The following is a 56932-nucleotide window of genomic DNA, read 5'->3' as shown; positions in this document are numbered from 1 at the left end:
TCTGGCAAACCGTCTTCAGCAGCGGCACTCGCAAGCTCTACGCCGTTCCCGCCAACGTCGGACCGCGGACCATGCCCGATTATCCAAGCCTTGCAGCGCAGGGTATTTACGATCTCGGCAGCGGCATCCGGGTCTTCGCCGGCACTGTCGACGACCCCTTCTACATCGACCTCGGCGCCGCTTTCGACACCCTCAACTTCCGCACCGGCGCATTTGCCACCGGTATCCCGGCGGTATTGACCGACGACCAGGATGCAGACGACACGGTCAACTTCGCACCTGATGCGGTGGCCGGCTACAACGTCAACAGCATCGTCGTTGAACTGCCGACCACGCTGCTCACCAGCGACGGCCAGGTCCATCCGGCAACGGACGCCAAAGCGGTGATCGGCACCTACGGCACCACCTCGCGTCCGCGCATCAAGGCACAGCCAACGACTGCCGGCGGCAAGCCCTCGCTGTCGAGCAATTTCGTTCAGATCCAGCGCATGGGTAATCCGCTGATCAACGAACTCCTGATCGGCACCGGCGACAAGGACAAGTTCAGCATGTCCGAACCCAAGAACGACAGTCAGTTTGCAGGCTACCTGCTCGATCCGCTGCTTGCCCGCGTGCTCAACGCCGCCTACGGCGGCGTGGTGGCCATTCCGACCCCGCCGCGCCTCGATCTGCTGCCGCTGGTGACCTATACCGCACCGATCTGCCCCGGCTGCACGGCCGCACAAGCCGGACCCGTCGCCGATCTGCTGCGGCTCAACACCGGCATTCCGGCAACGGTCAAAGCCATGCGCAAGCGTCTCGGTGTCCTGGCCGGTGATTTCGGGGGCTTTCCCAACGGCCGCCGACTCTCGGACGACGCCACCGACATTGCCGCGCGTGTGGTGGTCGGGGTGCTCAACCCGGCATTCAACGTCTTCCCCAACAACCGCATCGGCGATGGCGTCAACAGCAACGATGTCCCCTACCAGGAGACCTTCCCCTATGTGGCTTTCGCCAATAGTGGCCGCAACAGTAGGCACCAGAACCCCGGCACCTCCGGCTGCGTCTCGACGACGCCGCCGTTCCTGCCGATGCTCTGCCCGACCAACTGATTTCGGGTACCCTGGCGACGAAGACGGCATCACCGCAGCAGACGGGCAGGCGTTCGCCCTGCCCGCCATTCCTCAAGCGAGAGGATCCGCATGAACCGTATTTCCTGCACTTTCCTGGCATTCACCGCGAGTTGGTGCCTCGTCACGGCAAACGCTGTGGCGGTGCCCTACCTCCCGCAATCCGACGCGCAGGTGCTGGAGCGCCTGCCATTCGCAGCGACCGATCCCACAGCTCGCGAGTTGCGCGCGCTGCGCGAGGAACTCGCCCGACAACCGCATAGGCTCGACCTCGCAGTCGAGATCGCTCGTCGTTACACCGAGCTTGGGCGAGTCAAGGGCGATCCGCGTTTTGCCGGCTACGCCCAGGCCGCTTTGGCAAACTGGTGGGAGCAACCCGAACCGCCTTCCGAGGTCCTCCTGTTGCGGGCGACGCTGCGCCAGCGTAACCACGATTTCGACGCCGCGCTGCTGGACCTGGCCACGCTCATCCAGCGCAATCCCCGCGACGGCCAGGCGCGCCTGACACGCGCGACGATCCTGCAGGTCCAGGGCAATTACACTGCTGCCGCTGCCGAATGCACGGCGCTGCGCCGTCTTGCACCCGAACTGGTCTGGGCTGCCTGCGGCTACGGGCTGGCCAGTGTCAACGGGCGACTGCGCGAGAGCTACGACGCACTCCATGCCCTGCTCGCCAGGCAGCCCGAAGCCAGACCAGAGGTACGCGCCTGGGTCTTGTCCATGCTCGCCGAGATGGCGGCACACGCCGGCCTCGACGATGCTGCCGAGGCACATTTTCGTGAAGCACTGGCGATCGACGGCTCCGACCATTATCTCCTCAACGCCTACGCCGACTGGCTGCTCGACCACGGCCGCCCGGCGCAGGTCGTGAAACTGCTCGCCGCGCAGCAAGGCACCGATGCCCTGCTCCTGCGCTACACACTGGCGCTCAAGGCGCTGAACTCTCCCGAACTGGCTGCCCACCTCGAGCAGTTGCGCGCCCGCTTTGCCGCCAGCCAGTTGCGTGGCGACCGCGTCCATCAGCGTGAGCAGGCGCGCTTCACGCTCGAACTGCTCGGCGATCCCCAGGCCGCCCTGACACTGGCTCGGGAGAACTGGACGGTGCAGAAGGAACTGCCCGATCTTCGCCTCCTCCTGGAAACCTCCCTCGCCAGCAGGGACCTCGCAACCCTGGCCAGCGCACGCCAATGGCTCGCGCAGGCGCGCAGCGAAGACGTCGTCATCAACCGCTTGTTACCCCGGGATTGACCATGAAGACTGTCCACCTCGTTTCGCTGCAGGTGCTGAAAGGCTTCGCCATGCTGCTCATCCTGCTTGCCTCGCCAGCCGCGCTGGCGCACAAGCCCAGCGACAGCTACCTCAGCCTGCAGGTCACCGAAACGGCCATTCATGGTCAGTGGGATATTGCCCTGCGCGACCTCGACTACGCACTCGGCCTCGACGACAACCAGGACGGCGCCATCACCTGGGGCGAACTGCGCGCCCATCACGCCGACATTGCCGCTTACGCACTGGCGCGGCTGACCTTGTCGGCAGACGGCGAGGCGTGCACTACGGCCGTGCTCGAACACCTGGTCGACGATCACAGCGATGGCGCCTACGCGGTGTTGCGCTTCAGCGCAAGCTGCGAAGCCGCAGCCCATGTGCTCAGTGCCAGCTATCGGCTGTTCTTTGATGTCGATCCCCAGCACCGCGGGCTGCTGCGCCTCGAACACGCCGGTCAGACACATACCGCGATCTTTGCTACGGCGACTCCGGTGCAGCGATTCGAACTTGGCGAAAACGACCACCTGCGCCAGTTCATCGACTACATCGCGCATGGGGTCTGGCACATCTGGATCGGCTTCGATCATCTGCTGTTTCTGTTGTCGCTGCTGCTGCCGGCGGTCCTGATCCGCGTCGACGGCGGCTGGACAGGCGCTGCGCGCTTCAGGGACGCGCTCTGGGATGTCGTCAAGGTGGTCAGTGCATTCACCCTCGCGCACTCGATCACCCTGACGCTGGCCGCGCTGGACGTTATCCAGTTGCCGTCGCGCTGGGTCGAATCGGCGATCGCTGCATCGGTCATCGTCGCCGCGCTCAACAACCTGGTCGTGATGGCAGGAGCCAGCCGCTGGCTGTTCGCTTTTGCTTTCGGCCTGATTCACGGCTTCGGTTTCGCCAGCGTCCTCGCCGACCTCGGGTTGCCGCAGAACGCCTTGTTGCTGGCGCTGGTTGCCTTCAACCTCGGCGTCGAACTCGGGCAACTGGCGATCGTCGCCCTGTTCCTGCCGCTGGCATGGGGCGTGCGGAACCAGTGGATCTATCGACGAGGCGTTCTCGCGGGCGGTTCGCTACTGGTCATCGTAACCGCCAGCGTCTGGCTGGTCGAACGAGTGTTTGATCTGAAGCTCATCGCCTGAGGGAATCAGCGTCGCGGCTGGTAGAGGTTGGCGTCAGTGTGCTCCTCGGCGCGATCTTCTACGCCAACAGGCGGGTTTCTGTAATGTCGAGACATCGAGACGCTGCTTGCCGAAGATCTTTTGCGCGAGAGCCCAACGACGGCGTTCCTCAAGGTAAACGCCGGCGAGTTGTTCAAACCACTTCTGGATTCGATTCATGGCAAGTGACTCCTGCTTGGGGATGAGTGGATTGCAATTCGCTGCGATAGGGACCAGAATATCAAAAAACTGTACAAAAGTACAGCACTAAAGAATTCGGCTTCCGCATCCTGCCAGGCTGGCAGAAACCGATGCGGACGGTGTCTTCGCCGAAATCCTGCAAGCGCCGTTGACTGCCCTCATTTAATGACCGAAACTTGCCTGCGAACAGCCTGCAGGCTGGCAACACCGGGTCCGGAGTCAGACTTGCCGATGGGAGATTGAGCAATGGCACTGTATGCGTTTGATGGAAAAAGGAATTTTGCCGCTGGCGACAGGACGATCGACGTCGTCGGATTCAGCCGGGGTTCGGCACTGGCGGTCCACTTCGCCAACGAAATACTACCCGGAGACCGAGGAGCGCCCGGCCGCTGGAGGCCTGCTGTTTTACATCAAGCCGTCGCTGACTGGCTATGAATCGGCCGACCTGTTGCAGTACAAATCCCAGCACCAGGATTTTCCGCAGGTGTCGACGCTCGATCAGTGGTTCGACGAATCGCAGTTCGAGAGCTATCGCAAGCTCGGGCAACACATCGCTCAGGGAGTGATCGCCGACAGGTTCCGCCCGCTGCGGCAGCGTCCGGGAATCGAACCGCTACGCGAGGCACTCGACAAATTGCGTGCGTCTCTGAGATGACCGAAGTACTCTGGCTCGTCGCTTTCGCCGCCATGCTGCTCGGCCTGCTCGGTGTCTTTCTGCCGTTGCTGCCTGGCGTGCCACTGCTCTTCGCCGGCATGCTGGTGGCCGCCTGGCTCGACGACTTCGCGCGTATCGGCGTGCCGACACTGGCGGTACTGGCGGTGCTCGGCCTTGCCGCCTTGCTGATCGAGACCCTCGCCTCGGTGTGGGGCGTCAAGCGGGCAGGCGCCAGCGGTCTGGCGATCGCCGGCGCGGGCATCGGCGCCATTCTCGGTATTTTCGCCGGTTTGCCGGGGCTGATTCTCGGCCCGATCGTCGGTGCCGTCTGCGGCGAGTACATCGCTCGTCGCGACCACCGCACAGCGACGCGCGCCGGCATTGCCGCTGGCGTCGGCTTCCTCGTCGCCATTGTCGCCAAGCTGGCGATCGCCGTGACGATGCTGGCCGTCTTCACCCTTGCGTGGTTAATGTGAAAGTCGCGTCAGCGACTCACGAACCTCCCCTCCCCCCTCGCGGGGGAGGGGTCGGGGGGAGAGGGAAACGGTCATGACTTTCATGATCGGGGGTGCTTGGAAAAGTCATGACCGTTCGCATGAAACCCGTGACGCTCAGGCAGCAAGTTCATAGACCTGCTGCGCGCGCGATATCGAAACCTTGTGGTTCCGGTCCTGAAAACAGCATCCTGCCGATCCTGGGGGATCTCGATCTCCAGCGCTTCAGCGAAGGCCGGCACTTCCGTACCTATGACCAGCTTGGCGCCCACATCATGCCGGTCGGCGACGTACCGGGCGTACGCTTCGCCGTCTGGGCACCCCATGCCAGGAGCGTCAGCGTCGTCGGCGACTTCAACGCCTGGGACGGCCGCTGTCACCCGATGCGCGTTCGTGCTGGCTCCGGTATCTGGGAACTCTTCATCCCGGGCCAGGGCCAGGGGACGGTGTACCAGTACGAGATCCGCACGCAAGCCGGCACGCGGATCCGCAAGACCGACCCGCAAGGCTTCTACGCCGAATTGCGCCCACGGACCGCATCGATCGTATGGGACCTTTCCTGTACGGAAAAGGGGCTCTGGAGCGACGCCGAGTGGATGTCGTGCCGCAGCCGGAAGAATCCCCTGCGGGAGCCGATGGCGATCTACGAAGTGCACCTCGGCTCGTGGGCGCGCATGCCCGGACGCAATACCTTCCTCAATTACCGCCAGCTTGCCGACAGGCTCGTCGCCTACATCCATCAGCAGGGCTATACGCACATCGAACTGATGCCGATCACCGAGCATCCGCTGGATGCATCGTGGGGCTACCAGGTCACCGGCATGTTCTCGCCGAGCAGCCGTTTCGGGACGCCGGACGATTTTCAGTATTTCGTGAATAGCATGCACCGGAACGGGATCGGCGTGATCCTCGACTGGGTGCCAGCCCACTTCCCCAGGAACGACTGCGGGCTGATCCAGTTCGATGGCAGCGCACTGTACGAATACGCCGACTCCCGCATCGGCGAGCACAAGCGCTGGGGCACCAAGGTCTTCAACTTCCAGCGCCAGGAGGTGGTGCAGTTCCTCATCAACAGCGCGCTGTTCTGGCTGGATTGTTACCACATCGACGGGCTACGGGTGGACGCGGTATCGGCGATGCTCTATCGCGACCATGATCGCAAGGAATGGCTACGCAACGAGCACGGCGGCCGCGAGAATCTCGAGGCCATTGCCTTTCTTCGCCACCTCAACGAAAAGGTATCCGAGCTGTACCCCGGCGCAATCACCATCGCCGAGGAAGCCACCGCTTTCCCGATGGTCAGCCGCCCCGCCTCGCTGGGCGGCCTCGGCTTCACCTTCAAGTGGAACATGGGCTGGATGCACGATACGCTGGACTACATTGCTCTCGATCCGCCGCAGCGCAAGGAGAACCACCGGAACCTGACGTTCGGCCTGATGTACGCATTCGACGAGAATTTCATCCTGCCCATCTCGCACGACGAAGTCGTCCACCTGAAAAAGGCGATGCTCGACAAGATGCCCGGCAGCGTCTGGCAGAAGTTCGCCAACCTGCGGCTGTATTACGGGTTCATGTGGACCCATCCGGGCAAGAAACTGCTCTTCATGGGCCAGGACTTCGGGCAATGGCGGGAGTGGAGTGAGAACCGCGGCCTCGACTGGCACCTGATCGAGGCCGGCGGCACGCCACACGGCCCGCAACCGCATCTGCGCCTGCAACGCTGGCTGGCCGATCTGAACCGCATCTACATCGACGAACCCGCTCTCCACGAACAGGACTGCGAGCGGCAGGGCTTCGAGTGGATCGACGCCGATGGCGCGGAACAAAGCGTCCTCTCGTACATCCGGCGCGCCCTTGACCCGGAGGACTACCTGCTCGTCGTCGCCAATTTCACCCCGAACGTGTATCGGGGCTACCGCATCGGGGTGCCGGCACGGACGACTTATCGCGAAGTACTGAACAGCGATGCGGCGAAGTACCACGGCAGCGACTTGTGCAACGAGGAAGCGCTGGTGGCAGACGACATCGGATGGCAATCGCAGCCCCATTCCCTCGAAATGACGATACCGCCTCTGGCAATGGTGGTGCTCAAACCCGAGCGATAGCCTGGTCGACCAGGTCCGGAGCACTGCCTGCGCACATGCACTTTACAGTGCTTCAAGCGCTCTCGATCTTGCGGATGCGTACGTCCGTTGTGAGTACGAGCTGGCAGGCCAGCCGTGCATGCGGATTGCCGGGCGCATAGATTTCGAGCGCATCGCGCTCCGCCGCGTCCGGCGCTTCGAGTTCGCCGCCGCTCAGGGCTTCCACCTCGATCAAACAGGTGCCGCACAGGCCGCTACGGCAACCGAAAAGCAATGGCGAATTGAGTACCGTGAGGTGCACCGGCAGGCTCGCGAGATCCGCCAGTTCCACTGGCGCAAACGCCGTTCCCGGAAACTCGATGCGGTGCGTGCTCATTTCGGGCGGAAACCGGCGAGCTGGCTGCGGTTGCCGGCGAGGTAGCGGCCAATGGCGTTCTTGCGCATCGTGCGCATCTCCCGGTTGCCCGCATTCAGCCAGGTGACCGGTTCGACGAATGCACGATACGACTCGGCGGCAATGCGGTGGGTCTCCGCCGCTGCGGTGAGACCGTCAGACTCGCGCGCAAAGCAGGCCTCCATCATGGCGCGCGCCTCGCCGTCATCCATGGCGAAGACGGGCGAGCGGAAGATCTTGTAGATCACCGGGAAGATCGCCGGGTCATACCAGAAGATGCCGTTTACCGCGACGGAGAAGTGGAAATGATCCCGTTGACAGCCGGCAACACCGCGGTTCACCACCCAGCGCTCGAAGTTCGTCGGCGCCTCGAGTACCCGCGGCACTTCGAGCCCGACCAGGCGCGAAGTATTGAAATGAAACGACTCGTCCATGAAGTGCCAGTAGCTGATCGCCGACGGCAGCGGCGCGTGCTCGCGATCCGGATGCTGCAGGTAGTAACTGGAAAGCCGGTGCTGCACGAGCTTGCCGTTGAGCGTGCGCAGACCACGCACCAGCAGATACTGGCTACCCAGGAAGGCGTTCGACGAAGACAGCAGGGTGAACGCCTGGATCTGCAGCCGGCGCCAGAAATCCTTCGCTGCATTGCTGTCCGCGAACACCATCGTATGGTCGTAGAGGCTGCGCATCGGGTAGGTGAACAAACGCTCGCCGAAAAGCGTGTGCTCGACGGCTTCGCCAACGGTCTTGAAGGCGTGGATGTGCGCACGTTCCTGCTTCGTCTCGAGATCCAGGTTGTCGCACACCAGCCGGAAATCTTCGAGAGTGTAGATCCCGGCCGCAGACACCTGGTTGAGGAAAATCGTCGCGATCTCTGCCGAGACGATCTGCGCGTAGTAGGCGACCCAGTAGAGCTGGTTGAGAACGACGCGTTGTGCTGCCGAAGACTGCTCCCACACCGGCGTCCCCCACAGCAGGGAGAAGTTCTCGGGATTCCAGTATTCGTGGCGGCAATCTGCGTAGCAGAAACGTTTTGCCGCGTCGTCGATCAGGGTCGTGTGGTCCTGTTCGGCGTTGCGGCGCAGGTTGAACTCAAGCTTGCGGACGGTCGAAACATCGTCGAGCAGCGATCTGGTTTGACGCTGGGCAAGGCCGGTGTGCATACTGCCCTCTCTTTTCGCTTAATGTGAAAGTCGCGTCAGCGACTCACGAATCTCCCCTCTCCACTCGCGGGAGAGGGGGTCGGGGGGAGAGGGAAACGGTCAGGGCTTTCATCATCCGGGGTGTCTCACAAAGCCATGACCGTTACCATGGAAACAGGAACTGCCGCCACGGTCCCGGTGCGTTGGACGTTCCGTAGCGGGCCGGATAACCGTCCGGCTCGCGAGCGGTACCGAAGCAGCGATCCCAAAGCAGGAGATTGGCCCCGAAGTTTACCCCCTGGCCGTCCAAACTGTGATGCAGATGATGGTGTGCCGGAGTGACCAATGCCCGACCCAGCCAGGCGGGCGCAAAACGCTCGGGCAGCCGGGAGTGGCGCCAGAGGTCGAGACTGGCGGTCAGCGCCGCAGAGAAGAAGAAGCCCTGCGGGCAGTCGCACAGGAAACCGAGAAGCGGATTCAGCAGCAGATAGACGAACAGAAAACTCACCCACAGCGAGTTGCGCGACGTCGCCCACACACTCACCACCGGCGAGGCGTGATGGCACTGATGCAAGGCCCACAACACGCCGACGCGATGGAAGAGCCGGTGCTGTGCATAATAGACGAGGTCGACGAGCACGAAATTGAGCAGGAAGGCCCCCAGGCAGCCGATGCGCAGGCTGCCGGCGAAATCCGGCCAATGCGCTGCCAGTACGCGGGTCGCGATCAGATAGCCCGCGGCGGGGATGGCAATGCCCTGAACGGCCAGGCCGGCAAGATTGAGCAGGTGGTCGGCCAGCGATCCGGCAGGGACACGGCGCTCTGATCCGCACTCGAGAACTGCGAGTATCACAAAGGCGAGGAGAGGAAGGTACCAGCCGGTGGTCACGAGCGTATCCGTGGCAGCTTGTGTCGGATCGAAGGGAGTGGTTATTATATCCTGGCAAGGAAATGGCGATATATCATGGGAAAGGACGAGCAATGAGAGCAATTCGTCAGATGATCTGTGTCCTCGCGACGGTCGTCGCGAGCGCTGTGGCGTCTGCACAGACCCCAGCACTTGAGGAACGCAAGGCAGATCACGACGCGCTGCGCGCGCTGCTCGCGCAATCCGCCACAGCGCTGAACACGCGCAAGCTCGATTCGATGGCCGAGGTGCTGCACCCAGGGTTTACGGTGATTACGGTGGACAACCAGAAACTGGTCGGTCTGAACGCCATCAAGAACTACTATTCGGAGTTGTTCGACGGGCCCAAAGCCATTCTTGAGAAACTGGAGACCAGACCGGTCGCCGACGAAGTGACGCAGTTTGTCGACGCGACGACGGGCGTCGCATACGGGGTCTCGGACGACATCTACCGTTTCAAGGACGGTGACACGCGCACGATGAAAACTCGCTGGAGCGCTGTGATGGTCAAGGAAGGCGATGTCTGGAAGCTGGTCAACGTGCACTTCTCCGCCAACGTTCTCGATAATCCACTGCTCGATACGCTCCGCGCCCAGACCCAGAAGCTGGCGCTGATGGCCGGCGCGGCTGGCCTGATCGTCGGCGCCCTGCTGATGGCCTGGCTGCGTCGGCGCCCGCGCGCCTAGCGCGGACAGGGCGCCGCCAGCGTATGCTCGATCTGCTGCTCAAGGGTGGGCTCGTCTTCGACGGAACCGGCGCTCCCCCGCGCTATGCCGACGTCGCCATCGTCGATGGCCGGATTGCCCGCCTGGCGCCAGCCATTGACGAGGAAGCGCGCACGACGCGCGACGTCAGCGGTTTCTGGATCGTGCCGGGTTTTATCGACATCCACACGCATTACGACCTGGAGGTGGAAATCGCGCCAGGCTTGGCAGAGTCGGTTCGTCACGGCGTCACGTCGATCGTGATGGGCAACTGCAGCCTCTCGCTGACCGTCGGAGAGTCGCAGGACCTGGCGGACATTTTCCTGCGCGTCGAGAGCCTGCCGGCGCCGCTGGTGCGCAAATGGCTCGAACGGGCGGTGTCGTGGGGATCGCCGCAAGCGTATCTCGAGCATCTGCGCACCCTGCCACTGGGACCCCACGTCGCGCCGCTGCTCGGTCACAGCGCGCTGCGGACGGCGGTGATGGGGCTGCAGCGCAGCCTGCACGAACGAGCGAGTGACGACGACCTCGCGCAGATGCGCTCGCTCGCCAGTCAGGCCCTCGATGCCGGCTGCTTCGGCATCTCGGTCGACATGGTCCACTGGCACAAGGTCAGCGGTGCTTTTGCTGGACGCTCGGTACCGTCGCACTATGCCGATGCACGCGAATACCGCATGCTTGCCGAACTCTGCCGCGAACGCGACGCGGTCTTCCAGGTCACGCCGAATCCGCAGAATGCGCTCTCGTTTCTGCTGATCCTGGCGATGTCCACCGGCCTTTTCCGCCCACCGCTGCGGGCAACGGTCCTCTCGGCGCTCGATCTGTCCGACCATCCGCAACTGTGGCGGCTGTTCCCGCTGAGCACCTTCATCGTCAACCGGCTGCTTGGTGGCAATCTGCGCTTCCAGACGCTCGCCGAGCCGTTCGCGATCTACGCCGACGGACCGATCACGCCATTGTTCGAAGAATTCGCCACTGGCGTCGAACTCAACAGTTGCGCGAACGGCGATGCGCGGCGTGAACTCTGGGCGAGCGAAGGTTTCAAGGAGCGCTTTCGCAGCGACTGGGAGCGACGTGAGCTGCGGACTTTCCACCGCGATCCGGCGCGCATGTGGGTCGTTGCCTCGCCCGAAGCCGAACAGGTCGGAATGAGCGTGGCAAAGATAGCCGCTGCCCGCGGCATGAACGCGACCGCGGCGCTGATCGATCTGCTCGCCACCCACGATGAGCGACTGCGCTGGGTGGCTTGCGGCGCCAACGAGCGGCCTGCGATCCGTGGACGCCTGCTGGCGCACCCGCACATCCACCCCGGTTTCACCGACGCCGGCGCGCATTCGCGCAACCTCGCGTTCTTCGACGGCGCACTGGCGGTGCTGCGCCAGGCCATGGCCACGGCTTGCCTGCCGCCCGAGCGAGCGATTGCACGCGTCACTGGCGAAGTCGCGCGCTGGTTTCATCTCGACGCCGGTGAATTGCGTGCAGGTCGGCGCGCCGACCTGCTGGTTCTGTCTCCGGAAGGATTGCGCACGCCGCCACCGGCACCGGTCGAAGTCGACGATCCGCTGCTCGAAGGCGCCCGGCGGATGGTCAAACGCGGCTCGGAAACGGCCGTGCTCAGCGTTTTCGTGGCCGGCATCGAGGTCGTACGGCAGGGGCGTCCCTTGCCGGTGCTCGGCACCGTCCAGACCGGAACGCTGCTCAAGCCGACCGTCCAGGTGCGCGGGCAAGCAGCGGTGTTGAGGCGCTACCGCAACCGCATCGACGACGAGATCGTCGACCATCCCTTCCATGAGTACTGGGACATCTTCGTATTCAAGCACCAGGACCGCCGCAATGTCCTGCTCCACTGCCTCGCCGTGCTGATGATGTACAGCAGCGGCCTGGCCCTCGTGATCACCGGGAATCCGTGGTGGCTGCTGCTGGTGCTGGCATCGCAGGCGACCGGACTGAGCGGCCACTGGCTGTTCGAGCGCTCGCATGTCGACATTCGCGACCTCGTCTTTTCCTGGCGCGCGTCGCGCTGCCTGAACCGGATGTTCTTCGCGGTCCTGCGTGGCCGCTACTGGCACGAGGTGGGCCGCGTACGCAGCGAGTTCGCGGCATTTCAGGGAATCGCCGCGTGATCCCGGTTCCCGGCATCCGGCGCTCGAATCAGGCGCTGGCCATGCTCCTTGGCTATCTCGCGTTCTCGGCGCTGTACCTGGGTAGCGGGACGCTACGTCTGGTCAAGCCAACGACGCTCGTTCCCGGCGCGCTCGATACCATCGTTCCGTTTGTCGACTGGACGGTATGGATTTACCTGACGCAGTTCCTGCTCCTGCCGAGCGCGATTGCTTGCGCGCGCGATGACACGGATCGCAGCCGGACCTTCTACGCGATGCTGCTGGCCACCGTCGTCGCCAGCGTGATCTTCCTCGCCTGGCCCACGCAAATCGCCCGCGAGACGCCGGCCGCTGCAGGTCTCACCGGCCTGGCGTGGCGCCTGCTCCATCTTGCAGACCCGCCGGCCAACTGCTTCCCGTCGCTGCACGTGGCCCTGGCGGTGATCGCGGCGCGCGCGCTCTGGCGACGCGGCGCAGTCGTCGTGGCCGCGATCTGGCCGATCCTGATCGCCGCCTCGACACTCAGTACGCGGCAACATGTCGCATCGGACGTCGCCGGCGGCGTGTTGCTCGCGGCATTGGCACTCTGGCTGACACCGAGGATTCTTCGCCTTGATCGCGCGTAGGCCACATACGAGCGCGCAGATCGTCGAGGTCACGACCCTCGACGAGGGTGAGCGGCGAGCAATGTATGCGCTCTACGAACGCTACTACGAGAGTTCATCGTGGCCACTGTTCGCAGCCGACCTCGCCGGCAAGGATCGAGTCGTCCTGCTGCGCGACGATGGCGGCGTGCTGCAGGGCTTTTCGACACTGGCGATCTACCAGCGCTGCTTCGACGGCGCGCCGGTGCGCGTGCTCTTCTCTGGTGATACCATCGTCGACGAAAGTCAATGGGGTCAGCAAGCCCTCGCTTTCGCCTGGCTGCGCCTGGCCGGAACCTTGCATGCCGAACAACCCGAGCTACCCCTGTACTGGCTGCTGATCTCCAAGGGGCATCGGACGTATCGCTATCTCCCCACCTTCAGCCGCGCCTTTCACCCCTCGCCTGCAGCCGATACGGACTCTGATCTAGGTCCGCTCAAGGACTTCCTGGCACGCGATCGCTTCGGCGAGGCTTACGACAGCGCTGCCGGCGTCGTGCGCTTTGCCGAATCGCGCGGCCAACTGCGCCCACGCTATGCAGAGGTTTCCGAAGCGCATGCCCGTCTGCCCGAGGTCGCCTTCTTCCTGGAGCGCAATCCGGGCTATGTGCGCGGCGACGAGCTGGTGTGCCTGTGCAAACTGGCGACAGATACCCTGCAGCCGATCGCGCGCCGGGCGTTTCTCGCCGGCGCCAGGACGGCGCAGGCATAGGGTGGACACCCGCGTTTTCAACCATCCGGAAGCAGTCGTCCAGGGCTGGTACTGGCTGGCGCGTTCGCGCGAGATCCGGCGCGGCCAGGTGGTACCCTTGCGGCTGCTGGGACGCGAACTGGCCGTGTATCGCGGCGACGATGGCCGGGTGGCAGCACTCGACGCCTACTGTGCACATATGGGAGCGCATCTGGCCGAAGGACGTGTCGAAGGCAACGCGCTGCGCTGCTTTTTCCACCGCTGGCGCTACGAGGCCGACGGGCGCTGCAGCGACATCCCCTGTCTCGCGGGCCAGGCGAGACCACAGATCAGCGTCCGCTGCTGGCCCACCGCCGAGCGCTACGGCATGGTCTGGCTGTGGACCGGCGAGACGCCGGCCGACGATCTGCCCGAGGTGCCGGAACTCGCAGGCAAAGCGTGCGACGCGCTGGTGGCAAACCGATTCAGGAAGCGCTGCCATCCGAACGTGGTGCTGATCAATGCCATCGACGAGCAACATTTCGCGAGTGTGCATCACCTTCCCGGATCGATACTGACGATGGAAGCTGTCCCCCGCAGCGTCTCGAACATCGAATTTCGCAACCTTGGCAAGGTACCGACCAGCAAGCGGCTTGGGAGACTCCTTGCGCGCTTCTACCAGGGTCCGCTGACCTACACGCTGAGCTACTGGTACGGCAGCCTCGGTACGGTCACGCTCGGTCCCGATTTTCTGCATCTGCATCTGATGTTCGCCTTGCGGGTGGGCGACGACGGATCGACCGAAGGGCAGACTCTCGCTCTGACCCGGCAGCGCCGCGGTCCCCTCGGCTGGCTCGTCAACCGGCTGCTGCTGTACGGCACGGCGCTGGCCGCACGCTACTTTGCCTGGGGCGACACGCGCGTCTTCGAGACGATCCGCTTCGACTTCCGCCACCCCATTCCTGCCGACCGCGCGGTGCTGGCGTTCATCCGCCATCTCGAATCGCAGCCACTCGCCAGATGGCACGAAATCGACCGGACCGGCGCACGTCCTCGACCCACCCGCATGCGACTCGCCGGCACCGACCAGGAAAGCAGCGATGGCTGAGCGAACGGTCCTGATCACCGGTTGTTCGTCGGGCTTTGGCCTGGGCATCGCGCAGGCCCTTGTGGAGCGCGGGTGGACGGTGCTGGCCGGCGTCCGCGACCCAGCGCGCGCACCCGAGTCACTCGCCGGCGCACGCCTGCTGCCACTCGATCTGAGCAATGCAGCGCAGATCGCCGCGGTCGCGGCAGGCATCGAGCGCCTGGATTGTCTGATCAACAACGCTGGCTACGCCCTGAACGGCCCCTTTGCCAGCTACAGCGCAGCGCAGATGCACCATCAGCTGCAGGTCAATGTGCTCGGCCCGGCGCTGCTCACGCAGCAATTGCTGCCGGCGCTCGCTGCCGCACGCGGTCGCGTGATCCACATTTCCTCGCTCGCCGGCGAACTGGGGCTGCCGATGAACGCTCTGTACTGTGCATCGAAATTCGCCCTCGAAGGCCTCTCCGAATCGCTACGCCACGAACTGCTGCCGCATGGCGTACAGGTGGCGCTGGTCGAACCGGGCGGCTTCCGCACGCGCTTCGCCGCCAATCTGGCGTGGGGTGAGCGGCGGCTCCCGGCAGACGGCGTCGATGCCCGGCAACTGTCCGCCTACCGCGAGATGCAGGCGAGAATGCTCGCCGCTCCGGGCAAGGATCCGGCCACGGTCGTGAACGCCGTTCTTCGCCTCACCGAAGTGACCAGGATGCCGCTGCGCACACGCGTCGGCGGCGATGCGAAAAGCGCGCGCTGGCTGCAGCGCTGGCTGCCCGAGAGCGCATTCATCGCACTCGTCGGCGCGCTGTTCCGGCGCCGGCTGGCGGCCAGGCGAAATCCATGAGCGCCGCCGAGGAAGGCAAGGAACGCAATCAAGCCTTGCGCCGAGTCGCGGACCGCCTCGCCCGGCGACGCACCCCGCCGGGAGTTGCCGACGGCACCATACCGCTCTGGGACGCATCCTTTTTCGGACTCGATCGAATTGCGCTTTTCCGCGAGGCCGACACCCGCACCCGGCAGTCGGTACTCGCAGGCTGCGCCGACGAGTTGCTTGCCGAATCCTGGCGCATCGAGTGCTGCGGTATCGATTACTGCGCCCGCATGGCGCTCACTGCCGAAAGCGACGACGAGCGGCACCTGTTCGTCCTCATCGGAGCCGACGAAGCCAGGCACGCCGCCTGGCTCGCGCCATGGATCGCAGCCCGCGCCCCGGCTCCCGATCCCTTCAACCGTTTCATTGCCGGGCTGGCCGAGACCGGCAATCGACAAGCGCTCGCCTACCTGCTGCAAGTGGTGCTCGAAGGCTTCGGCATCACCCATTACAGCGCGCTCGGCGCGCATTGCCGGGATGCCGGTCTGGCCGACATTTTCCGGTGCCTGTCGCGCGAAGAAGCCCTCCATCACGCCGCCGGGCTGGCGGCCTTCTGGCCGGAACGGCTGACCCTTCACGACCGCCGCTTCCTCGCCGACGCTGCGCAAACTTTCCTGGAGATGATTCGCTGTGGTCCGCAGGGGGTAGTCGCGGCACTCGATCAGGGGATCGGGTTAGTCGATCAGAACGACACTGCAGCGGCTTTTTGCGCCCTCGAATCGGAAGCGGGCAGCGCCGCCAAACTGGCCCGCTTGCGCCGGCTGATGACCCAGCCGGGAATGCATTGGCTGGTCGATACGCTCGCTGCCGGCGGCCTGTTCGAGCCCTGCCCGGCACTCGACTGCGCGCGCATCTACACTGCCAGGCGCTGACGGCCAGGGTTAATGTGGAAGTCGCGTATGCGACTCACGAATCCAGCCCTGAGGATAGTCCGTTCGAAAAATCTGCGTGCTGGCGGCCAGCGAAGTTCACCCGTACCGCACCCAGAAAGGACTTCCGATCTTATCCATACATTATATTTATCATCACAAATTTCTATTGCTATGAACAGACTTCCATTTTGCATAAAAACCCGCCATCGTTAACACGAAAAAATATTTAATATATTGTTATAAATATAAAAAATTCATCTGAACATGACTTTCACGTAAGAGAGAGTTTGATTTTTCGCTCTTTCTACTGTCGAAATTTTTTTACATTTATTGCGCACAATAGATCACAATTTGTGATTATAAATTGTTTTAATTGATATATTTTTTCTGGCATGATTGTTGCTTTGTGCTTACCACTGGGAGCCGTCGAGCAATCAGTCGGGGGTAGCCACATCCATATAGTCGCGTAGTTCTTGGGCAAATTTGAAACACACTCTCTTAGGAAAAGCCACATGAAAACTATACTTAAACTCGCCACAGCCGCCAGTGTCCTGGTTGCCGGTTCCTTGGTCTTCAGCACTTCAGCACTCGCAGCCAACTGCCCTGTGACGCAGTCACTGAGCAGCTTCATGGGGAACACCGCGGGATGCGTAGACCAGGATAAGCTGTACACACCCTTGTTCACCGATCTGCCAGCCAGTCCATCAAGCAACGTGGAGATCAGTAGCTTTGGTATAGCCCCATTCGAATTCCACAACATTAGTGTCAACCCCGTCGGCGCATTCACCGCCGCGGGCATCTATCATTTTGACTATACGATCGAGATCGTCGGTCCAAGCCGCGTGTTTAATGCGCTTTCGATCGACAGTGATGTGCCCGCCCTAGCCCCAGACGTCAAAATTACGAAGCTGATCGATTTTGATGGCATAGCTGGTGGGCCCAGCATTACGTTGACGAGTCTCTCGGGAACCCCCGCTCTTGCTTCTATCCCTTCGACATACACCAAACTCTGGATCTACGAAACGATCCGTATTGACCAGGGCGACGCTGCGGGATCTGGTGCCCTGAACGGCTTCACCACCGTCTATACCCAGCGTGACACCAGTATTCCCGAGCCTCTGAGCATCGCCCTGTTGGGCCTGGGTCTGGCCGGTATCGGCATCTCGCGCCGCCGCAAGAGCACATAAGCGATCTGTCAGCCCCCCCCCCGACAAAGCCGCCACCTTGTGTGGCGGCTTTTTTCTAGGGGAAACCAGGTCATGCCAGGCTGCCCTTGACCCGTCTCCATGGCGCCTCTTCCCGACGCCCCAAGGGCATGCCTCCCGAACAACGCCTCCGGTGGCAGCACGCATTGCCAAGCCCTGCGCAGCCTCAGGCTCTCTTCTGGTCAGAGTCCGTCCTGATGAGTGTGCGCTGCAGGCCAGCGCTGCTGCGGTATAGTGCCGGCTCTCTCCAGCCGGCGTTACCTTCCCATGCCACGCTTCTTCGCCATCGTCTTCATCGAGGGATTCTGCTCGCTCGGCGCGGAGGTCATTGCGCTGCGTCAGATCATCCCGCACCTGGGCAGTTCGATCGTCATCACCGCGCCGACCATCGCCTTCTTTCTGCTCGCACTGGCACTCGGCTACCACGCCGGCGCGAAAATCGCCGAGGACTATCTCGAAGTCGTCGCCAGAAACTTCCTGGTCGCAGCCTTTCTGATCGGTATCGGTCTGGCGGGGGTCGGCGTCGACCTGATCTTCGCTTCGTTGCGGCCACCCGAAATCGCCTATCTGGTGCTCGTCGCCGGCGTCCTCTGCCCGATCGCCTGGCTGCTCGGACAGACCGTGCCGATCCTCAGCAACCTGTTGCAACACCAGCGCGTCGGCGAAGCCAGCGGCCAGGCACTGTACTACTCGACGCTCGGCTCCTTCCTGGGTTCGCTGTCGCTGTCGCTGCTGGTCATGCAATGGCTCGGCGTTTCCGCAGCCGTCGCGCTCTGCGCATTGTTGCTGGTCGTCGGCTACGCGCTGTTGTGTGAGCGCGGATGGGCAACGGCGGCCGCCGGCCTCACCGTCGTCGCGTTGACGCTGGTCGCCAACGCCTGGCTGCGCCCGCAAATCGAGACTGCTTACGCCAGCTACCTGGTGATGCCGGTCGAGTACGACGGCGCGATCAACGGGCGTGCCCTGAAAAACAACAGCTCGTTCGCCTCATTGATCGACGAGGCCGAGCCGCCACGCTATGCCCGCTACATCCGGCATATCCGCAGCTTCCTGCTCGACGATCTGGGCTTGCGCAACCGCCAGATCCTGGTTCTCGGCGCCGGTGGCTTCACGCTGTCGCACCGCGAAGCGAGCAATCACTACACTTATGTCGATATCGACCCGGCGGTGCGCGCCATTGCCGAAACCCATTTCCTTCGCGAAAAAGCAAACGGCGAGTTCATCGCCGACGACGCGCGCCGGTTCGTGATTCGTACCGAGCAACGCTTTGCTGCGGTGCTGGTCGACGTCTATAGCTCGCATACGTCGATCCCCGGCCACCTCGTTACCCGCGAATTCTGGCAGGCGACGCGTCGGGTGCTCGAACCCGATGGCGTGTTGATTGCCAACCTGATTCTCGACAGCGCCCTTGCCACACCCTACGCGCGCAACCTGCTGGCAACCATCGAGAACATCTATGGCCGCTGCGCAGTCGAGGTACTGCAGAAGCAGCAGCAACTCGCCAACGTCGTCGTCACCTGCCGCAACGGCGAACCTCCAGAGCCGCCCAGCCTCTTCATCGACGAACGCAACCGCGCTGATTTCGACTTCGCGCGTTCGCGCTGAGCGGCAGGCGCGTCTGACGGACATGGTTTTTCCAGGTCCCCAGGCCCCCCCGATCAATTTTTCGAATGGCACCAATGCGTGCAAGACCGGGCGGGCAAGTGGCGACGCCGAACGCGGAATGCACTACCATCTCGGTCATGCGTATCCTCATCGTCGACGACGAACCCGCGATTTCCGATACCCTGGCCTATGCCCTGCAAGCCGACGGTTTCGCCAGCGATTGCTGTACCCTCGGTGCCGAGGCACTCGCCCGACTGGCTGCCGGCGATCACGACCTGGTCGTCCTGGACGTCGGGCTGCCGGACATGAGCGGCTTCGACGTCTGTCGTGTCCTGCGGCGGCGCTCGGATGTGCCGGTGATATTTCTCACCGCCCGTTCTGACGAGGTAGACCGCATCGTCGGACTGGAACTCGGTGCCGACGATTACGTGGCCAAACCATTCAGTCCCCGCGAGGTGGTTTCCCGCGTCCGCGCCATCCTGCGTCGCACCCGGCCGGAGTGGCTCGCAGGCCCCCCCCACGATCACCGCACCGGCTCGTTTCACGGTCGATGGCGATGGCTTGCGCATCGCCTACCACGGTGTCTGGCTCGATCTGACGCGCTACGAGTATCTCCTGCTGGCCTTGCTGCTGACACGGCCGGGGCGCATCCTGAGTCGCGGCCAGATCATGGAGAACGTCTGGCAGGATTGCGGTGAAAGCCTGGAGCGCACGGTGGACACCCACATCAAGACCCTGCGCAGCAAACTGCGGGCGATACGCGCCGACGAGGAACCGATCCGGACCCACCGCGGTCTGGGTTACAGCATCACCGTTCGCTAGGCCGGCCGCCGATGAATGTTTCCGTCCGCCTGTTCATCGGCTATTTCCTGATCGTCGGCCTGGCGGCGTGGTTCGTGCTCAACATCTTCATGCACGAGGCCGAGCCGGGAATTCGCCAGGCCACCGAAGAAACCCTGGTCGATACGGCGCATGTCCTCGCCGAACTGGCAGCACCGGAACTCGCCAGCGGAAGAATGGCCAGCGGCGAATTCGCCAGGGCGCTGGCGGCGGCGCGCCAGCGTTCGCCACAGGCAAGCATCTGGGGAGTGCAAAAGGACAGCATCGACTTTCGCGTCTACATCACCGACGACCAGGGCCGGGTAGTCTTCGATTCCGAAGGTCTGGCCCTGGGCGCCGATTATTCGCAGTGGCGCGACGTGGCACGCGTGCTCAAGGGCGAATACGGTGCGCGCAGCACGCGCGCGCAGGCCGGCGACGCCAGTTCGTCGGTGATGTACGTGGCCGCACCGATCCGCCACCAGGAGCGGCTGCTCGGCGTACTGTCGGTGGCCAAGCCCCTGTCCAGCGTCCTGCCCTATGTCGGCCACGCCGAGCAGCGCGTGAAACGCGCCGGCTACATCCTGCTGGCGGCTTCGGCACTGATAGGAGTGGTGTTCTCGGCCTGGCTGAGCTGGTCGATCAACCGCTTGCGGATCTACGCCCGCGACGTCTCGGAAGGCCGCAAGGCCGATCCGCCGACCTCCGGCGGACGTCAGTTCTCCGAACTGGCACGTGCGCTGGCGCTGATGCGCGAGCGCCTCGAAGGCAAACAATACGTCGAACGTTACGTGCAGAACCTGGCGCACGAAATGAAAAGCCCGCTCTCGGCCATCATCGGCGCCGCCGAAATCCTCGAAGGCAGCCCCGCCGATGATGATCGACGACGTTTTGCGCTGAGCGTTGGCGAGCAGGCGCGGCGCCTGCAGGGGATCATCGAACGGATGCTGATGCTGGCGCGGGTCGAGCAACTGCAGGCACCGGAAGACGCAGTCCAGGTCGACCTGGCCGAGCTGCTGCGGCGTTGCGTCGACGAGCGGCTCCTGCCGCTGCAGGCTCGTCAGCTGATCTGTTCGCTCGCCATCGGCCAGCCTCTAGTCATCAGCGGCGACCCTTTCCTTTTGCAGCAGGCGCTGCTCAACCTGCTGGACAACGCGATCGCCTTTTCGCCGACCGGGGGGCGCATCGAAATCGCTCTGCAGCGTCGCGATCAACGCGCCGAGGTATCGGTCCGCGATCATGGTAGCGGTGCTCCGGACTACGCACTGTCGCAGGTCTTCGACCGTTTCTACTCGCTGGCGAGCACCGCCAGCGGCAAGAAGAGCTCGGGCCTGGGACTCGCGCTGGTACGCGAAGTCGCTCGCCTGCATGGCGGCGAAGCCGATTTCGCCAACCATCCCGAGGGCGGCGCAATGGCCCGTCTGCTGCTGCCGCTGACCTGAAGGCGTGACCTGACTTCACCCTCGATTCACAGAGCTTCACTGCCGCTTCCTCATCCGTTCACCGAAGTGATCGAGACTCCCTGCACCATCCACCAGGGAGAACTTCATGGACAAGAAACTGCTTCTCAAACTCGTCGCCATCGGCTTCATGTCGCTCCTGCTGCTGGTGCCTCTGGCCCTCATCGAGGATCAGATCCGCCAGCGCAGTTCGCGTCAGGAAGAGGTTCAGCGCAACATCGCCAATAGCGCTGCCGGCCCGCAAACGCTCACCGGGCCGGTGCTCGCGATCCATTACCGGGAACAAATCGAGCCGGAAACCAAGGAGGACCCCGCCACCGGTCGGACCAGGAGCACGCCGCGCTTCGTGGAACGCAGCCTGTATCTGCCGGCCGAGACGCTGAAGCTGAGCGGCGAGGCCCGCGTGGAAACCCGCCAACGGGGAATCTACCAGGCCCGGCTCTACCACCTCGACCTGGCGGTCGCGGGGCGCTTCGTGCTTCCCGTACACCTCGGTCTCGATGCTCAGCGCAGCATCGTCAGCGCCGAAGCGACGCTGCTGCTGGGCGTTTCCGACCCGCGCGGCGTCGACAACGATCCGCCAGTGAACCTGGGCGGCAAGAGCTACCGCTTCTCGACACCCAAGAGCCCAGCACTGGACGGTGATGCCCTGGCTGGCCAACGCCTGGCCATTCCGCTCGGGGCAGTCGCTCTCGACGCACCAAGCTCGTTCGATTTTGATTTCCCTCTGCAGCTGACCGGTACCCAGCGACTGGCCATCGCGCCGACCGCGGAAGCGAACACCATCGCGATCCATTCGGACTGGCGGCACCCGAGCTTTGGCGGCCGCTTTCTGCCACGCGAGCGCACGATTGCTGACGATGGTTTTACCGCCCGTTGGGAAGTGTCGCATCTGGCGCGCAGTTTTCCCAACACCCTGGTGGCGGCCAAGGGCGGGCCGATCCCCGAAGTGCTCGATATCCTCTTCATCGATCCGGTCAACGTCTATCTGCAATCCGAGCGGGCCGTGAAATACGGCATCCTGTTCATTACGCTGACCTTCGCCGGTTTCTTCCTCAGCGAAATCCTGCGTCGTTCGCCGATTCACCCGTTGCAGTACCTGCTGGTCGGTCTGGCATTGGCGGTTTTCTTCCTGTTGCTGATCGCGCTCTCCGAGCACCTGGCCTTCGTTGCCGCCTACAGCATCGCCGCAACGGCCTGTATCGCCCTGATCGGAACCTATCTGGCTGCCGCTCTCGGTAATCGCCGCCAGGGTTTTTCCTTTGCTGCCGCGCTGGCCGGTCTCTACGGAGTGCTCTATGGTGTACTGCTCTCCGAAGACAACTCGCTCCTGATGGGCAGCGTGCTGCTCTTCCTGGCCCTCGGAGCGATCATGCTGGCGACGCGGCGCATCGACTGGTACCAGATCGGTCCCGCACTCGCTGCCCGGCCAGCCGAATGAGGCACCATCATGCACTGGCCCGTGTTTCGATGCTGGCGCCCTGCCCTGGCCTGGGCAACGCTGCTGGCTTTGCTGAGCGTTGCCTGGAACCTCAAGCATCCGCTGCTGTACTGGCTGCGCCCGTACGAAACGGCTCTTCTGCTGGCTGCCGCCATCCTTGGCGGCAGCGCTGCCCTGCTGTGCCGGCAACCGCGGCACTGCTCAGCCGGCAACCGGCAATTACTGGGAGTCGGCATGCTGGCCCTGGCCAGCCTCACTGTCGGCCGCAAGCTGGAGTGATGGAAGTTTATAAAGAGAGCCAGTGCAGGCTCAAGCGGCCGGCATCACCGCCTGAACGCTGCTGCGTTCGCTCATGCGACCCATCCAGGCCGCGATGTTCGGCGTCGCCGCAATCAAGGCCTGGCCTTCCGGGGTGGCCTGCAGGTAGGTCAACACGGGCAGCACGTGCAAGTCGGCGAGACTCACGTTCGTGCCACCAAAATAGTTTGCCCCGTCCAGTAGTCGCCCGATCTCCTTGAGGAACAACGCGGCCTGCGGCTTGGCCGCATCGACTTGTGCTTCGTCGGTCTGACCACCGAGTGCGGGCACCAGTACGCGGGGAATGAAGATATTGGTGATCGACGCCGGGTATCCATAACTGTCAACGATGCTCATCACCTGATTCACACGGGCACGTTCCACGGGTGTGGAAGGCATCAAAGCGGGTTCCGGGAACACCTCGTCGATATAGCGAAGAATGGCCGATGCCTCGTAGAACACGATGCCCGCATGCTCAAACGCGGGCATCTTGCCCCAGGGGTGCCGGGCCAGATGGTCTTTCTCCTTGTGCTGACCCTTGACCAGATCCACGGCCGCGAGCGTGTGCGACACTCCCTTTTCCTCCAGGGCCAGACGGACTGTACGAACGTAGGTGCTGATGGCATCACCGTAAACAATGGGTTGGCTCATGATTCGACTCCTCTCGGGATGTATTGGCGTTACGTATGAAATGGGTGTTTGCGGACACCCGCGGTAGCAGCAGTATTCTGTGACTGCGAAGTTGCTGGATGTCGGGCACCCGAAACTCCACGTAATCGGACCAGTGTCTTGTTCTATTCGTTCCCATTCGATCAGCGCGACCCCTGGCGCTGCGACGACCAGGCGCTGCATGGGCTATCATCCTGACAATTTCACTTTCCGCCCCTGCTGTCAATGAGTCTTTATGCCCTGAAACCCCGCTTCCAGGCCCTGTTGCGCCCGACAGCGCGCGCGCTGCACGGACTCGGCTTGAGTGCCAACCAGGCCACCGTAGGCACCTGCGCTGCTTCGCTGATCCTCGGATGCGGTCTTGCACTCGCCGCGCACGCCGGGCAACTGCGATGGTTTCTGCTGCTGCCGCTGTGGCTCCTGCTGCGCATGGCGCTGAATGCGATCGACGGCATGCTCGCCCGCGAGTTCGGTCAGATCTCGACACTCGGTGCCTACCTCAATGAACTGTCGGATCTGCTCTCCGATGCAGCGCTGTATCTGCCTTTTGCCTTTCTTCCCGAAGCCGGCAGCGCGCTGACCGTTCTGGTGATCTTCCTGGCGAACGTCTCCGAAATGGCCGGGGTGCTGGGCGCAGTTACGGGCCAGCGGCGTCGCAACGACGGACCGATGGGCAAGAGTGATCGCGCGCTGGTTTTCGGATTGCTCGGACTATTTCTCGGCGCCGGCGTCGCTCCCGGTGTGTGGTTGTCGGCAGGGATGGCGCTGGTCGCGCTGTTGCTGCTGCTGACCATCGCGAACCGGGTCAGGCAGGGCATCGCCGAAGGCAGCACCGGCGAAAGTCGATAAGATTACCCATCGGAGACAGGCCAGGATGCGCTTCGCCCAGGAAAAACAATTCACTACCCACGACGGAACGACACTGTTCTATCGCTACTGGCCGCCGGTCGGCAGCGTCAATGCCAAGCGGGCGGTGTTGCTGTTGCACCGCGGTCACGAGCATTCGGGACGACTGCAGCATGTCGTCGACGAACTCGCACTCGATGACTTCTCGATGTTCGCCTGGGACGCGCGTGGTCACGGCCGCTCGCCTGGCGAGCGTGGAGACAGCCCAAGCTTTGCCGCCCTGGTGAAGGACGTCGACCGCTTCGTCCGGCATGTCAGTGACTGCTACGCCATTGCCGCCAACCAGATTGCCGTCGTCGGCCAGAGCGTCGGCGCCGTCCTGGCAGCGACCTGGGCACACGACTACGCGCCGCAGCTCCGCTGCCTGGTGCTGACCGCACCGGCTTTCCAGGTAAAGCTCTATGTTCCTCTGGCGCGTCCGGGGCTGACGCTGATGCAGCGGCTGTTCGGGAACTTCTTCATCACCTCGTATGTGAAGGCGAAGTTTCTGACCCACGATCCCGAGCGCGTGCGTTCGTATGACGAGGATCCCCTGGTTACCCGTTCCATTTCGGCGCGCGTTCTGCTGGGCCTCTACGACGCTGCCGACCGAGTCGTCGCGGACGCAGAGGCCATCCGCCTGCCGCTGCAACTGCTGATCTCCGAGAAGGACTGGGTCGTGCAGCGCGCACCACAGGACCGCTTTTTCGATCGGCTGGGCTCGCCGGTCAAGGAGCGCCACCTGCTCCCCGGATTTCTCCACGACACGCTCGGTGAACGCGATCGCAAGCTCGCCATCGACCAGATCCGCGCCTTCATTGAGCGCATGTTCCGGAATCCCCTGCCTGCCGACTCGCTGCTGCAGGCGCACCGTGACGGTTATACCCGGGACGAGGAAGTTCGTCTCGGCCAGCCGTTACCGCCCTGCTCGCCACGCGGGATTTACTTCGCCATCACCCGCCTGGCGATGCGCACTCTCGGCCGCCTCTCGGACGGCATTGGTATCGGTCTGACGACCGGCTTCGATTCCGGCAGCAGTCTCGACTACGTGTACCTGAACCAGGCGCGCGGCCGACTGCTGATCGGCAAATGGATCGATCGCGGCTACCTCGATTCGATCGGTTGGCGCGGCGTGCGTGTGCGCAGATCCCACCTGCTGCAAGCCATTGCCCTTGCTGCAGACGAACTTCGAGGCGGCGGCCAGGCGCTCTGCATCGCTGATCTCGCCGCCGGCCATGGGCGTTACGTCCTGGACGCCGTCGCGCAGTTGCCGGAGCGCCCGCAATCGATCGTCCTGCGTGATTTCAGTGACTTGAACGTCCGCCAGGGGCGAGCCCTGATCACTGCCAGGCAACTCGATGACATCGCCCGCTTCGAAGCCGCTGACGCTTTCGACGAGGCAGCCCTCGCTGCGCTGACTCCGAGACCGAATCTGGTGATCGTTTCGGGTCTCTACGAACTCTTCTCCGACAACGAACTGGTGATGCGTTCGCTGCGCGGCCTGGCTCAGGCTATCGACTCCGGCGGCTACCTGGTCTACACCGGCCAACCCTGGCATCCGCAGATCGAGCTGATCGCGCGCACGCTCACCAGTCATCGCAGCCACCAGGCCTGGGTGATGCGCCGCCGTACGCAGGCCGAACTGGACGAACTGGTGCGCGCCGCGGGTTTCACGAAGGTCGAGCAGTGGATCGACGACTGGGGAATGTTCACCGTTTCGATCGCCCGCCGGAATTGATCTCGCAGAGCACCAGACCCACCGCGGAGTCAGTCGCCGAGCCCCGTCCCTGGCGAAGGGCTCTGACCTGGCTGCTGTTCCTGGGGCCATTTTTCTTCGCCAGCTACGGCTTTGCGACCTGGGCAAGCAGCCAGCGCACCGAGGTCGGCTTCATCCTCTTCGCCTGGGAACAGCACATTCCGCTGCTACCCTGGAGCATCGTTCCGTACTGGCTGATCGACCTGCTCTATGGTGTATCGCTGCTGCTGTGCACGACGCGACGTCAGCTCGACACGCACGCCTGGCGTCTGCTGCTGACGCAGTTGATCGCCGTCGCTTGCTTCCTGCTCTTCCCCTTGCGCTGCACCTTCGAGCGTGGCGAGGTGAGCGGCGCATTCGGCTGGATGTTCGCTGCCCTGATGAGCTTCGACCAGCCCTACAATCAGGCGCCCTCCCTGCACATCGCCCTGCTCGTGGTGCTGCTCGAACCGTATCTGCGCGCCGTGCCGCGCGCCTGCCAGGCACTGGTCGTGGCCGTGGCCCTGCTGATCGGGGTGTCGGTGCTGACCACCTGGCAACACCATTTCTTCGACGTTCCGACCGGGCTGTGGCTCGGGTGCTTCGTGCTATGGGTGTTTCCGACCGACGCCAGATCACCGCTGCGCCGTGCCACCCGGCACCGCGAGCGCGCGCGCTGGCGGCTGGCGCTGGCCTACGCGACCACCGCGCTGGCGGTTGGCGGCCTGGCTGTCTACGCGGGCGGTGGCTGGCTGTGGCTGCTCTGGTTGTCTGGTGCGCTGGCACTGGTCGCCGTGATCTACCTCCTGCTCGATGCCGATGCCTTCGAAAAGCGGGATGACGGTTCGCTGCCACTTGCCGTACGCTGTCTGCTCGGACCCTATCTGCTCTGCGCCTGGCTGAACTCGCGCTGGTGGACACGCCAGCTCGCGCTGGCCGATCCGGTCACAGCAGGTGTCCTGCTCGGCCGGCTGCCGACAGCAGCCGAAGGGCAGCGTCTCGGCATTGCCGCCATCATCGATGTCTGCGCCGAATTGCCTGGTCCAACGCCTGCTTTGCGGTATGTGGTCATACCGATGCTCGATCTGCTGCCGCCGAGCCTGGAGCAGGTCGAGCGTGCTTCGGCGGCGATCGCCGAAGAGCTGGCCGCCGGACCGGTGCTCGTCTGCTGCGCACTCGGCCTCGCGCGCAGTGCGCTGGTGACCGCCGCATGGCTGCTGCGCGCAGGCATTCATGCGACGCCGGAAGAGGCCGTTGCACAGGTGCGGAAGGCGCGTCCGGCAGTGGTGCTCGGTCGCGCACAGATCGATCTGCTGCGCCGCTGGCAGCAGCAGTACCTGCAAGCAAAACCTTGAGCGGATGACGAACGCTCAGCTCCTGACACTTCCAGATGAGGCCTGGCGCCTGATCGCCGGCATCGGCTCGGTGCTGATCGTCGCTTCACTGATCGGACGGGTGCTCAAGATCAGACTGGCCAGGCGCCAGGCGCATGCCGTCATCGACAATCTGAATAGTCGCATCAATGCCTGGTGGATGATTGCCATCCTGTTCGGACTGGCCATGCTCGCGGGCCGTAGCGGCGTGAGCCTGCTCTTCGGTCTGGCTTCGCTGGCCGCGCTGCAGGAATTCCTGGCCAGCGAAACCCCCCGGCACGATCCCGCCCGCGCTGCGGATGGGCAGTTTCGTGCTGGTGGTGCCGCTGCAGTATCTCCTGGTCTGGAATGGCAGTTACGCGCTCTACGCCAGTTTCATCCCCTGCCTGGTGCTCATCGGCCTGCCGCTGCTGGCGCTGTGCGCGGAAAACCGCAGCAAAGGCCTGCTGCGCATGCGCATGCTAGCGGGCGGACTGCTGATCTGCGTGTTTTCGGTTTCGCATATCCCGGCACTGCTGACCCTGCCAATCAGCGGCTATCCGGGACGCAATGCCTACCTGCTGGTGTTCCTGCTGCTGGTCGTACAGTCGAGCGACGTGCTGCAGTATCTCTGGGGAAAGCTCGTGGGTCGCCACGCGATCGCCCCGAAGCTCTCGCCGGCGAAAACGGTCGAAGGCACCGTTGGCGGCATCGTTACCGCCAGTGCGCTCGGCGCAGGGCTGGCATCGATGACGCCGTTCACGGTTCCCGAAGCGGCGCTGATTTCCCTGTGGATCACCCTGCTCGGATTCCTGGGCGGCCTGGCGATGTCGGCGATCAAGCGCAGCCGCGGCATCAAGGACTGGAGCAGTCTGATTCCCGGCCATGGCGGAATGCTCGACCGGCTCGACTCGCTGTGCCTCTCGGCGCCGGCCTTCTTTTACCTGTTGCGTTTCGGCTGGAGCAGTTGAGGAGGAAGCGGAGAATTGCGCACCCTCAATTGCGCCGACGCATCCGGCCGATCAGCCATCCCAGCACCAGACCGGCGACCCCGGCGCCAGCCGCCGCCCACCAGATGGCCTCTTTCGCTTCGGCGATCAGCGAATTGGTGAACACGTTTGACGACAGGTGCATCGACACCACTTTCCACTGTCCGTCGATTTTTGCCGAGGTCGAGGTCCAGTTCGAATTCAGGGTGAACGGCCCTCTGGCCACCGGAAAAAACTCGTCCACCATCGTCCCGTCAGCGACCGCGACCTCGCCGTGACCGAAGAAATGGGCTGAAGCGCCGAGCTTGGCGGTGGTGAGATAGCGGTCGAGGATGCGCTGCTCTCCCTTGACCATTCGCTGGTAGTAGGCCCTGATCTCGGCGTGCCCGCGCGAAACCTCGCCGTTCAGCCAGGTCACCGTCGCGTCGGGAGCCATCTGCGTGACCATCCGGTCGACATCCTGAGCGTTGATGCTCGCTTCGATCTCGCGAAAAATCTTGATCAGCGCCTGGCGATCCGCCGCGTACGGATCGTTGTCGGCAGCCAGGGCACTCACCGGTCCCAGCAGGGCGAGCAGGGCAAGGAGCAGGTTCAGGATCGACCGCATCACATCTCCCGATTGGATAGTTGGATAGTTGGCAAGCACGCAATCATAGTCTGCTTTCGGCTTGTTGCGCCGATTGCCGTCCCGTCAGCGCCGCCAACGCCACCTCGACCCAGCCAAAACCAATCCTTTCCTGTTCGAGACGCAGATTCCTGCACAGACGGTTGTCGCGCAGATCGTCGTACAGCGCTTGCTCGTCCGGGTTGAGCCGCGGCAGGTCGCGCAGGGTCTGCTGGTCTTCCTCGCCCCACTGTGCCTCGAAGGCCAGCAGGGTCGCACGATCCATCAGGAACGATTCGACCCGCGGGAAATGGGCTCGCAACTGGTCGAGAATCGCGAAGCCGTGCGTATCGATGTCGCCCCAGTAATGGAGGCGGCAGCGCGACAGCCATGCGGCCTCGCGCAGGGTCTCGAAGCCATACCCCGCACCGAAGATGATCAGGCTGTGCGACACCGCCGGAAACGCCAGGAAGTTGATCTCGTTCTCGGTGATGAACACACGTTCGGTCTGCGGGTCAATGCGGGCAAAGCTCTGGGCATCCAGGGTGAGGTCCTGTTCGAGATCGCCGGGCAGCAGCGAGTGGCGGCGATCCAGCAGGCGAAAACGGATGCGCTGCGGCTTGTCGCGGAAGCCATAGCGCCTGACGAACTGGCTCAAGCCGGTCACCGAGGAATCGATCGCCGTGGCTGGCAGCGCGAGATCGAGCAATTCGCTGAGCACGCCGCGCCGGGATTCGATGAACTTGCTGTGTACGCCGGGGATATCCACCTGCCGCAGGTAGATGCCGGGGCGAGGATGGGCCTGCAGCCAGGCGACGATGTCGAGCAGGCGAGGCCATTCGTCAGCGAGTTCGAGCGCCCGCAGCGGCCTTTTTGCGAGCCATGCCAGCACTTGCGGTGCGCGCGTGCGCGTGCATTCCAGCAGGGCCTGAAAGCGCATGGCGTCACGCCGCTTGCCGATCAAGGCCAGCGCGTCGTCGAAGGTATCGATCCAGATCGCATGCGGCAGCGCGTTGGCACCAAACAAGCGGTGCCTGAATTCGCGCATCTCGACCCGGCAATGCGGCATTGCGCGCAACTCGGCAATCCACACGCGCACGGCGTCGAAACGCTCGGTCATCTCCTGCGAGCCCGGGCCTTTCAGTGTCAGCTGGCGCGGGAAAATTCCCTCCCCAGTGACCAGACTGGCCAGCAGATCGCCGCGCTCCCACAGCCTTTGCACCTGGCCACGCAGCTCGATGGGCCGGGTCCAGTTCATCCGGCCGTCCTTGCCTTCTCGGCAGGGTATACCTCGATCGACAGCTTGCGCCGCTTCGATGACAGCATGGCAGACCTCCTAACACATGAATTTTTCTTGGTCATCCCATGAGAATCGATCGTTTGCCGCGCGCTACGCTGCCCTATATCGTGGCGACATTCCCTCACGAAGGGCAATCTCAAGCGCCAGGAGCCGACACCATGAACCATCCCAACACACTGTCCGTAGCCCAGCCTCATGGTGGCCAGCAACCGCGCGGCGCCCGCGGTCCGGTCATTCTCTCCGCATGGCGAGCCTTGCAGCAGCTTTTCGCCGGCCTTTGCGAGCCGGTACAGGCCACTGCCAGGAACCCAGCGGCCTATCCGGCCACCTTCATCAACCTTCCCTGATCAAGACGCCGCTACTGGCTGGTCCGGGTGTCTTCCCGCCGCGCCAGTTCCGACCACGTGAAGTCGATGTGAGCGAGCATCGCCTGCCTGGCCTGGTCCGGCTGCTGCGCGCGGATCCGGTCCCAGATGCCAAGGTGCTGCTGGCGAAGGTGTTCGGTGACGTCTCCCGTCGGATCTTCCATGGCCATCAGATTGAGGCAGATGTGTTCGCGCAGCATGCGTACGATGCCTGAGTGCAGGTAGAGAAACATGCTGTTGTGCGAGGCTTCGGCGATGGCCTCGTGGAAGTCGGCGTCGGCCCGATACTCTTCCTCCTTTTCGCCCGTGTCGTAGGCGTCGGTCAGGCGTCTGACGATGCCTTCGATCTTCTCCAGATCGCTTGCGTTGGCGCGTAGCGCGGCGTAGTAGGCGGTTGCGCCCTCCAGTTCGCGGCGAAACTCCAACGTATCCCAACGCAAGTCCGGATGCGCGGCCACCAGTTGCCGCCACGGTGACGAGATTGCCGTCTGCAGGCGATCGCTGACGAAGACGCCGCTGCCGTGCCTGCTGAACAGCAGGCCACGCTCCTTGAGGCAAAAAATCGCCTCACGTACCGTGTTTCGCGAAACGCCCAATGTTTCCGCCAGGACCCGCTCGGCCGGCAAACGCATGCCGACCGGCCAGGAACCATCCAGCAGGTGCACTTCGAGTGCCCGCCGGGTCTGTTCCGCAACGCTGTGCGACGTCATGGCCATCCTCCCTGAACGTCCTCAACGACCTGCCTGGTTCCAAAAAAAATAATTGGTACTACCAATTTCCGCTCAATTCTATCTCTGATTAATCTTTGCGTCGTCGGTTTTCGTTAAGTGCAACGTATTACCATAGAGTGAATGCCCCGCAGGTGTTGCAGGGAAAGGGGCGTAACCACCCGTCGGGTCTCTGGAGGAGGAAGCCAAGAATGAACTCACTCATTTCTGCCCTGCGCACGCATTTCCCCGCAGCGAGCGTCATTACCGACGAACTGCGACTCCTGGCCTGGGGCACCGACGCCAGCTTCTACCGGCTGATCCCTCAGGTCGTGGTCGTCGTGGAGGGCGAAGACGACGTGGCGCATGTCCTGGCGGTGGCCGCGCAGCAGGGTGTCCACCTGACCTTCCGCGCTGCCGGTACCAGCCTTTCAGGACAGGCGGTCACCGACGGTATCCTGGTGCTCATCGGTGAAGCCTTCGCCACCTGTGAAATCGGGCCGGACGCCGCCACGGTGCGCGTCGGGCCCGGCATCATCGGCGGCGAGGTCAATTACCGTCTGGCACCGCATGGCCGCAAGATCGGTCCCGACCCGGCCTCGATCAGCGCCTGCAAGATTGGTGGCATCGCCGCCAACAACGCCTCCGGCATGTGCTGTGGTACGGCGCAGAACAGTTACCGCACCCTGGCCGGCCTGCGCGTCGTGTTCGCCGACGGGGCCGTGCTCGACACCGAGGATGCGTCCAGCGTTGCCCGTTTCCGCGCCAGCCATGCCCCCCTCGTCGACGAACTGGCGCGCCTGGGCGCCACCACGCGCGCGGACAAGGAACTGGCGGCGCGCATCCGCCACAAGTACAAGATCAAGAACACCACCGGTTACAGCCTCAACGCGCTGATCGACTACGAAGACCCGATCGACATTCTTGCCCACCTGATGATCGGCTCGGAGGGGACGCTGGGCTTCATGTCACGCATCACCTACCGTACCGTCGTCGAGGACCCTTGCAAGGCCAGCACGCTGGTGTTTTTCCCGACCATCGAGACGGCCTGCCAAGCGGTCATCCGCCTCAAGCAGGAGCCGGTCTCCGCCGTTGAAATGCTCGATCGCCCGGCGCTGCGCTCGGTGGAAGACAAGCCCGGCTTGCCGCCCATCATTCGGACGCTGAGCAACGATGCCGCTGCCCTGCTGATCGAGGTGCGCGCGGAAAGCGCCGCACTCCTGCAGCAGCGCATTGACGCAGCGCTCGGTGCGTTGACCGGCATCGCCACCGTCGAAACGCCGACGTTTTCAACCGATCCCGCCACCTGCGAAATGTACTGGAAAGTGCGCAAGGGCACCTTCCCCTCGGTCGGCGCGATGCGCCGCGCCGGTACCACGGTGATCATCGAAGACGTGGCCTTCCCGATCGAATCCCTGGCCGCCGCCACGCTCGACCTGCAGGCGCTGTTACGCCAGCACGGCTACAGCGAAGGAATCATCTTCGGGCATGCGCTCGAAGGCAATCTGCATTTCGTGTTTACCCAGGATTTCTCGGATGCGGCGGAGGTGGAGCGTTACGCCCGCTTCATGGACGACGTCTGCAAACTTGTCATCGACAAGTACGACGGTTCGCTCAAGGCCGAGCACGGGACGGGCCGCAACATGGCTCCTTTTGTCGAGATGGAATGGGGCCGGCAGGCCACCGACCTGATGCGCCGGATCAAGACGCTCTTCGACCCCGCCAACCTGCTGAATCCCGGCGTGATCATCAACGACGACCCGCAGGCGCACTTGAAGAACCTCAAGCCGATGCCGGCCGCCGAAGACATCATCGACCGCTGTATCGAGTGCGGCTTCTGCGAGCCGCTGTGCCCTTCGCACCGCCTGACCCTGTCGCCTCGCCAGCGCATCGTCAGCTGGCGGGAACTCTCACGCCGGGCCGCCGCCGGCGAAGAGGCTGCCGACGTCGGCAAGGATTTTGCCTACTTTGGTCTTGACACCTGTGCCGGCTGCGGCCTTTGCTCCACCGCCTGTCCGGTCGGCATCGACACCGGCGAGCTGACGCGCCGCCTGCGCGGCCGCGGGTTGGGCAACAAGGCGCCCTCGCATCAGGTCGCGCACTGGACGGCGGAAAACTTCGGCAAGGTCGCGACGGTCTCCCGCGTTGGCCTGTCGATCGGCCATGCCGTCTCCAGCGTGGTCGGCGAGAGCCTCGTCGCTCGCCTCTCGCGTGGCGCCTGGAAGCGGGGAATGCCACAGGCCGGCAAGGCGCCAAAGCCCCACAGGGGGACCGGTGCGGGCGACCCGGTAGTGTACTTTCCGGCATGCGGTGGCCGCATCTTTGGCGCCAACACCCCCGACGAGGCAACCCTGCCGGAAGTCATCATCGAGTTGCTGGTGCGCGCCGGCTACGACCCGCGCCTGCCGGAAGGCTTCGACAAGCTCTGCTGCGGCCAGATGCTCGCCAGCAAGGGGATGGCCGAGGAGGCCGAGCAGATGGCCGACAGCGTAACCGCTGCCCTGCTCAGGGCCGCGGACGACGGGCAGGGCGGCCACTATCCGGTGATCATGGATGCCAGCACCTGCTCGGTACGCATGCAGAAGCACCTCGCCGGTCGTCTGACGGTGCTTGATTTCCATGAATTTGCCCACGATGCGCTGCTGCCGCGCCTGGTGGTAACGCGCAAGCGAGGACCCATTGCCCTGCATATCAATTGCAGCGTCCGTCGCGTCGCTTCCGACAGCAAGCTGCGCCGCCTGATCGCGGCCTGTGCCGAAGAAATCGTCGAGCCCGCCGGCGTCACCTGCTGCGGTTTCGCCGGCGACCGCGGTTTCGTTGTCCCGGAACTCAACGTGCACGCCCTGCGCAAGGTACACGAGGCGCTACCCGCCAACTGCTGTGAGGGAGTGTCGACCAACCGCACCTGCGAAATCGGCCTCACCGCCGAAACCGGCCGCCCCTACCGCTCCATTGCCTACCTGCTGGAGGAGTGCAGTCGCACGGAAACCATCGGAGCCTGCTGAGCCCTGGCAACCGTGGTCACAACAGCCACATGCGTGGCTTATTACAAAGGAGACCCCCATGACATGGCAAATGAATGTTGATCCGCTCGGCAACATCGGATTGTCCGCGCTGGTCGCGGCAATCCCGATCTTCTTCCTGTTCTGGGCACTGGCAATCAAGCGCATGAAGGGCCAGTTTGCGGCAATGGGAGGCACCGGACTGGCGATCCTGATCGCGGTGTTCGTCTACAAGATGCCCGTGGATCTGGCGGCGCTGGCGACGCTGTACGGCGGTGCGTTCGGGCTGTTCCCGGTCTGCTGGATCGTCATCACAGCGCTCTTCATCTACAACATGTCCGTGAAGACCGGCCAGTTCGAGGTGATCAAGAACTCGCTGGCCTCGATTTCGGACGACCGGCGACTGCAAGCGCTGCTGATCGCGTTTTCCTTCGGTGCCTTCATCGAAGGTGCCGCCGGCTTCGGTACGCCGGTGGCGATTACGGCGGCGATGCTCGCCGGCCTCGGTTTCAACCCGCTCTATGCGGCGTCCATCTGTCTGCTGGCCAACACGGCGCCGGTCGCCTGGGGTGCGATCGGAATTCCGATCGTGGTCGGCGGGCAGGTCGCGGGCATTCCCGACTTCGCGCTGAGCCAGATGGTCGGCCGGACACTGCCGATCGTCAGCGTCTTCATCCCCCTCTATCTCGTCGTCGTCATGTCGGGGTGGAAGAAGGGTCTGGAAGTCTGGCCCGCCTGCCTGGTCAGCGGTGGTTCCTTCGCCATTGCGCAATTCTTCTCGGCCAACTCGCCGGTCACGGCACCGCTGCTTCCCGACATCATCGCGTCGCTGGCGTCGATCGTCTGCACCGTCGCCTTCCTCAAGGTCTGGCATCCGAAAGAGAGCTGGCACTTCGCCGATGAACCCAAGAGCCTGGGCAAACAAGCGCTCAAGTTCACCGGCGGTCAGATCTTCCGGGCCTGGGCTCCCTTCATCATCCTGTCGCTCTTCGTCTGCGCCTGGGGCATCAAGCCGGTCAATCAAGCGCTCAACCAGACGACCAAGATGATCTTCGACTACGCCATACCGATTTCCGGTCTGGACAAGATGGTGATCGATCAGGTCGGCAAGCCCAAGCCTGCGGTCTATAACTTCAACTTCCTCAGCGCCGCCGGCACGGCCATTCTGTTCGCCTGGTTCTTCTCGATCATGGTCATGGGCGCATCCCTCAAGACGGCAGCAGGCGTCGCCGGCGATACGCTGAAGACCCTCAAGTGGCCGATCGTGACCATTGCGACGATCCTCGGCTTTGCCTACATCATGAATTTTTCCGGCATGGCGATCACGCTCGGTTATGCGTTTGCCACGACCGGCGCAGCCTTCCCCTTCTTCGCCAGTCTTCTCGGCTGGCTGGGAGTGTTCATGACGGGTTCCGATACATCGACCAACGCCTTGTTTGGCAAGCTCCAGGCGGTCACCGCCGAGAAGCTCGCCATCGACCCGGTGATCACGATGTCGGCCAACACCTGCGGCGGCGTGTGCGGGAAAATGATCTCGCCGCAATCGATTGCCGTTGCCACGGGCGCCACAGGCCTGGTCGGTCGCGAATCCGAGATCTTCCGGTTCACGTTCAAGCATTCGGTCTTCCTGGTGGTGATCATCGGTATCCTGCACATGCTCTGGACGTACGTATTCCCCGGTATCGTTCCGGCTTACGTCAAGCCTGTGGCTGCAGCCGCAGCTGCTGTGGCAGCCGCCACCGTGAATATGGATGGCCTGATGTGGTTGGGGATATTCGTGGGCATCGTCGCTCTCGTCACCGTGTTCTCGCGAGTCGTCGGCGCCAATCTGGTTGGCGCGGTCAGAGGCGCCGATCAGGTCCATTTCCACTGAGAGGGTTTGCCGGACGACATTCAGCCCGGCCCTGGGGTACTCCTCAGGGGACGGGCTGGAAGTGGACTCCGAGGTCAGTTCCACGGCGATTGCTTACGCAAATGTCCTGAGCTGCCGCCAAGTAAGCAAGCGCCGTGTGCGCCCAATCGAGTGAGCAGCTTGGGCATACCAGCGTGTCGGTTGGAGAAAAGCAAAAGCGTGGCAGTTCCCCTTGGACGTACTCAGTGAGATCGGCGCGAGGCTGCGCTCCTCGGCCAGCCCACACCAACCGTAACACAGCTATGCGATCTTCTGCTGACGTGCAGGCCCCGTCACACCGGCAGTGGTTTTGATCATTGATGGAAACACTCACCGGCTACGGGACGGTTTCCCACTTCGGCGTGCAGACCTTCACTACCGGCATCTATCGTGCTGGACGACGCGCACGGAACCACCCGCATCGCCAGGCCCAAGTACTGCTCGATCTCCTTTCCTTCAGGCAAAATCTCACGGTATTGCTGCATATAAGGGGTATCGTGGAATCTTCTGGGTTGACGGCGCCTGTTCTTCGTGTCCTTCGTGCACTTCCTTTCCTGCCAATCCTTTACACTCTCGGTGGCCGTCCTTGGAGATTTCCGATCCCTCGTTGGAGAGGCTGATACCGCTGCTGCCAGTGATGAAGTCGTTAGCCAGTTCGAAGAGAAAATCCGTCCTTCGGAAGGGGCAAGCAATGCATCACCCGTGTAAGTCCGCCGCGCTGAAGACGTCCCAGGACCGGCTGAATGCCCTGGTCGAAATCGGTATCCTCCTGTCGTCCGAGCGCGATCACGACCGGCTGATCTCGCACATTCTGATGAGCGGCAAGCGGCTATCAAATTGCGATGCGGCCACGCTCTATCTGCTCACCGAGCAAAACTTCCTGCGCTTTGTCATTCGCTCCCGCGACGATGCCTTGCCCAGCCAGGAGTTGCCGCTCCATGATCCCAAGACCGGTGCTCCCTGCGAAAACCATGTGTGCACCTATGTCGCGTTGAACAAGGTGGCGGTGAACATCGAGGACGTATACCGCGAAACGCGTTTCGATCTCTGCGGCACGCGGTGTTTCGACGCCGCTACCGGATACCGCACGGTGTCGATGGTGACCATCCCCATGTTGAGGCGCAACGGCGATGTGGTCGGCGTGCTCCAGTTCATGAACGCGATCGACCCGGAGAGTGGTGAAATCGTTCCCTTCAGCAATGGCATCGTCGACCTGTTGGAGGCGATGGCTTCGCAGGCGGCGATCTCGCTCGACGTGAATGAACTGATAACCGAGCAGGTGGTGCTGCTCGATAGCATCGTGCGCGTCATCGCCATGGCCATCGATGCGCGCAGTCCCTACACCGCGGGACATTGCCGGCGCATTCCCGAATTGTCCGTCATGCTGGCGGAAGCGGCGTGCGCACAGACCGAGGGGCCGCTGGCCGACTTCTCCTTCAAGAACGAGGATGAGTGGCGGGAATTCCGCACCGGGGCCTGGCTGCACGATTGCGGCAAGATCGCAGTACCCGATCACATCATCGACAAGTCGGTCAAGCTGGAGATGATCCACAACCGCATCCACGAGGTACGCACGCGCTTCGAGGTGTTGTGGCGGGATGCCGAGATCCACCGCCTGGAGGCTTTGCTGGCAGGTGCCGACCCGGCAGTGGCCAACCGCGCGGCCGAGGCGGCGAAGCAGGCGCTGCAGGAGGAGTTCGCCCTGGTTGCCGAGTGCAACGTCGGCTGCGACCTGATGGCTAGCGAAAAGGTGATACGGCTGCGCGAAATCGGCGCACGCACCTGGCTGCGTCATTTCGACGACCGGATCGGCATTTCCGCGGATGAGCACGGGCGCCTTGCCGATACGCCGGTACAACCCTTGCCGGCGACGGAGCACCTGCTGGCCGATCATCCCCACATGGTGATTCCGCGCGACCAGGAGCACATGCCAAACCCGAAATACGGTTTCAAGATGAACGTGCCGGCGGCCATTGCCAACGGCGGCGAACTGTACAACCTCTGCGTAAGGCGGGGAACCCTCACCGAAGAAGAGCGCTTCCGCATCAACGAGCACATGATTCATACCGTCATGACGCTCGAGGAATTGCCGTTTCCCAAGAACATGCGCCGCGTTCCGGAGTTCGGCGGCACGCACCACGAAACGCTGACCGGTACCGGCTATCCGCGGCGATTGCGCGAGGAGCAGATCTCGATGCCGGCGCGCATCGTCGCCATCGCCGACATCTTCGAGGCCCTGACCGCGGCGGATCGGCCGTACAAGAAGGGCAAGTCGCTTTCGGAGTCGATCCGCATCCTGGCCAGGATGCGCGACGAGCGACAAATCGACGACGATCTCTTCGATCTGTTCCTGACCTCCGGTGTTTACCTCAAGTACGCCGAGGAATTTGTCAATCCCGAGCAGATCGACGAGGTGGATATTTCGCTTTACGTGCAGCGCAACTTGGGAGCAGCAGGATGATGATCAAGAGAGTGGCAATGGGGCTCGGCGCGGCGACCGTGCTGGGTGCCGCGGCGGGCATGGCGTCGGCGGCGGAAGCGCCTGCCGGCTATGTGAAGAACGTGACCGGCGAAGTACGGGTGATCAGTGCCGGCGAGGCCGCGCGCGCCGCCGTCGGCAGTCCGGTCGCTGCCGGCAGTACCTTGAAGACCGCGGCCAATTCGTCGGTGGGGATCAGCCTGCGCGACAATACACTGCTTTCGCTCGGCCCCAATACGGAGTTCACGTTGAGCGAGTTCGCCTTCGATCCGGGCGAGGGCAAGCTCTCGCTGGCGAGCCGCCTGACACGGGGCACCCTTGACTATGTCTCGGGGGTGATCGCCAGGTTGCGGCCCGAAGCGGTGTCAGTAGCGACTCCGAGCAGTACGCTGGCGGTGCGCGGCACCCATTTCGTGGTCAAGGTCGAGGGCGAATAGGAGGGACAGGTCATGCTGCGCAAATCGTTTGTTACGCTTCTGCTGGCCGGACTGCTCGCCGCCTGCGCCAGCCCCTCGTACGTGGTGCTGCTGCCGGATCTGGACGGCGGCACGGGCCAGGTCGAGGTGCGCGGCACGAAAGGCACCCAGGTGCTTGCCCGCGCCAACGAAGGCGCCGACCTTGACGGCGCCAAACCTCCTTATGCAGTAAGCGAGGCACGTCTGCAGGAGGACTTCGGCGCCGCGATGGCGGCGCGACCGGAAGCCGCCGAGCAGTTCCAGCTCTATTTTCGAAAGCGGTGGCTCGACGCTGACCGCTGAGTCGAAGGCATTGATTCCGCGCATCATGAACTCGGTTAACCGGCGCCCTGGGGTGGACATCTCGATCATTGGCCATACCGATACCGTCGGCACCGCCGTCAAGAACCGCGAACTGGCGCTGACCCGCGCTCGCACCACCGCGGATCTGCTGACCGCTGGCGGATTGAAGGCGCTGACGATATCGATTGAGTCGCACGGCGAAAGCAACCTGCTGGTGAAAACGCCGGATGAGACCCCCGAGCCGCGCAACCGTCGGGTCGAGATTACCGTGCGCTGAAGATTCAGGCTATTTGCCGCCGAGTCGTATCAAATTGCCGGACTCGCCGCGCTCCATTCGTTCGGCATGAAACCCGACCAGGGAGTCTTGCGGCCGTTCCGCGCGTAGTTTCGAGAACGCCAGATGAGCCGCGACGGGCGATTCGGACAGCAGGCGAAAGGCCTCGGCATAGGCGGGGTCGTTTGCCACGCCTGGGCAGGCCTCGGGAGCCAGCACCTCCCAGGCCATGACGGGAATGGTCTTGCCTTCGAGTTGCAGCCGCCCTATCGGCCGCGCGACGGCTCCAGGGCAGCCGTCGATGACGGCTTGGGACACGCAGACCTGGGTACCCAGCCTTTTGTTCGCCGTCTCCAGGCGGGAAGCCGTATTGACGGGGTCGCCCAGCGCGCGGTAGTCAAAGATCGCCTTGCCGCCCAGGTTGCCGACGATGACTTCGCCGCAATGCACGCCAATCCGCGTCAGCCCGAGGTCCATCCCCGCGGCCGCGAGTTCGGCCCGGTGGCGGGCGGCGAAGTCGCGCATATCGAGCGCACAGGTCAGCGCGCGGCGGCGATGATCCGGCTGCGTCAGGGGCGCCGAGAACATGATTGCGATGGCGTCGCCGACCACCCGGTCGAGCGTGCCTTCATGACGGAAGGCAATGGCGATCATGCCGTCGAGATAGCGGTTGAGCACGGCCACGGCGCGCGCCGGGTCGGTGACTTCCATCAGGCGCGTGAAGTCGGCAAGGTCGGTAAACACGAAGCTGCATTCGCGCCGCTCGCCACCCAGTTCCAGCCGGTCGGGGTGCGCGATCAAGTGCGCGACCAGATTGGGCGACACGTAGCGCGAGAATGCCTCGCTGACCGGCTTCGAACGAGGGGAACGGATGGCCGCCGAGGCCGAGTACGAGCGGGACCCGTCGCACCACGCCATCGCCGTCGGGGACGAAGTTCGTCGCACCGATACCGTCGGCGGCGGTCTCGAGTTCTGCCAGCGGTCGTATCGCGCTCTCGAACTCGTGCAGAGGTGCTACTTCTGACGAGCCCAGAGTGGCAAACTGGGCGGTCCGGCGCGGCGCATCGCCGGTGCTGCCAGGCTCGCGGCCGTGCTCCAGAGCGATAGCGAGGACCACGCCGCCAGTGCGCAGGCTGTCGGCCAGGACGCGGTCGTGGTCGGGCAGCGCCCGCAACTGTTCCCTGGTTTGAGCCGACAGTGGCCATTCCGCCATTGCCGTGAGCGGAGAACTGCGATCCGGCTCGGCGAACATGACATCGAAGCCGATTGTCGCTGCACCTGCACCGCGAATACGTTCCGTCAAAGCCGCCACCCGGGTGCGCGGCCAGGGCCACTGCCCCAGCCGTTTCAGGCTTTCCTCGTCGATGTCCACGATGCGCACCGGCGTTGTGCCATGGCTGCGCGGTTGCCAACGCTGGTACTGGTCGAAAATCGCGTTGCGCAGGCCGGCGAGAGGCAGGGGATCAAGCAGTTGCAGACTCAACCCCACCAGGGCCGTCAGGCCCGGAATCAGGAAAGCCAGTCCAGACTTGGGAAGAGTGCGCATGGCGTCGCAGGGGATGGTGTCGGCCGGCTAACCGATAGGCCCTATTCTACGACTATCGGCCGATGAAAACTGCGCTTACCATGCAGCAATTCTCATTTCTCACGGTAGTACAAAATCATGTCTACAACCGACGGGTTCGCGGCAGCCGTCCGCGATCATGACGAGCGGATCGCCGCTATGGGCCTGGCCATCTGGGTTGGCTCCGAACCGACCTTCACCGACCGGACCGCCCATTCGCCGGAGTGGCTGAGCCAGGCCCTGGGCGGTGACAAGGAACGCCGTGCCAAAGCGCTGCTCGGCGGCCTCTGTCGGCGTCGCGCCGGCGGCGTGGTGCTGCGCAGCGTCGGTCGACAATACCCCGGGGAGGAACAGCCGCGCTGGAATCTGGGCCTGTATCGCCGTCGGGACGGCGCTCCGATCTGGCACGGGCCTCCCGACCCGCTGCTGTCGGCGACCGACCAGACTATCCCCTCGGGACCCGGCGACGTAGTTGATCTCGATGGCTGGGCGACCACCCTGGCGGCAGAACTGGCGGCACGCAGCCTCCTGGTCACACCACTGGCCACGGCAGGGACACGGGAACGCCGGCTGCTGATGCGCGCCGATGCGGCGGCCGCCCTCCCCGATGCCGACGATCCCCGGCTGCACCGCGCCTCGGTACATGCCCGTGCGACTCCGCCCAGCGGCCTGCGTGACGAACTCGCGGAGGCCGGGGGTTACCTCTTCATCCTGGACCACCAGGAGGTGGACGGCCGGCCGACGGCACGCATCGAGTTGCCCCTGTTTGCCGGGGTTGCCTTGTTTCTGGCCGTACTGGAAAGCGTCGCGCGAGCTTCGCTGGCCAGCCATGTAGCGACGCTGATCCTGGCCGGCTACCCACCGCCGTTGGATGCGACATTCGAGTGGACAACAGTGACGCCCGACCCGGCGGTGATCGAGATCAATACCGCACCGAGCGTCGACGCGGCGGACTTCCTCGTGCGTAGCCGCGAGATCCATGCCGCGGCGGCAGAACAGGGCCTTGCCCCCTACCGGCTCTACTTCAACGGCGCCGTGGCGGACTCCGGCGGTGGTGGCCAGATCACCCTCGGCGGGCCGTCGCCGGCGGCCAGTCCCTTTCTGCAGGAGCTGCGGTTACTGCCGCGTCTGGTGCGTTTCTTCAACCGCCATCCGGCGCTGTCCTATCTCTACTCGCACGACTTCGTCGGCAGCAGTGGCCAGTCGGTGCGTGCCGACGAGCGTGGCGGGGACGCGTTCGACGAACTGTGCCTCGCGGTAGACCTGCTGGAACGGGAACATGAACTGTCGCCGGAACTTCTCTGGCACAGTCTTGCGTCGTTTCTCTGCGATGCGGCCGGCAACAGTCATCGGGCCGAGATGAACATCGAGAAACTGTGGAATCCCTTCCTGGCCGGTCGGGGCAAGCAGGGCCTGGTGGAATTCCGCGCGCTGCGCATGCAGCATACGCCGGAAAGGGCCACCGCTCTGGCCTGCCTGCTGCGCGCCGTGACGGCGATGCTGGCGCGCGACTCCTCCACTCTGCCCCTGATCGATTGGGGTCGCGAACTCCACGCGCGCTTTGCCCTGCCCTTCTACCTGGAACAGGATCTCGATCAGGTGCTGCAGGCCCTGGCCGCGGCCGGACTGGAACTCGGCGAGGCGATCCGGGCGGTGCTGCTGCGCGACGAGTTCCGCTGCTGGGGGCAAGTGCCGCTGCCCGGCTGCACCCTCGAAATCAGGCGCGCTCTCGAGTTCTGGCCGCTGCTGGGCGATTCGGCGAGCCCGGAACAGGGTGGCACCTCGCGGCTCGTCGATGCCAGCACCGCGCGTGTGGAACTGCGGCTGCGCCCGGTAGAAGGCGACGACCTGGAGGATGCCTGGCAGATCGTCGTGGCGGGGGTCACGCTGCCGATGCGGCACGAGCACGACACCCGGGGGCCGCTGAGGGTGTTCGGCCTGCGCTACCGGAGCTTCGTCCCGAGTTGGGGACTGCATCCGGCGCTGCGCGCGCAAGTGCCGGTGCGGCTGCGGCTGCGCCATCCCGGACAGGCGGTGGACCATGTCGTGACGCTGCATGAGTGGCGTCCCGACCCCATTGCCTATGCCGGCCTGCCCGAGGATCTGGCGGCAGCCAGCGATCGTCGTGCCGAGCGGGTGAGGCTGGAAATCCTGCCGCGAGGCCCGGACGACGAGCTGCGCTGCGGCCCGGTACCGGGTCTCGGACCCTTCTGTCTGGATCTGCGCTGCCTGCCCAGCCAGAGGAGGAGCCCAGCAGGTACGCACGAGGCATGATCAGCGCCGACCGGGGCGACCGCTGATGTGTGTTTGACATGACGATGGCCGCACAGCCGGGACGCTTGACGCCTGTGTTCGTACCGGGCACCAGCAATCGTGCTCGGCCGGAGGTTACGGAGGCCTCTGCCGGGGAACTTTCATGTGGCGGATGAATGCCCCGTACCGAGTCTTCCATTGCCCAACCTGGACCGGATGAACCCCATTTTCCAGGCCAATCTGGTTGATCGTCTTCACCGCTCGCAAGGCTTCCAGACCCACCTTCGCCTTGAACTCGGGAGTGTGCATATTCCGTGTCTTCACTTGGCTCATGGCTTCTCTTCCTCTATGACATCCCACAGCTTAACCCAAGTTTAACATCCGGCATAAAAACATCTATTTAATCAGCTTGTTGCAACGGTACGGTTTTTTGTAGTGCAAAATAACCTTATAAGACATTGATTGTAAGAATGTTTTTTTGCATGTTAAACCCCGGTTAAACCATTGTCTGAAAACCGGGGACCACTATAGGACGCACCGGAACCACCGCCCTGCACGCCGCGGGTTTCGGAGTTGATGACGGTGCCGGACACCGAAAAGTTGCTACCCGAGATCGACGGGGCGCCGGCCGAGACGGCGAAGGCCGGGCCCCAGCCGAGGACGGTCAAGACCGTCAAGAAAAGCCCGATGAAAAAAAGTTTGGTGTTTGTGACGCATGGCATTCTCCTCGTTCAGGTTGACGGATCGGACTGATCCGTTGCCTGCATTCTTGCAGCCCGCCAGTCGTTTTCAACAATTTCCTTGGTGACTTGGACAAGGCTTTCGTATTGACAACAGCTACACACGAGATGGAGGTACTTCTGTGTAGGTGTCAAAGGAGAACCGCATGCGTGATGCCGCCATCAACCTGCGTGCACTTCCCGAGCAGCGCGACTTGATTGATTACGCGGCACGCCTGTTGGGCAAGAACCGCTCGGACTTCATGCTCGAAGCTGCCTGCGACAGAGCTCAATCGGTGGTGCTCGACCAGCTTTTCTTCAATCTGGATGCCGACAAATTCCGACAGTTCACCGCTATGCTCGACGCGCCACCCGCCCGCAATCCGGGACTTGGGCGCCTGATGGCCGTCGAGGCGCCTTGGGAAGCAGAAGCCACCCAGGCATGAACCTTCAACTCGGCGCGCCGCAGCCACTGACGGCGGCACACCGCACGGATGAATTCGAGTATGCTGCGCCTGAGCAGCGGGAAGCTCTGAGAGCCTGTGAAAATATTCCGTATTCCGCCAAGTCCGCTCGCCAGCCTGGCGCCTCCTGTAGCAAAACGGTAGCGCAGGACGGGATGCGGGTACGGGCCAGAGCCGGGGCCGCCTCGTTCCGGCGGGAAGATCGGATCCTGCTACGCCGCATGGCGCAGATGCATGTCGACATGCGCCTTGCAGCGCATGAATCATCGCCCACCGACGTTCGGTCAGCTTCCCGAAGAATGCAGCTGCCGACTCGAAATTGAGCCGATCGGCGGTTCAGCGCGCCTCGCCGTCGCTGCCCGACAGCATCGCTGCCGGTCTGAGCCAACGGTCGAAGTCCTCCGCCGTCACCTGGCCGAGCGCCAGCGCCGCTTCGCGCAGCGTGCTGCCGTGCTGATGCGCGTGCCGCGCGATTTCCGCCGCGCGGTCGTAGCCGATATGCGGTACGAGCGCCGTGACCAGCATCAGCGAGCGCTCCAGCAGTTCGGCGATACGCTCGCGACGCGCTTCGATGCCACGTACGCAATGCGCCTCGAAGCTCGTCATGCCGTCCGCCAGCAGCCGGACGCTCTGCAGAAGATTGTGGGCAATCAGCGGCTGGCAGACGTTGAGCTCGAAGTTGCCGGCAGCACCGCCCAGGCCGATGGCGACATCGTTGGCCATCACCTGGTAGCACAGCATCGTCAGCGCCTCGCATTGCGTCGGGTTGACCTTGCCGGGCATGATCGAGCTGCCGGGTTCGTTTTCCGGCAGGCTGATCTCGCCGATTCCCGAGCGCGGCCCCGACGCCAGCCAGCGCAGGTCGTTGGCGATTTTCAGCAGCGCGACGGCGAGCGTCTTCAGCGTGCCATGCGCGGCGACCAGGCCGTCGCGTGCCGCCAGCGCGGCGAACTTGTTGGTCGCGCTGCAAAACGGCAGCCCGCTGCGGCGAGCGAGTTCGGCCGCCACGCGGGCGCCGAATTCCGGGTGCGTGTTCAGCCCGGTGCCGACCGCCGTGCCGCCGATGGCGAGCGGATAGAGCGATGACAGCGCGCCGTCGAGCAGGGACTCGGCGTGCTCGAGCTGCGCGACGTAGCCCGAGAACTCCTGGCCGAGCGACAAGGGCGTCGCGTCCTGCAGGTGCGTGCGGCCGATCTTGACGATCTCGGCGAAGGCGGCCGATTTCGCCGCCAGCGTCGCCCTGAGCCGCGCCAGTGCCGGCCGCAGCGCGTGGGCGATGCCGGTCGCGGCGGCCAGATGCGTGGCGCTGGGAAAGACGTCGTTCGAAGACTGCCCGAGATTCACCTCGTCGTTGGCATGGACGCCGCGCGCCTCGCCACGCTCGCCGCCGAGCAGCTCCGAAGCCCGGTTGGCCAGCACTTCGTTCACGTTCATGTTGCTCTGCGTCCCCGATCCGGTCTGCCAGACCGAAAGCGGAAACTCCTGCGCGTGGCGGCCGGCGAGCACTTCCTCGGCGAGCGGCGATGGCGCCCGCCTTGTCGGCCGGGAGCAGCCCGAGCTCGCCGTTGACCCGTGCGGCGGCCGCCTTGACCGCGACAAGCGCCAGAACCAGGTCCTCGGGCAGGCGTTCCTTGGAGATCGAGAAGTGTTCGAGCGAGCGTTGCGTCTGCGCTCCCCAGAGCCGGTCGGCCGGCACCTCGATGCCGCCGAAGGAATCCCGCTCGCGGCGCGTGGCGCTCATCGTCCACCGCCTATCAGGAAAGCCCGCCTTCCGTCAGTGTTCATGCCCATTCTCCTGTCCATATTCGGTAAAACCGCCGACGCCTTCCCGGCCGCGGAGCAGTCAGTCTTCGACAAAGCGCTCGATGAAAGCGGCGACCGCCGCTCGTCCGACGAAGACGCCGAAGTGCCCCTCGCAGAGGATGTCGGCCTCCAGCGCCAGGAGCTTGCGCAGCGATGCCTGATAGTCGTTTCGTTTGGACAACAGGTCCGGGTGCAGAGGTCCATGCACGTCCTGGGCGAAAACGACTCGCCGACCGTCCGATTCGACCACGTAGGCGACCGAGCCGGGCGAGTGCCCCGGCAGATGGAGTGCCTGAAGCGATCGCTGGCCAAGAAAAAAAACGCTCGCCGTCGGCGAGCCGGACATCGACCGGGCAGGGTGCGAGATGCTCGCCGAAGTGGACGAGGTAGACCGCCGCATCGTTGCCGTGCGTCAGGCCCGGCCCGCCGACCTGGCTGATTTCCGGGGTAATCGCCAAAACCCGAGGTCCCATCCTTGATTCCTCCTGTTGCCGATGCGCTTGACTTGCCGGCACGCACGCCGCGGGGCAGCGGCGCTCGCGTCCGAGCGCATGCCGTCGGCGCAGGCGAATGACGAGCCGGCCTGGGGGTCGATGCGGTGCAAGCACCGGCGTTCCGCCGGCCCGCCACGAGCGAGCCATGGTGCCGCATTATTCCGCGCTGGTCCATCGTGCGCGGGCGCCAGGCGGGGCATAATCGGGGTCACACCACCAACCACACCACTTCTCGGCTATCCGGTGCGCTTGCCGACCGAATGGACGTGGCAGCAGGCGGCGAGCGGCGGGGATCCGGCGAACGACTACCCATGGGAATTGAGGACACACTCTAATGGGTGACCCCAGGCTTTCTCTCGGTCGCCGGCCCGCCCCCCCGGCAACTCAAGCACCGGTCAGCGCCAACGCCAACGGTGTCGTCAGTGCCGCCAGCGCGGTGGACAGCACCAGGCTACTCGCCACAGGCGCTTCCAGGGTGTTGAACTGGCGCGACATCAGATAGACGTTGACGCCGACCGCCAGCGACGCCAGCAGGACGACGACCCGCGTTTCCATCGGCGGCAGTCCGATCAGACGCGCCAGCAGCCAGACAACCAGCGGCTGGACGATCAGCTTCATGAGCGCAATGGCGACGCTGATCCGCCAACCATCACGCACCCCGTACTCGGCGAGTCCCATGCCGAGAGCGACCAGCGCCATCGGCGCCGCCGCCTGGCCGACCATGGCCAGCGGCTGGGCGACGAGAGCGGGCAGCGGCACGCCGGTCAGTCCGAAGAGCGTGCCCGCGAGGATGGCGGCAACGATCGGATTGGTCAGCACGCCGCGCGCCGTCTGGGCGAAACCGTGCAGCGAGAAGCTGCCATGCTGCGCCCACTCGATCGACACCGTCAGCAGCGTCCACAGGATCAGCGCGTTGAAGACCAGCACCAGCGCCACCGACGGAACCGCCGCATCGCCGAGGGCGATCTTCGCCAGCGGCAGACCGAGCAGCACGTTGTTCGAGAACACCCCGCCCAGGGCAAAAACCGATTGCCCGACGCCGTCCAGCGCAAAGAGCTTCCAGGCGAGCAGACGGCCAAGCACGAAGACGATCAGGCAGCCGCCGAAGAAGGCGATCAGCAGCCGCGCATCGACCGGCGGCAGCTGCGAAAAGTCGCTCATCAGGCGAAACAGCATCGCCGGCAGAGCGACCGAAAAAAACGAAGCGCGACAGGTGGTCGGACATCGCCTGCGGCCAGGCGAAACCGCGCATCAGCACATAGCCGACGAGCACCAGGACGAAGAGCGGTGCGGCCAGTTCAACGTGATGGACAAACGTCTGCATGCCGCCGGCAGCGCCGGTCAGTCGAGGAAGCGTGGCGGACGCTGCTCGCGCATCGCCGCCAGCGTTTCGTCGAGGTCGGCGGAGATCAGCATCGCCGCGTTCCAGGTGGCGACGTAGTTCAGCCCATCGGCCACCGAATGGTCGCGGCCGTAGTTGAGCATCTCCTTGGTGCCGCGGATGGCCAGCGGCGATTTCGCGGCGATGCGGCGGGCAATCGCGCGAACCCCGTCGAGCAGCGTCTCGGGGGTCGCGTAGACCTGATTGACGAGCCCGATCGCCTTCGCCTCGGCGCCATCGACACTGCGGCCGGTGTAGGCCAGCTCGCGCGCGACGCCATCCGGGATGAGCCGCGGCAGACGCTGCAGGGTGCCGACATCGGCGGTCATGCCGACATCGATCTCGCGCACCGAAAACTGCACCTCGGCCGCCGCGTAACGCATGTCACAGCAGGTCACCAGATCGATCGCGCCCCCGATGCAGGCGCCCTGAATCGCCGCCAGTACCGGTTTGCGGCAACGCTCGACCGTCGACAGGCAATCCTGGAGATCGAGGATCAGTCGGCGCAGCGCCTCGCGGCTGCGTGCCGGGTCGCGATGCGCGACCGCCTGGCCGACCCCCGCCAGCATCGCCAGATCGATACCGGCACAGAAGTTCCGCCCGGCGCCGCTCAGGATCGCGACGCGCACCTCGGCTGTCGCGTCCGCCCAGTCGAAGGCCGTGCGCAGTTCCTGCCACATCGCCTCGTTCATCGCGTTCGAACGTTCGGGACGATTCAGCCGGATCTCGGCGATCCCTTCCGCGAACTCGATGGCAATCGTCGTCAAGGGGGGAATGGCGATACTCACGTGCTTCTCCTGTAGAGATTCGTTGCTGGCAAGCCCGGCGCGGCCGGGCTGGCGCCTGCGGCGCCGACAAAATGCGCAAGTGTAATGGAATTGCCGGGTGTTGCGCCGGCCGACCGGTGGCGGGACCAGTCGGTCACTTCTCCCGATTTCCGCCACCGAGCCTTTCCAGCGCATCCTTCCCGCACGCCGTCGCCTATGCCCACGCCCACGCCCGACCGACGAAGCATGCACATCGACATCAAACGATGCTAAACTGCGCACAAACCACCCAGGAAGAAATCGCATGCGCACAACCCTCGCCCTCGATGACGTGTTGATCGCCAAGGCCCAGGCGCTGACCGGCATTGGCGAAAAGTCCGCCTTGGTCAAGGAAGCACTGAAAGCCCTGGTCGAGCGTGAAAGCGCCCGTCGCCTGGCGCTGCTCGGCGGTAGCGAACCCGCACTGTCCGATGTACCGAGGCGGCAAACGGAGCCGGCGTGATCCTGGTCGACACCTCGGTCTGGATCGATCACCTGCGCAGCGACGACGCCGGGTTGAAGGAACATCTGCAGGCCGGTCGCGTCCTCAGCCACCCGTTCGTCATCGGCGAGCTGGCGCTCGGCAACTTGCTGGGGCGGCAAGTCATCCTGGTGGCCCTGCAGGATCTGCCGCAGGCCAACACAGCCACCGACGCCGAGGTAATGCGCTTCATCGCAAGCCACCAACTGTACGGACTCGGCATTGGCTACGTCGACGCCCACCTGCTTGCTGCTGTGCGTCTGACGCCGGGCGCATCGCTGTGGACACGTGACAAGAGGCTGCGGGAGGTGGCGAGTCGCCTGGGAGTTGCCGGTAGTCGACCGCACTGATGACGGCTTCGTGCACCGAAGCATGGTGGAAGCCGTGCACCTCCGCGGGATCATCAGGAGTGACGGATCGTTTCCGCCGACTACCTGCGCTGGATCAGCTTTGCCGCCGCTTGAGGGTTTGCCTGCTTCGCCCTCGTTGCCGGTCATGATTCGGGCGAGAATCCCGGCCAGGGCATCCCGTAGCCGGCAATTCACGCGCTGGTGCCGGGCTGGGTCCGTCACCGTCTTCCGGCGGAGACGCGACAATTCGCTTGCCAATTCTGACCACCACCCGCCGACATGCGCCTCACCCGTACCCCCGCCCTTGCCGCCCTAACCTGCCCCGCGCCACGCGACGACGGACTCGCCATCGTCTACTTCGACGCGTCACTGCTGGTGGCAAACAAGCCAGCGGGCCTGCTCTCGGTTCCCGGCCGTGGCGAGGAAAAACAGGACTGCCTCGCCCGGCGCGTGCAGGCAGCCTACCCGGAAGCGCTGATCGTCCATCGCCTGGACATGGCCACCTCGGGCCTGCTGGTCCTGGCACGCGGCAAGACGATGCAGCGACGGCTGAGTACCCAGTTCGCCAACCGTCAGGTCGACAAGCGATATGTGGCGGTTGTCCGTGGCCTGCCGGCGCTGGCCAGCGGCGAAATCGACCTGCCGCTCGCTGCCGACTGGCCCAACCGCCCCCGCCAGAAGGTCGACCCGCTGGCCGGCAAGCCCTCCCGGACGCGTTACCAGGTGCTGAGCCATGATCCGGTCGCCAACACCACGCGCCTGGCGCTGTGGCCGGATACGGGTCGCACCCACCAGTTGCGCGTACATCTGCTGGCGATCGGTCATCCAATCGTCGGTGACGGACTCTACGCCCAGGCTGGCGGCGTCGCCTGCGGCGCCGGTCAACGCCTGCTGCTGCACGCCGAGTCCCTGGCCTTCGCGCACCCCGAGACGGTCCGGCCGATGGCGTTCTCCTGCCCGCCGCCGTTCTAGCGAATGCCGCGTCGCGCGGGTGCCGGTACGCGCGGCTCGCTCACCACAGGGTGCGCGTATCGAGCCAGCTCACCCGTCCGGTGCGGCGCTTCACTGTACATGTGCGCGGTGCCGCCCGGCCCGTCGCCGCCACCACCATTCCACAGGCGGACAAGGAATGTCGGTCCGGATATCGCCGGCGCGGGTGTCCTCGTCAGCCCGGAAGACCTCGAGGCCCGCCGCCTCCAGCGCCGGCCGGATGTACTCGGGATAGACGCGATTGAAGTCAGGCTGCCGCGCGACCTGTCGGGACCGGAGCTGATGCGACCAGGTTCTGCATTGACCCCGACGGGAAAACCCGCAGATACTTCGGGGTGTAGACAGATCGCCCGATCCCTTGCCATTTCCCGACGCCAACCGCCCGATGACCGCCACAGCCGATCAACCCGTCCACTTCGACGTTTTCCTGAGCCACAACAGCCGCGACAAGCCGGCGGTTCGCGAACTGAAAGCGGCGCTCGAACGCCACGGCCTGGCTGTCTGGCTCGACGACGACGAATTGCGGCCGGGAGAACACTGGCAACCGCGACTTGAGGCGGCGATCCGGGGTTGCCGGAGCATTGCCGCCATCATTGGCAAGAATGGTCTGGGGCCTTGGGAAGATGAGGAGATTCAGGCAGCGCTGAGGCTTGCCGTGCGCGACAAACGCCCGGTCATCCCGGTCCTCCTCGCTGACGCGCCGGGTGAACCGGACCTGCCGCTGTTTCTTGCGATCCGCAAGTGCGTAGACCTGCGCCCAGCGTTGAACGACGACAATCTCGGGGAGCTCGTCTGGGGAATCACCGGAACAAAGCCCGGTCGACCGGTTGCCGCCGACCGGCAAGGCGTGACCGACCCGTCGCCCGCGGAGAATCCATTCGACCCCTGGACGCCAGCCACTCCGCCACGCTTCTTCGGCCGGGACCGCTTGCTGCGCAAGCTGCAAAACGCGCTGGATCGCGGCGGCAGCGTTTCGCTGGTCGGCGACGCACGCATCGGCAAGTCGTCGATTCTGCAAACCTGGGCGCAACGCGCACGGCAGGGCGGGCGCATCGTCAGCGTGCTCAGCGGCGAGGGGCCGGAGGCCGGGTCGTGCGGCGCTCTCGTCGAGGCGGTCAGCGGGATGGCCTGCGCCGACCTTGCCGCCGACGAAGCCGCCGCTGCCTTGTCCGACTGGGTCGACCGGGCGCCCGGCCGGCTGGCGCCGCTGCTGTTGATCGACGAGGCCGAACGCGTACTCTCGCACCTGCCGCACCGCTTCTTCGAGCGCCTGCGCGGCATGCTCGGGCGAATCTGCCTGGTGTTGGCGACGCGCCACGAAATCGGCGACATCCCGCGCGAGGACCATCTCACTTCGCCGCTGCTCAACCGGCTCGAGGTGCAGCGTGTCGGACTGCTCGAAGCGGCGGGAGTCGACGCCCTGATCGGCCTCGGCGACGGCGTGCTGTCGGCCGCCGACGGCCGAACGATGCGCGAGTGGGCCGGGCGCCATCCCTTCTACCTCTGCCTGCTCGGCCATTACCTGTGGGACGCGCGGCGCCATGGCGAGAGCACGCAGGAAGCGCTCGACCAGTTCCAGGAGAACGCCTTTCAGCGTCTGGGCGAGTGCTGGCGCGCCTTGCCCAGGCGCGAGCAGCGGCTCCTGGCCGACGCCGGCCGAGGAGCGATGCGGGAAACGGATGGCGCGCTGACGCGCCGCGGTCTGCTCGACGACGGCCAGGTCTTCGGCCGGGTGCTCGGCGAATGGCTGGCTCGGCAGGAATGACCGACCGGACACCTGCCCTGCCGGGCTACTGGCACTTTGCATGGATGCTCTTCATGCAGCCGGTGCACTTGCATCATTGCCTAAAGGCGGTAGGCATTGACCGGATCGGCATTTCTGGTTGGACTTGGTGGCGCCGATATCGCCAGCTCAGCCCAGCCTACAGGGATTATTTCAAGAGACTCCTAGCACTCTCGCTACTCCCTTTCGTCGACTTCGTGCCGCTGGTGATGATTGACCAAATCTGGGCGCTGCAACTGCCGATTGTGCCCATAGCGCTGCACAAACTGGCGGCCGTAGCCTGCGGCGTAGTGGCAGTGATTGCCGTGCCGTCAGTGGGCGCCGCAGCGTTCTGTGTAGCGTACGGTATGCTCTTCGGGGTAGTGAGCTTGATAACCGGATCGGAAGCCGCTATCGGCGCGGTCCGCTTGATGTTACTGTTCGGCATACCGTACGGCGTAGGCGTAGGCGTAGCGGGCGGCGTAGGGTTCGGCGTCGCGTTTGGCGCTCGGGGCAGCTTAGCGGTAGCTGTGGGCGGCGTAGTGGTTCTCGGCGGGCCTGGCGTATTGGTTGGCGCAATGGGCGTCGCCACCTTGTTGGGCCTGCCGCTGTATCCCGTGGAATGTCTGGTGCAGTGCGCGCTCTATCTTGCCGGCGGCAGGACACCAGCCCGTGCGCTACGCTACTCACCGGTCCTTTTCCACGATCTGAGCTACTTGCCGCTCCCCTTCCTCGCCCGACACATCGTCGGGGCGGCCGACGCCGACACCGACCTGGTAAGCCGGGTCCTCGAAGCCTGCGCCATCGCTCCGGGCCAACGGAAAGTCGGCGGAACCGCGCTTGCCGAATTGCAGGCACGCGAAATCGGCAAGCTGATCGAGACCTTCAATTTCACCGCCGCGCTCTCGCTCAAAGGCCGCTGGCTGCCCGGCCGGGATACCGACAGCAACTTACTCCGCGCCTTGGCCGAAGCGGCGCGCTTTCTCGCAGCTGCCGACAGTACCTACCTGCCGCACCTCGCGCAGCAGCACCTGAACGAGGCAGAGCAGCAACTCGCCGCGACCGACATCCAGCGCCTGCAGTCGCGCGAGCCGTTGGCCCGTTTCGTTCCCGACACGCTCGCCACCTACCGCCGCGCGCTGGCCCTCCTGCGTGAACGAACCGCGCAAGCCGCAGCCGAGACGCTGCCCAATCCCTTCGTCACCACCAACCCGATCTCCGGCAGCATGCACTGGGGCCGACAGATCTTCCGCGGCCGCGAGGCGGTCGTGCGCCAGATCGAGGGTTTGCTCGGGCATCAGCAGAACAGCACCTCGCTGGCACTGATCGGCCCGCGCCGCTGCGGCAAGTCCTCGCTCCTGAACATGTTTCGACTGATGCTGCCGGATACGCAGATCGTTCTCTTCGACCTGCAGGACAATCCGGCGACGACGCCGCTCGCCTTCTACCGCGCGCTCGCCGAGCAGGCGCGCGTTCAGGCGGATCAGGACCGCCGCCTCCAACTGCCGGCGTTTCCCGAGGGCCCGCCGATCGAGGCGCTACGCGTCTGGCTCGACGCGCTCGAAAACTTCACCGCCGTGCCGCGGGTACTGATCTGCATCGACGAGTTCGAACGTCTCGCGAGCCTCTTCCCCGGCCAGGGGCAGGACCTGCTGCAGTTCATGGGGCTGCTGCGCGCGACGATCCAGCACCGCCGCCGCGTCCGCCTGCTCGTCGCCGGCGCGGCGCCTTTCGACGAACTCGACGCGCTGTGGAACGATCACTTCATCAACCTGCGCGAAATCCGCATCGGTCACCTCGACCGCCCGACCGCAGTCGGCCTGCTGACCCGCCCGATCGACGAATTCCCGCCGGAAACGATTCCGCTCGTCGTCGCCGAAGCCGCTGTCGACCGCACCGGCGGCCAGCCCTACCTGACGCAGCTCTACGGATCGCTGCTCGTCGACCGCCTCAACGACGACAAGCGCAGGTCGGCGACGCAAGCCGACCTCGCCGCCGTCGAAGACGACGTGCTCGATCAGGCCGGCTATTACTTCCGCAACGTCTGGGGCGACCTCGGCACGACGGCGCAGGCCGTCGTGCTGGACGCCGCCCAGGGGCAGGCCCTGCCACCCGCAGGCGTTTCGCTGCCCGCCCTGCGCCGCCGCCAGATCACCGGCGACAACGGCGAACTGCTCGTCCCGGTCTTCGGGCGCTGGCTGCGCGAGCGGCAAATCGACGCCTGAGCAAGTCAGGAGCGACACCCCCGCGCAGGTTGGGGTGAGCAATGCAATCGGCCGACCAACAGATGACGGAGCGCATTTGCTTGCAGAATGAAGCAGCAACAGCAATTCTCATTTTGGCCAACGAGGCCTTCTGCTTCCCCAGCGAGCGCATGGAAATCGGCAAAATTTATGGGCCAAACCCCTCTCATGGACGGCAGAAAGGCGCTTTCCGACCAGATCGCCCCCATTGCTTCGGTCATAATGAGAATTGCTGAAGCAGCAATCGACCCGGCACGTCTCCCAAGACATGCAGGCTATAATCATGGACTTTTCGCCGCATTGCTCAGCCACGTCGGCTCCTCTCAGCGACACTTCTCCGGAGAACAGAATGGATGATCCACAGGGCCTGCTGCCGCACATCTCATCCCTATTGGGCACTGGCAACATCGTCGAACTGTCGGCGATGGCAGCCACCAGCTTTGTCTTGATCGCCGCCGCCGAAATCGGCGACAAGAGTCAACTGGTATGCATGACCCTGGCCTCGCGGCATCGGCCGATGCCGGTGATGCTCGGCGCGCTGGCGGCATTTTCGCTGCTGAATACCCTGGCCGTCGTTTTCGGCGTCGCCATTGCCAGTTGGTTGCCGGAGTACGTGGTCAGCGCGACGGTGGCCATCCTCTTCGCCATTTTTGGTATCCATGCCCTGCATGCCGACGATGACGATGAAGAGGAGGAAATCGAGGAGAAGAGTGGCCATGGCATCTTCTTCACTACCTTCGTGTTGCTGACGGTGGCTGAATTCGGTGACAAGACGCAACTCGCCGTCGTTGCCCTGAGCAGTGTGCACGCACCGGCCGCCGTCTGGCTGGGCGCCACCCTGGCACTGGCAACGACCTCGGCACTGGGAATCCTGGCGGGCCGCACCATCCTGCAAAGGATTCCACTGGCCCTGCTGCACCGGCTGAGCGGCGCATTCTTTCTGGTCCTGGCGGTGTTCGCCGCTTACCAGGCCTACATGTCCTATAGTGGCGACTATTCGTGATGTAGTTATTTAGTATCTGTCCAGAAATAAGTTGTACAAGTTCAAACCGATGGCCGGATGGTGTAGTTCCATTCACCATGAAACTCGGAGCGTTCTATGTGAACTTTATCGAGTTCATCATCAGTCACGTGTATGCCTTTCGCGTAGGTGTTGGTATCCATCTCCGCCTCAATTTTTAGGCCTGCTTGTGTGGTGGTGGCAGCAATCAAATTGACGATGACCTCATGGCTGACCAGAGGCTTTCCTCGCCAATTCATACTGATGTAGCTGAACATCCGATGTTCGATCTTATTCCATTTGCTAGTTCCCGGTGGAAAATGGCAGATCGAGATGCATAGGCCGGTTTGGTCGGCCAGACGCTGTAAAGCGACCTTCCATAACCGTACTCTCGCCCCATTGCTGCCACCACCATCCGCCAGTCACCAACAG

The 56932-nt window shown here is 64.0% G+C and carries 49 protein-coding genes and 6 pseudogenes (1 of these 55 cut by a window edge); 39 read left to right on the top strand and 16 right to left on the bottom strand.

The genetic code is table 11. The annotated features are described in order from the left end of the window. The 6 genes from E4Q08_RS06550 to glgB all read left to right on the top strand — a co-directional run. Positions 1-1091: the 3' portion of a DUF4331 domain-containing protein gene (locus E4Q08_RS06550; protein ID WP_169069782.1), read on the top strand. 535 nt of this gene lie to the left of the window's left edge; the window shows 1091 of its 1626 coding nt (coding positions 536-1626); its start codon lies off the left edge, out of view; the stop codon is at positions 1089-1091. A 90-nt stretch (positions 1092-1181) separates the two neighbouring features. After that, entirely contained in the window at positions 1182-2357 is a 1176-nt protein-coding gene (locus tag E4Q08_RS06545) for a tetratricopeptide repeat protein (RefSeq protein ID WP_169069781.1), read from the top strand. 2 nt (positions 2358-2359) lie between these two features. Next, positions 2360-3511, top strand: coding sequence for a HupE/UreJ family protein (locus tag E4Q08_RS06540; RefSeq protein WP_034909902.1), 1152 nt, complete (start codon positions 2360-2362; stop codon positions 3509-3511). Positions 3512-3995: 484 nt separating this feature from the next. Continuing rightward, positions 3996-4385 (top strand): hypothetical protein, encoded by a 390-nt coding sequence (locus E4Q08_RS06535; RefSeq protein ID WP_169069780.1) that lies wholly within the window; start codon positions 3996-3998, stop codon positions 4383-4385. Further along, positions 4382-4861 (top strand): DUF456 domain-containing protein, encoded by a 480-nt coding sequence (locus E4Q08_RS06530; protein WP_034909899.1) that lies wholly within the window; start codon positions 4382-4384, stop codon positions 4859-4861. Before E4Q08_RS06535 ends, E4Q08_RS06530 begins: the two co-directional genes overlap by 4 nt. Positions 4862-4968: 107 nt before the next feature. Continuing rightward, positions 4969-6984 (top strand): 1,4-alpha-glucan branching protein GlgB, encoded by a 2016-nt coding sequence (gene glgB / locus E4Q08_RS06525; protein WP_248594742.1) that lies wholly within the window; start codon positions 4969-4971, stop codon positions 6982-6984. A 52-nt stretch (positions 6985-7036) separates the two neighbouring features. On the opposite strand, the gene E4Q08_RS06520 is transcribed toward glgB, so the two are convergent. The 3 genes from E4Q08_RS06520 to E4Q08_RS06510 all read right to left on the bottom strand — a co-directional run bounded on the left by E4Q08_RS06520 (position 7037) and on the right by E4Q08_RS06510 (position 9388). Then, on the bottom strand, positions 7037-7339 hold the full coding sequence (locus tag E4Q08_RS06520) for a 2Fe-2S iron-sulfur cluster-binding protein (protein WP_169069779.1): 303 nt from the start codon (positions 7337-7339) through the stop codon (positions 7037-7039). Next, positions 7336-8520, bottom strand: a complete 1185-nt coding sequence (locus E4Q08_RS06515) for a P-aminobenzoate N-oxygenase AurF (RefSeq protein ID WP_169069778.1) — start codon at positions 8518-8520, stop codon at positions 7336-7338. The genes E4Q08_RS06520 and E4Q08_RS06515 overlap by 4 nt, the downstream gene beginning before the upstream one ends. A gap of 142 nt (positions 8521-8662) precedes the next feature. Further along, on the bottom strand, positions 8663-9388 hold the full coding sequence (locus E4Q08_RS06510; protein ID WP_169069777.1) for a sterol desaturase family protein: 726 nt from the start codon (positions 9386-9388) through the stop codon (positions 8663-8665). Positions 9389-9480: 92 nt separating this feature from the next. On the opposite strand from E4Q08_RS06510, the gene E4Q08_RS06505 reads away from it, so the two are divergent. From E4Q08_RS06505 to E4Q08_RS06440, 13 genes and pseudogenes are all read left to right on the top strand, one after another. Further along, positions 9481-10092: a nuclear transport factor 2 family protein gene (locus tag E4Q08_RS06505; protein WP_169069776.1), complete on the top strand. Its 612-nt coding sequence runs from the start codon at positions 9481-9483 to the stop codon at positions 10090-10092. 23 nt (positions 10093-10115) lie between these two features. Further along, entirely contained in the window at positions 10116-12233 is a 2118-nt protein-coding gene (locus E4Q08_RS06500) for an Mpo1-like protein (RefSeq protein ID WP_211203330.1), read from the top strand. Continuing rightward, positions 12230-12838: a phosphatase PAP2 family protein gene (locus E4Q08_RS06490; protein WP_169069775.1), complete on the top strand. Its 609-nt coding sequence runs from the start codon at positions 12230-12232 to the stop codon at positions 12836-12838. Before E4Q08_RS06500 ends, E4Q08_RS06490 begins: the two co-directional genes overlap by 4 nt. Then, positions 12825-13568 carry a hypothetical protein gene (locus E4Q08_RS06485; RefSeq protein ID WP_169069774.1) on the top strand — a complete coding sequence of 248 codons (744 nt, stop codon included), beginning with the start codon at positions 12825-12827 and terminating at the stop codon, positions 13566-13568. Before E4Q08_RS06490 ends, E4Q08_RS06485 begins: the two co-directional genes overlap by 14 nt. Position 13569: 1 nt before the next feature. Next, positions 13570-14634, top strand: coding sequence for an aromatic ring-hydroxylating dioxygenase subunit alpha (locus E4Q08_RS06480; protein ID WP_308240075.1), 1065 nt, complete (start codon positions 13570-13572; stop codon positions 14632-14634). Next, entirely contained in the window at positions 14627-15454 is an 828-nt protein-coding gene (locus tag E4Q08_RS06475; protein WP_169069772.1) for an SDR family oxidoreductase, read from the top strand. The genes E4Q08_RS06480 and E4Q08_RS06475 overlap by 8 nt, the downstream gene beginning before the upstream one ends. After that, the gene (locus E4Q08_RS06470; protein WP_169069771.1) at positions 15451-16353 is read left to right on the top strand and encodes a ferritin-like domain-containing protein; all 903 of its coding nucleotides are present in this window, start codon (positions 15451-15453) and stop codon (positions 16351-16353) included. Before E4Q08_RS06475 ends, E4Q08_RS06470 begins: the two co-directional genes overlap by 4 nt. Before the next feature lie 512 nt (positions 16354-16865). Further along, on the top strand, positions 16866-17540 hold the full coding sequence (locus E4Q08_RS06465) for a PEP-CTERM sorting domain-containing protein (RefSeq protein ID WP_169069770.1): 675 nt from the start codon (positions 16866-16868) through the stop codon (positions 17538-17540). Between the two features lie 285 nt (positions 17541-17825). Beyond that, entirely contained in the window at positions 17826-19163 is a 1338-nt protein-coding gene (locus tag E4Q08_RS06460; RefSeq protein ID WP_034912169.1) for a fused MFS/spermidine synthase, read from the top strand. Positions 19164-19300: 137 nt separating this feature from the next. Further along, positions 19301-19985 (top strand): annotated as a pseudogene (creB, locus tag E4Q08_RS06455) (two-component system response regulator CreB). Between the two features lie 11 nt (positions 19986-19996). Next, positions 19997-21424, top strand: a complete 1428-nt coding sequence (gene creC, locus E4Q08_RS06450) for a two-component system sensor histidine kinase CreC (protein WP_169069769.1) — start codon at positions 19997-19999, stop codon at positions 21422-21424. A gap of 106 nt (positions 21425-21530) precedes the next feature. Continuing rightward, a complete protein-coding gene (gene creD, locus E4Q08_RS06445) occupies positions 21531-22883 on the top strand; it encodes a cell envelope integrity protein CreD (RefSeq protein WP_034912175.1) in 1353 nt (450 codons plus the stop codon). Positions 22884-22892: 9 nt separating this feature from the next. Beyond that, positions 22893-23162 (top strand): hypothetical protein, encoded by a 270-nt coding sequence (locus tag E4Q08_RS06440; RefSeq protein WP_169069768.1) that lies wholly within the window; start codon positions 22893-22895, stop codon positions 23160-23162. Between the two features lie 30 nt (positions 23163-23192). Here E4Q08_RS06440 and E4Q08_RS06435 read toward each other — a convergent pair whose 3' ends face one another. Beyond that, complete coding sequence (locus E4Q08_RS06435) at positions 23193-23831, bottom strand: glutathione S-transferase family protein (RefSeq protein ID WP_034915652.1); 639 nt, start codon at positions 23829-23831, stop codon at positions 23193-23195. Between the two features lie 243 nt (positions 23832-24074). Between E4Q08_RS06435 and E4Q08_RS06430 the strand changes: the two genes are divergently transcribed. From E4Q08_RS06430 to E4Q08_RS06420, 3 genes are read left to right on the top strand one after another with little or no spacing between them, the layout of a single operon-like run. Further along, positions 24075-24698 carry a CDP-alcohol phosphatidyltransferase family protein gene (locus tag E4Q08_RS06430; protein ID WP_169069767.1) on the top strand — a complete coding sequence of 208 codons (624 nt, stop codon included), beginning with the start codon at positions 24075-24077 and terminating at the stop codon, positions 24696-24698. A gap of 25 nt (positions 24699-24723) precedes the next feature. Beyond that, positions 24724-26472: a bifunctional alpha/beta hydrolase/class I SAM-dependent methyltransferase gene (locus E4Q08_RS06425; RefSeq protein ID WP_169069766.1), complete on the top strand. Its 1749-nt coding sequence runs from the start codon at positions 24724-24726 to the stop codon at positions 26470-26472. Continuing rightward, positions 26421-27824: a phosphatase PAP2/dual specificity phosphatase family protein gene (locus E4Q08_RS06420; protein WP_372703537.1), complete on the top strand. Its 1404-nt coding sequence runs from the start codon at positions 26421-26423 to the stop codon at positions 27822-27824. The genes E4Q08_RS06425 and E4Q08_RS06420 overlap by 52 nt, the downstream gene beginning before the upstream one ends. A gap of 85 nt (positions 27825-27909) precedes the next feature. Here E4Q08_RS06420 and E4Q08_RS25655 read toward each other — a convergent pair whose 3' ends face one another. Next, entirely contained in the window at positions 27910-28122 is a 213-nt protein-coding gene (locus E4Q08_RS25655; protein ID WP_308240074.1) for a hypothetical protein, read from the bottom strand. A 19-nt stretch (positions 28123-28141) separates the two neighbouring features. Here E4Q08_RS25655 and E4Q08_RS06415 point away from each other — a divergent pair, with 19 nt between their 5' ends. Further along, positions 28142-28792, top strand: a complete 651-nt coding sequence (locus E4Q08_RS06415; RefSeq protein ID WP_308240073.1) for a phosphatidate cytidylyltransferase — start codon at positions 28142-28144, stop codon at positions 28790-28792. Between the two features lie 25 nt (positions 28793-28817). On the opposite strand, the gene E4Q08_RS06410 is transcribed toward E4Q08_RS06415, so the two are convergent. Both E4Q08_RS06410 and E4Q08_RS06405 read right to left on the bottom strand, forming a co-directional pair. Further along, entirely contained in the window at positions 28818-29417 is a 600-nt protein-coding gene (locus E4Q08_RS06410; protein WP_034918272.1) for a nuclear transport factor 2 family protein, read from the bottom strand. Positions 29418-29460: 43 nt separating this feature from the next. After that, a complete protein-coding gene (locus tag E4Q08_RS06405; RefSeq protein WP_169069765.1) occupies positions 29461-30672 on the bottom strand; it encodes a DUF3322 domain-containing protein in 1212 nt (403 codons plus the stop codon). A gap of 200 nt (positions 30673-30872) precedes the next feature. Between E4Q08_RS06405 and E4Q08_RS06400 the strand changes: the two genes are divergently transcribed. After that, the gene (locus E4Q08_RS06400) at positions 30873-31061 is read left to right on the top strand and encodes a hypothetical protein (RefSeq protein ID WP_169069764.1); all 189 of its coding nucleotides are present in this window, start codon (positions 30873-30875) and stop codon (positions 31059-31061) included. An 11-nt stretch (positions 31062-31072) separates the two neighbouring features. Here the strand turns inward: E4Q08_RS06400 and E4Q08_RS06395 are convergent, their stop codons facing one another. Further along, positions 31073-31789, bottom strand: a complete 717-nt coding sequence (locus E4Q08_RS06395; RefSeq protein WP_169069763.1) for a FadR/GntR family transcriptional regulator — start codon at positions 31787-31789, stop codon at positions 31073-31075. A gap of 209 nt (positions 31790-31998) precedes the next feature. Between E4Q08_RS06395 and E4Q08_RS06390 the strand changes: the two genes are divergently transcribed. From E4Q08_RS06390 to E4Q08_RS24475, 6 genes are all read left to right on the top strand, one after another. Next, positions 31999-34791: an FAD-binding and (Fe-S)-binding domain-containing protein gene (locus tag E4Q08_RS06390; protein ID WP_169069762.1), complete on the top strand. Its 2793-nt coding sequence runs from the start codon at positions 31999-32001 to the stop codon at positions 34789-34791. A gap of 58 nt (positions 34792-34849) precedes the next feature. Continuing rightward, a complete protein-coding gene (locus E4Q08_RS06385) occupies positions 34850-36661 on the top strand; it encodes an L-lactate permease (RefSeq protein ID WP_169069761.1) in 1812 nt (603 codons plus the stop codon). A gap of 709 nt (positions 36662-37370) precedes the next feature. Beyond that, positions 37371-39140 carry an HD domain-containing phosphohydrolase gene (locus E4Q08_RS06380; RefSeq protein ID WP_169069760.1) on the top strand — a complete coding sequence of 590 codons (1770 nt, stop codon included), beginning with the start codon at positions 37371-37373 and terminating at the stop codon, positions 39138-39140. After that, complete coding sequence (locus E4Q08_RS06375) at positions 39137-39595, top strand: FecR family protein (protein WP_169069759.1); 459 nt, start codon at positions 39137-39139, stop codon at positions 39593-39595. Before E4Q08_RS06380 ends, E4Q08_RS06375 begins: the two co-directional genes overlap by 4 nt. A 12-nt stretch (positions 39596-39607) precedes the next feature. Beyond that, complete coding sequence (locus E4Q08_RS24480; protein WP_248594740.1) at positions 39608-39916, top strand: hypothetical protein; 309 nt, start codon at positions 39608-39610, stop codon at positions 39914-39916. Between the two features lie 25 nt (positions 39917-39941). Next, complete coding sequence (locus tag E4Q08_RS24475; RefSeq protein WP_248594739.1) at positions 39942-40193, top strand: OmpA family protein; 252 nt, start codon at positions 39942-39944, stop codon at positions 40191-40193. Between the two features lie 9 nt (positions 40194-40202). Here E4Q08_RS24475 and E4Q08_RS24470 read toward each other — a convergent pair whose 3' ends face one another. Together E4Q08_RS24470 and E4Q08_RS24465 are read right to left on the bottom strand one after the other, a co-directional pair. Continuing rightward, positions 40203-41015 (bottom strand): adenylate/guanylate cyclase domain-containing protein, encoded by an 813-nt coding sequence (locus tag E4Q08_RS24470; RefSeq protein ID WP_308240072.1) that lies wholly within the window; start codon positions 41013-41015, stop codon positions 40203-40205. Positions 41016-41100: 85 nt separating this feature from the next. Next, a pseudogene (locus E4Q08_RS24465) lies at positions 41101-41736 on the bottom strand (CHASE2 domain-containing protein); the annotation flags it as partial. A gap of 117 nt (positions 41737-41853) precedes the next feature. Here E4Q08_RS24465 and E4Q08_RS06355 point away from each other — a divergent pair. Next, the gene (locus tag E4Q08_RS06355; RefSeq protein ID WP_169069756.1) at positions 41854-44028 is read left to right on the top strand and encodes a transglutaminase family protein; all 2175 of its coding nucleotides are present in this window, start codon (positions 41854-41856) and stop codon (positions 44026-44028) included. A gap of 171 nt (positions 44029-44199) precedes the next feature. Here the strand turns inward: E4Q08_RS06355 and E4Q08_RS06350 are convergent. After that, positions 44200-44340: pseudogene (locus tag E4Q08_RS06350) on the bottom strand (transposase); the annotation flags it as partial. Between the two features lie 243 nt (positions 44341-44583). Between E4Q08_RS06350 and E4Q08_RS06345 the strand changes: the two are divergent. Next, a complete protein-coding gene (locus E4Q08_RS06345) occupies positions 44584-44760 on the top strand; it encodes a hypothetical protein (protein WP_169069754.1) in 177 nt (58 codons plus the stop codon). Positions 44761-44893: 133 nt separating this feature from the next. Beyond that, positions 44894-45172, top strand: coding sequence for a type II toxin-antitoxin system TacA family antitoxin (locus E4Q08_RS06340; RefSeq protein WP_034911937.1), 279 nt, complete (start codon positions 44894-44896; stop codon positions 45170-45172). A 354-nt stretch (positions 45173-45526) separates the two neighbouring features. Here E4Q08_RS06340 and fumC read toward each other — a convergent pair. The 4 genes and pseudogenes from fumC to E4Q08_RS06320 form a co-directional block, all read right to left on the bottom strand. Further along, a pseudogene (gene fumC, locus E4Q08_RS06335) lies at positions 45527-46931 on the bottom strand (class II fumarate hydratase). Positions 46932-47033: 102 nt separating this feature from the next. After that, complete coding sequence (locus tag E4Q08_RS06330; protein ID WP_169069753.1) at positions 47034-47339, bottom strand: MBL fold metallo-hydrolase; 306 nt, start codon at positions 47337-47339, stop codon at positions 47034-47036. 532 nt (positions 47340-47871) lie between these two features. Continuing rightward, positions 47872-48811 (bottom strand): annotated as a pseudogene (locus E4Q08_RS06325) (AEC family transporter). Positions 48812-48828: 17 nt separating this feature from the next. After that, positions 48829-49644, bottom strand: a complete 816-nt coding sequence (locus tag E4Q08_RS06320; RefSeq protein WP_372703541.1) for a crotonase/enoyl-CoA hydratase family protein — start codon at positions 49642-49644, stop codon at positions 48829-48831. A 295-nt stretch (positions 49645-49939) separates the two neighbouring features. Here E4Q08_RS06320 and E4Q08_RS06315 point away from each other — a divergent pair, with 295 nt between their 5' ends. The 6 genes from E4Q08_RS06315 (at position 49940) to E4Q08_RS06290 (ending at position 56503) form a co-directional block, all read left to right on the top strand. Then, positions 49940-50137, top strand: coding sequence for a type II toxin-antitoxin system VapB family antitoxin (locus E4Q08_RS06315; protein WP_034911136.1), 198 nt, complete (start codon positions 49940-49942; stop codon positions 50135-50137). Beyond that, positions 50134-50505: a type II toxin-antitoxin system VapC family toxin gene (locus E4Q08_RS06310; protein WP_169069751.1), complete on the top strand. Its 372-nt coding sequence runs from the start codon at positions 50134-50136 to the stop codon at positions 50503-50505. The genes E4Q08_RS06315 and E4Q08_RS06310 overlap by 4 nt, the downstream gene beginning before the upstream one ends. A gap of 279 nt (positions 50506-50784) precedes the next feature. Then, positions 50785-51477 carry an RluA family pseudouridine synthase gene (locus E4Q08_RS06305; protein WP_169069750.1) on the top strand — a complete coding sequence of 231 codons (693 nt, stop codon included), beginning with the start codon at positions 50785-50787 and terminating at the stop codon, positions 51475-51477. 403 nt (positions 51478-51880) lie between these two features. Beyond that, a complete protein-coding gene (locus E4Q08_RS06300; RefSeq protein WP_169069749.1) occupies positions 51881-53260 on the top strand; it encodes a toll/interleukin-1 receptor domain-containing protein in 1380 nt (459 codons plus the stop codon). Positions 53261-53487: 227 nt separating this feature from the next. After that, entirely contained in the window at positions 53488-55482 is a 1995-nt protein-coding gene (locus E4Q08_RS06295) for an AAA family ATPase (protein WP_169069748.1), read from the top strand. 367 nt (positions 55483-55849) lie between these two features. Then, positions 55850-56503: a TMEM165/GDT1 family protein gene (locus E4Q08_RS06290; RefSeq protein ID WP_034911471.1), complete on the top strand. Its 654-nt coding sequence runs from the start codon at positions 55850-55852 to the stop codon at positions 56501-56503. Between the two features lie 41 nt (positions 56504-56544). Here the strand turns inward: E4Q08_RS06290 and E4Q08_RS06285 are convergent. Further along, positions 56545-56919: pseudogene (locus E4Q08_RS06285) on the bottom strand (ISAzo13 family transposase); the annotation flags it as partial. Positions 56920-56932: the final 13 nt, after the last annotated feature.

Origin of the sequence: Candidatus Accumulibacter contiguus (genome assembly GCF_012940005.1) — a bacterium.
Taxonomy (GTDB): Bacteria; Pseudomonadota; Gammaproteobacteria; order Burkholderiales; family Rhodocyclaceae; genus Accumulibacter; species Accumulibacter contiguus.
Note: the sequence above shows the minus strand (reverse complement) of the source record. Positions and strands in the feature narration are given on the sequence as shown.

What these genes read in the sequence shown, in the direction of transcription:
- E4Q08_RS06290 (WP_034911471.1), top strand. Translation starts at nt 55,850, where the DNA reads ATGGATGATCCACAGGGCCTGCTGCCGCACATCTCATCCCTATTGGGC.
- E4Q08_RS06400 (WP_169069764.1), top strand. Translation starts at nt 30,873, where the DNA reads ATGAACCATCCCAACACACTGTCCGTAGCCCAGCCTCATGGTGGCCAG.
- E4Q08_RS06305 (WP_169069750.1), top strand. Translation starts at nt 50,785, where the DNA reads ATGCGCCTCACCCGTACCCCCGCCCTTGCCGCCCTAACCTGCCCCGCG.
- E4Q08_RS06475 (WP_169069772.1), top strand. Translation starts at nt 14,627, where the DNA reads ATGGCTGAGCGAACGGTCCTGATCACCGGTTGTTCGTCGGGCTTTGGC.
- E4Q08_RS06315 (WP_034911136.1), top strand. Translation starts at nt 49,940, where the DNA reads ATGCGCACAACCCTCGCCCTCGATGACGTGTTGATCGCCAAGGCCCAG.
- E4Q08_RS06355 (WP_169069756.1), top strand. Translation starts at nt 41,854, where the DNA reads ATGTCTACAACCGACGGGTTCGCGGCAGCCGTCCGCGATCATGACGAG.
- E4Q08_RS06425 (WP_169069766.1), top strand. Translation starts at nt 24,724, where the DNA reads ATGCGCTTCGCCCAGGAAAAACAATTCACTACCCACGACGGAACGACA.
- E4Q08_RS06520 (WP_169069779.1), bottom strand. Translation starts at nt 7,339, where the DNA reads ATGAGCACGCACCGCATCGAGTTTCCGGGAACGGCGTTTGCGCCAGTG.
- E4Q08_RS06540 (WP_034909902.1), top strand. Translation starts at nt 2,360, where the DNA reads ATGAAGACTGTCCACCTCGTTTCGCTGCAGGTGCTGAAAGGCTTCGCC.
- E4Q08_RS06390 (WP_169069762.1), top strand. Translation starts at nt 31,999, where the DNA reads ATGAACTCACTCATTTCTGCCCTGCGCACGCATTTCCCCGCAGCGAGC.
- E4Q08_RS06345 (WP_169069754.1), top strand. Translation starts at nt 44,584, where the DNA reads ATGACGGTGCCGGACACCGAAAAGTTGCTACCCGAGATCGACGGGGCG.
- E4Q08_RS24480 (WP_248594740.1), top strand. Translation starts at nt 39,608, where the DNA reads ATGCTGCGCAAATCGTTTGTTACGCTTCTGCTGGCCGGACTGCTCGCC.
- E4Q08_RS06385 (WP_169069761.1), top strand. Translation starts at nt 34,850, where the DNA reads ATGACATGGCAAATGAATGTTGATCCGCTCGGCAACATCGGATTGTCC.
- E4Q08_RS06465 (WP_169069770.1), top strand. Translation starts at nt 16,866, where the DNA reads ATGAAAACTATACTTAAACTCGCCACAGCCGCCAGTGTCCTGGTTGCC.
- E4Q08_RS06405 (WP_169069765.1), bottom strand. Translation starts at nt 30,672, where the DNA reads ATGAACTGGACCCGGCCCATCGAGCTGCGTGGCCAGGTGCAAAGGCTG.
- creC (WP_169069769.1), top strand. Translation starts at nt 19,997, where the DNA reads ATGAATGTTTCCGTCCGCCTGTTCATCGGCTATTTCCTGATCGTCGGC.
- E4Q08_RS06440 (WP_169069768.1), top strand. Translation starts at nt 22,893, where the DNA reads ATGCACTGGCCCGTGTTTCGATGCTGGCGCCCTGCCCTGGCCTGGGCA.
- E4Q08_RS06410 (WP_034918272.1), bottom strand. Translation starts at nt 29,417, where the DNA reads ATGCGGTCGATCCTGAACCTGCTCCTTGCCCTGCTCGCCCTGCTGGGA.
- E4Q08_RS06505 (WP_169069776.1), top strand. Translation starts at nt 9,481, where the DNA reads ATGAGAGCAATTCGTCAGATGATCTGTGTCCTCGCGACGGTCGTCGCG.
- E4Q08_RS06435 (WP_034915652.1), bottom strand. Translation starts at nt 23,831, where the DNA reads ATGAGCCAACCCATTGTTTACGGTGATGCCATCAGCACCTACGTTCGT.
- E4Q08_RS06300 (WP_169069749.1), top strand. Translation starts at nt 51,881, where the DNA reads ATGACCGCCACAGCCGATCAACCCGTCCACTTCGACGTTTTCCTGAGC.
- E4Q08_RS06460 (WP_034912169.1), top strand. Translation starts at nt 17,826, where the DNA reads ATGCCACGCTTCTTCGCCATCGTCTTCATCGAGGGATTCTGCTCGCTC.
- E4Q08_RS06470 (WP_169069771.1), top strand. Translation starts at nt 15,451, where the DNA reads ATGAGCGCCGCCGAGGAAGGCAAGGAACGCAATCAAGCCTTGCGCCGA.
- E4Q08_RS06545 (WP_169069781.1), top strand. Translation starts at nt 1,182, where the DNA reads ATGAACCGTATTTCCTGCACTTTCCTGGCATTCACCGCGAGTTGGTGC.
- E4Q08_RS06395 (WP_169069763.1), bottom strand. Translation starts at nt 31,789, where the DNA reads ATGACGTCGCACAGCGTTGCGGAACAGACCCGGCGGGCACTCGAAGTG.
- E4Q08_RS06340 (WP_034911937.1), top strand. Translation starts at nt 44,894, where the DNA reads ATGCGTGATGCCGCCATCAACCTGCGTGCACTTCCCGAGCAGCGCGAC.
- E4Q08_RS24475 (WP_248594739.1), top strand. Translation starts at nt 39,942, where the DNA reads ATGAACTCGGTTAACCGGCGCCCTGGGGTGGACATCTCGATCATTGGC.
- E4Q08_RS06430 (WP_169069767.1), top strand. Translation starts at nt 24,075, where the DNA reads ATGAGTCTTTATGCCCTGAAACCCCGCTTCCAGGCCCTGTTGCGCCCG.
- E4Q08_RS06530 (WP_034909899.1), top strand. Translation starts at nt 4,382, where the DNA reads ATGACCGAAGTACTCTGGCTCGTCGCTTTCGCCGCCATGCTGCTCGGC.
- E4Q08_RS06295 (WP_169069748.1), top strand. Translation starts at nt 53,488, where the DNA reads ATGATTGACCAAATCTGGGCGCTGCAACTGCCGATTGTGCCCATAGCG.
- E4Q08_RS06415 (WP_308240073.1), top strand. Translation starts at nt 28,142, where the DNA reads ATGGGCAGTTTCGTGCTGGTGGTGCCGCTGCAGTATCTCCTGGTCTGG.
- E4Q08_RS06380 (WP_169069760.1), top strand. Translation starts at nt 37,371, where the DNA reads ATGCATCACCCGTGTAAGTCCGCCGCGCTGAAGACGTCCCAGGACCGG.
- E4Q08_RS06375 (WP_169069759.1), top strand. Translation starts at nt 39,137, where the DNA reads ATGATGATCAAGAGAGTGGCAATGGGGCTCGGCGCGGCGACCGTGCTG.
- E4Q08_RS06515 (WP_169069778.1), bottom strand. Translation starts at nt 8,520, where the DNA reads ATGCACACCGGCCTTGCCCAGCGTCAAACCAGATCGCTGCTCGACGAT.
- E4Q08_RS06500 (WP_211203330.1), top strand. Translation starts at nt 10,116, where the DNA reads ATGCTCGATCTGCTGCTCAAGGGTGGGCTCGTCTTCGACGGAACCGGC.
- glgB (WP_248594742.1), top strand. Translation starts at nt 4,969, where the DNA reads ATGACCGTTCGCATGAAACCCGTGACGCTCAGGCAGCAAGTTCATAGA.
- creD (WP_034912175.1), top strand. Translation starts at nt 21,531, where the DNA reads ATGGACAAGAAACTGCTTCTCAAACTCGTCGCCATCGGCTTCATGTCG.
- E4Q08_RS06535 (WP_169069780.1), top strand. Translation starts at nt 3,996, where the DNA reads ATGGAAAAAGGAATTTTGCCGCTGGCGACAGGACGATCGACGTCGTCG.
- E4Q08_RS06330 (WP_169069753.1), bottom strand. Translation starts at nt 47,339, where the DNA reads ATGTCCGGCTCGCCGACGGCGAGCGTTTTTTTTCTTGGCCAGCGATCG.